The sequence below is a fragment of the Thermaerobacter composti genome, from assembly GCF_033582035.1.
Classification (GTDB): domain Bacteria; phylum Bacillota; class Sulfobacillia; order Thermaerobacterales; family Thermaerobacteraceae; genus Thermaerobacter; species Thermaerobacter composti.
The window spans coordinates 980,416-1,038,086 of record NZ_CP132508.1 but is presented as its reverse complement, the minus strand read 5'-3'; the positions used below and the strand labels follow the sequence as shown (position 1 = coordinate 1,038,086).

Genomic DNA, 57,671 nt, shown 5'->3' with positions numbered 1-57,671 from the left:
CAGCGCGTGACCGTCCCAGAGCAGCATGCCCATGGTCACCGCCAGCACCAGCCCCGCCGCCAGCACCGCCAGCGCCAGCGCCTTGGCCGCCACCAGCGCCGGCACCCTCCGCTCCATCAGCACGAGTTCGTCGTCGCCCCGGACCGTGGCCCGCACCGTCGCCACCAGCAGGGCCACGGTGGTCGTCTTGATGCCGCCCGCCGTGCCCGCCGGCGACCCGCCGATGAACATGAGGAGGATCGTGGTCAACACCGTCAGGTTGGTGAGCTCGGCCATGGGCAGCATGTTGAACCCCGCCGTGCGCGGGGTGATGGCGTGGAAGAGCGCGGCCCACAGCTTGCGGTCCAGGGGCAGGGAGCCCAGGGTGGCCGGGTTCGACCACTCGCCGACGGCGACCAGCCCGGTGCCCACGGCCAGGAGGACCGCCGTGGTGACGAGGACCAGCCGCGAGTGCAGCGACAACCGGTGGCGGCGGTGCCGCAGCCGACGCCCCAGGTCCGCCAGCACGGTGAAGCCCAGGCCGCCGGCGACGATCAGGCCGCCGACGACCAGCGTGATCACCGGGTCGCCGGCGAAGCGCTCCAGGCTGGGGCGGCGGCTGTCGAATAGGTCGAAGCCGGCGTTGTTGAAGGCCGAGACGGCGTGGAACACGCCGCGGTAGGCCGCCAAGCCGAAGGGCACGTCGTAGGCCAACCACCAGTACAGCGTCAGCAAGGTCGCGCCCAGCAGCTCGAAGGCCAGGGTCACGGTGGCGACGTAGAGCACCAGCCGCACCATGCCGGCCGGCGACAGCTGGCCCAGGGCCTCCTGGATGATCAGGCGCTCGCGGAAGGTGATCCGCTTCCCGACCAGCAGGGCGAAGAGGGTCGACATGGTCATGACGCCCAGGCCGCCGACCTGGATCAGGCCCAGGATGACCAGCTCGCCGAAGGTGGAGAAGGTCTCGGCGGTGTTGGTCACCACCAGGCCGGTCACGCACACGGCGGACGTCGCGGTGAACAGGGCGTCGAGGTAGCTCACCCGCCGGCCGGGCTCCCACGCCGCGGACAGGCTCAGCAAGAGGGTCCCCACGACGATGACGCCCGCGAACCCCAGGGCGAGGATCTGCGCCGGGTTGGGCTCCCGCGGCGGTGCACCCGAAGGGCGGGTCGGGCGTTGGAGCGGGTCGGGGTCTGCGGCGGTGCGGCCATCGCCCGCGGTGGGCCTGTCCATCGTGGAGCCGGTTCCTCCCGAGGGGCGGACGGCGTCGGTCCCATCGTGCGCGAACGCCTTGGGGGCGGCCCGCCGCAGCGGGCCGCCCCCAAGGCGGATCGATCAGGCCCCCAGCGCCTGCCGGGCCCGCTCGACCACGGCGCGGAACGCGGCGTCGTCCCGGACGGCCAGGTCGGCCAGCACCTTGCGGTTGAGGGCGACCCCGGCCTTGCGCAGGCCGCTCATCAGGCGGCTGTACGAGAGGCCATACTGGCGGGCGGCCGCGTTGATGCGCTGGATCCACAGCCGGCGGAAGTCGCGCTTGCGCGCCCGCCGGTCGCGGTAGGCGTACCACAGGGAGTGCAGCACCTGCTCGTTGGCGGCCCGGAAGGTCTTGCTCCGTCGGCCGTAGTACCCCCGGGCCAGCTTCAGGATCTTCTTGTGTCGACGGCGGGTTCGGGGACCACCCTTGACCCGTGGCATCGCGTCTTCCTCCTCGTCGCAGACCGGACCGTCCCGTGCGCCGGGCGCCGAACCGCCCCGCGCCGGCGTGCTCCCGACCGCCGGACCGCGCGAAGACGCCCCGGTTCCCGCGCCGGAGGCGTCACGGCCCCGCCGGCCTGGGCTCCTGGAGCTGGCACCCCGGCGGCCCCAGGGCTAGCCGTAGGGCAGCAGCCGGCGGACGGTCCGGGTGTCGGCCGCCCCCAGCACCGCCGGACGGCGGAGCCGGCGCAGCCGCTTGGCGCTCTTCTTCTCGTTGAGGTGACCGCGGTTGCTGCGCTGGTGCTTGTAGCGACCGCGCGCCGTGCGGCGGAAGCGCTTGGCGGCACCGCGGTGGGTCTTCATCTTGGGCATCCTCGCCGCCTCCTCGACACCGGATCGCGCTGGACGCGATCGCCGAAGTTCGTTCCCGACCACCCGCGGGCGGTCGACCCTGCGTGCTCGGTCGGGTCGCGGCCGGACCCGGCGAGCCATGGGACGCGGGGTGGACTCACGTGCTGCGAGGCTCCCCGCCCCCCGGGGCCGATGCAGGACCGGCGTCGCCATCCGTCGGCCGGGCCTCGGTGGCCTCCCGCCGAGCGGCCGCCTGCACCTGGGGGCGCGGGGCCAGGACCATGGTCATGTTGCGGCCTTCGACCACCGGGCGCCGCTCGATGGTGGCGATGTCCTCCACCGCCCGGGCGAGCCGCTCCAGCACCTGGCGCCCGAGGTCCGCGTGAACGATCTCGCGCCCGCGGAACATGATGGTGGCCTTGACCTTGTTCCCGTCCTGCAGGAAGCGCCGGGCGTTGCGCAGCTTGACCTCGAAGTCGTGCTGGTCGATGCGGGGCCGCATCTTGACCTCTTTGACGTCGACGATCCGCTGGCGCTTGCGCGCCTCCCGATCCCGCTTGGACTGCTCGTACTTGTACTTCCCGTAGTCCATGATGCGGCACACGGGCGGACGGGCCTGGGGCGCCACCTCCACCAGGTCCAGGTTCCGCTCGTACGCCATGCGCAGCGCCTCGTGGGTCGGGAAGATGCCCAGCTGCTCGCCCTCGGGCGAGATCACCCGCACCTCGCGCACGCGAATCTGCTCGTTCACGCGCAAGTCCCTGACGATTGCGCGTCACCTCCGCCCCATTCGCCCGGTGCCCCTCCCGGGACGCGCGTCCCATGCCCGCAGGAGCCCGCGTGCAGAAACAACAAACGGGCGCAAGCGGCGCCCGCGATCCCCCGCGCGGCACCCGTGGGCTCGCCCTGCCGCGACGCCGCCGCCGAAGCCGCCCGCCGGCGGCCCGGCATCCCGCGGCTGCGCTCGGCGCCGCCGATGTCTGCCGGACCGCCGGAAGGCGCGCGGCGCTCCCAGCGCAACGCGCGTCCTCACGGCGAGGCGATCTCGCAGGATGCCGCCCGGTTGCGAACCCCAGCGGCAGCCCCTGGCGCCCTGGGGTGGGAAGCCCGCGCTTCCGCTTGCTCGGCCGATTGCAAATCGCCAGCCGTCGGCATGCGGCGGCTGGCCGGCTGCATTGTAGCACCGGTGCCAGCGACCGTCAATCGTCGGGTCCCGTCGCGCGTCCCCCCTGCGGTCCTGCCTGGGGGCCCACCCTGCCGCGGGGGCCGGCGCCCGTCGGCGCGGGCGCGGGGGTCCGGCATCCCCGGCGCCCCTCGGTGCGCTCGGCCCGCGGCAAAGCGGCGTCAGTCGTCGCGGGCGCGGGGGTCCAGCACGTCCCGCAGGCCGTCGCCCAGCAGGTTGAACCCCAGCACCACCAGCATGATGGCCAGCCCGGGGAAGGTCATGTTCCAGGGCGCCACGCGGAAGACGGTGCGCGCATCGTTCAGCATCCGGCCCCACTCGGGGGCGGGCGGCTGGGCGCCCAGACCGAGGAAGCTCAGCGCCGCCGCGTCCAGGACCGCCGTGCCGACCCCCAGCGTGGCCTGCACGATCAGGGGGGCCAGGGCGTTGGGCAGGATGTGACGCACGATGATCCGCGCGTCGGAGAGGCCCTGCGCCCGCGCCGCCACGACGTAGTCCTGCTCCCGCAGGGACAGCACCTGCCCCCGGACGAGGCGCATGTACTGCGGCACCGAGACCAGGGCCACAGCCAGCATGGTGTTCTCCAGGCTGGGCCCCAGGAACGCCGCGAAGGCGATGGCCAGGAGGATGCTGGGGAAGGCGAGCATCAGGTCCACCAGCCGCCCCGAGATCAGGTCGAACCAGCCCCCGTAGTACCCCGCCAGGGCCCCCCATGCGGTCCCCACGGCGGCGGCCATCAGCATCGCCATGACGCCGACCCGGAGGGAGATGCGGGCCCCGTAGAGGATGCGGCTGAGCACGTCGCGACCCTGGTGGTCCGTGCCCAGCCAGTGCTCGGCCGACGGCGGCTGCAGCCGCCGGCCCAGGTCGGCGTCGCCGATGGGATCGTACGGTGCGAGCAGGGGGGCCAGCAGGGCGATCAGGACGAAGGCCGCCACGATGGCGCCCCCCAGCAGCGCCGAGCGATGGTTCAGCAGGCGCCGCCCCAGTCCGCGCGCCGGCGGAAGGGGCGCGCCCGGGGGCAGGGGCGTGGCGCCGGGCACGTCGTGGGCTACGGCTGCCATCGGCTTCCCTCCGTGTCTCCGTGTCTCCGTCCCTCGCCCGGTGCGGCAGCGCCAACCGGCCCCGCCCACCGACCGGCGGCGGCGCCACCGCGGTCCCGGGTCCGCGGTCAGTCGTACCGGATGCGCGGGTCGACCAGGGCATACAGCAGGTCGACCACCAGGTTCGTCAGCACGAACAGGGTGGCCACGACGAAGACGGCCCCCTGCACGGCGGGGTAGTCGCGGGCGCCGATGGAGTCGACGATGTATCGGCCCACCCCGTTGATGGAGAAGATGGTCTCCGTCAACACCGCGCCCCCGAGCAGCATCCCGACCTGCAGCCCCGTCACCGTCAGCACCGGCAGCAGGGCATTGGGCAGGGCGTGGCGCAGGGTGACGACGCGCTCGAGCAAGCCCTTCGCCCGTGCGGTCCGCACGTAGTCCTGCTTGAGCACCTCCAGCAGGCTCGAGCGGGTCATGCGGGCAATCAGCGCGGTGGGGATGGTCGCCAGGGCCAGGGCCGGCATCACCAGGTGTCGCACGGCGTCGACGAAGGCGGGCCCGTTGCCCACCAGCAGGGTGTCGACCAGGTACATGCCGGTGATGAAGGGGACCTGGGCCTCGTACTCCACCGACAGCCGGCCCGACGGCGGCAGCCACTTCAGGTCCACCGCCAGGAAGTACATCATCACCAAGCCCAGCCAGAAGATGGGCATCGAGACGCCCACCAGCGACCCCGCCATCACGCCGTAGTCCAGCACCGTGCGCCGGCGCACCGCGGCGATGACCCCGGCCAGCACGCCCACCGGGACGGCGATCGCCATGGCGGCCAGGGTCAGCTCGATGGTCGCCGGGAGCCGCACCGCGATGTCATGGGCCACGGGAAGGCCGCTGCGCAGCGAGCGGCCGAGGTCGCCGTGGAGCAGCCGCCCCGCGAAGCGGGCGTACTGGACCCAGAAGGGATCGTTGAGCCCCATCTCCTCCCGGAGCTGCGCGAGGAGCTCCGGCGAGGCCCGCTCGCCCAGGATCGCCTGGGCGGGATCGCCGGGGATCAGGTACATGAAGCCGAAGACCGCCACCGAGATGCCGAAGAGGGTGGGGATCAGGAGCAGCAGCCGCTTGACCACGTACCGCAGCATGCTCTCGCCTCGCACCTGGCACGCGCGCGAATGCGGACCCGCTCCGCGGTCGACCCCTGGGGACCTCCCGCGGGGGGACCACCCGCGGGCGAGGCGGCGCGGGACCTCACCCCGCGCCCGCACCCGCTGCACCGGCACGGGCAGGCCGGGGCGGCACCGCCGCCCCGGCCTGCCCGGCGGGCCGGCGAAGCGCCGGCGCTGGCACCGGCAGCCCCCGGCGGGCGGGGCCGCACCGGTCGCGGTGCGGCCCCGCCCGCCACGGTCCTCGCCGCGCTAGCGCGTCACCGACACCTTGTGGAGCTTCTCGCTGCCCAGCGGGCTCGGCACCAGCCCCTCCACGCCCTTGCGCACGATGATGGGTGAACGGGCGTGGGCCAGGGGGATCATCGGCACGTCCCGATGGATGATCTCCTGGGCCTCCTTGTACAGCTGCTCCCGGACCGACTGCTCCGGCGTGCGCTGGGCCCGGATCAGCAGCCGGTGCACCTCCTCGCTGCGGTAGAAGGAGATGTTGCCGGCCCCCGGCGTCTTCGCGTTGTCCTTGTCCAGCAGCACGTAGAGGAAGTTGTCCGGGTCGCCGTTGTCGCCGATCCAGCCCAGGAGCGCCATGGGATGCTCGCCGTTGCCCGTCTTCTCCAGGTAGACGTCCCACTCGTGGGTGACGATCTCCGCCCGGATGCCCACCGCCGCCAGGTCCTGCTGGATCGCCTCGGCGATCTTCTGGGGCTCCGGCATGTAGGGCCGCGGCACCGGCATCGTCCAGAGCTCCGTCTCGAAGCCCTCGGGGTAGCCGGCCTCCGCCAGCAGCTGCTTCGCCTTCTCCGGGTCGTACGCGTAGTCCTGGATGGCGTCGTTGTAGCCCCACATGGCCGGCGGCAGCGGGTTCTTGGCCACCTGGCCGAGTTCGCCCCAGAAGGCCTCGACGATCTCCTGCTTGTTGATGGCGTGGGCGATGGCCCGGCGCACCCGCACGTCGTCGAAGGGCTCCTTGTCGTTGTTCAGCGCCAGGTAGCCGACGTTGTTGGCCTCCCGGTAGAGGATCTCGAACTGGCTCGTGTCCACCGTGGCCAGATCCGCCGGGTTGGGGTCCTCCATCACGTCGATGGTGCCGGCCATCAGCTCGGCCAGCCGCGCCGAGTTGTCCTTGATGGCCCGGTAGACGATGCGCCTCACCTTGGGCTTGGGCTCGCCCCACCACTGGTCGTAGGCCTCCAGGGTGATCTGCTGGTCGGGGATCCACTCCACGAACCGGTAGGGGCCCGTACCCACGGGATGGCGCCCGAAGTCGGCGCCGTACTTCTTGATCGCCTCCGGGCTGGCGATGGCGAAGCACGGCATGGCGAGGTTCTGCAGGAAGGACGCCAGGGGTTCCCGCAGGGTGAAGCGGACGGTGTACTCGTCCACCGCCTCGACCTTCGCGATGATCGACTGCTCGTCGAACCCGCCGAACATGTAGGCGTAGTACTCGAAGTTCTCGCCCTCGTGGCGGTGCGGGTTGTCGGTGTTCATCCAACGCTCGAAGTTGAAGACCACGGCCTCGGCGTTGAAGGGCGTCCCGTCGTGGAAGGTCACGCCCTGGCGCAGCTGGAAGGTCCACACCTTGCCGTCGTCGCTGACCTCCCAGTCGGCCGCGAGCCAGGGCTCGACCTCGGTGCTGCCCTCTTTGAACTCCACCAGGGTGTCGAAGATCTGGTGGGTCACCTTCAACGACTCGCCGTCGGTGACGTTGGCCGGATCCAGGGACACCGAATCGCCGCCTCGCCCCCAGACCAGGGTGTCCGCCGGCTGGCCGCCGTCGCCGCCGCCGGCGCCGCCCTCGCCCGCGCTCTGGGGCGGCGCGCCGCAGGCCGTGGCCAGGATCGCCACCGCCACCACCATGGCCGCCATCCCCAGCCGTCGCCGCCAACCGCTCACCATCCCAGCCCCCTCATCGCAAGCCCGGCCCGGCGGCGGTCGGCCTGACGGGGCACCGTGCCGCGGCGGGCCGGGCTGTCGTGCACCGCGAATCGCTTTTCGCCGCCCCCCAGCCGGTTCCTCCCCGCTGGCGGCCGGCCGCCGACCGTCGCCCTCACGCCGGGTTGCCGCGCCGCTCCCGGACCGCCGCCACCACCTGCTGGACGAACGCCTCCAGCGGCTGGCTGCCCAGGTCGCCGCGGTCGCGGCTGCGCACCGCCACCGTGCCCTCCTGGGCTTCGCGATCGCCCACCACCAGCATGTAGGGCACCTTCTCCACCTGGGCCTGGCGGATCTTGTAGCCCAGCTTCTCGTCGCGGGCGTCCACCTCGACCCGCAACCCCTCCTCGCGCAGGCGCTCCTCCACCCGCCGGGCGTAGTCGCGATGCCGCTCGCTGACCGGCAGCACCCGCACCTGGACCGGCGCCAGCCAGACCGGGAACGCGCCGGCGTAGTGCTCGATGAGGATGCCGATGAACCGCTCCAGCGACCCCATGATGGCCCGGTGGATCATCACCGGCCGCTGCTCCTGGCCGGCGGCGTCGACGTAGGTCAGGTCGAACCGGATCGGCATCTGGAAGTCCAGCTGGACCGTGGCGGTCTGCCACTTGCGGCCCAGCGAGTCGATGACGTAGAAGTCCAGCTTCGGCCCGTAGAAGGCGCCGTCGCCGGGCGCCAGGGCGTAGGGCCGGCCCGCCGCCTCCAGCGCCCGCGCCAGGGCGGCCTCGGCCCGCTCCCAGAGGGCGGGGTCGCCCATGAAGTCGTCGGGCCGGGTGGCCAGCTTGATCTCGTAGGGCATGGCGAAGGTGCCGTAGACGGCGTCCACCAGCTCCAGGACGCGGCCGATCTCCGCCTCGATCTGGTCCTCCCGGACGAACAGGTGCGCGTCGTCCTGCTCGAAGCCCCGCATCCGCAGCAGGCCGTGCAGCGTGCCCGACCGCTCGTAGCGGGCGAGGCGGCCGTACTCGGCCAGCCGCAGGGGCAGGTCGCGGTAGGAGCGGATGCGGCTGCGGTAGATCAGGCAGTGCCCCGGGCAGTTCATCGGCTTGACGCCGAAGTGGGCCCCCTCGCGCTCGATGAGGAACATGTTCTCGCGGTAGTGGTCCCAGTGGCCCGACCGGTGCCAGAGATCGACCTTGAGGATCTCGGGGGTGCGCACCTCCTGGTAGCCGTGGCGCGCCTGCAGCTCCCGGGAGAACTGCTCGAGGAGCCCGTACACCGTGGCGCCCTTGGGGTGCCAGAAGACGTACCCCGGCGCCACCTCCTCGAAGTGGAACAGGTCCAGCTCCGGCCCCAGCTTGCGGTGGTCGCGCCGCTTGGCCTCCTCCAGCCGCTGGAGGTGCTCCTCCAGCTCCTTGCGGGAGGGGAACGAGGTCCCGTAGATGCGGGTCAGCATCGGCCCCCGCTCGTCGCCCCGCCAGTAGGCGCCGGCCACCCCCGTCAGCTTGAAGGCCTTGATCCGGCCGGTGGAGGGCAGGTGGGGCCCCCGGCACAGGTCGACGAACTCCCCCTGTTCGTAGACCGTCAGCGGCTGGTCCTCCGGGATCGCCTCGATGATCTCCACCTTGTACCGCTCGCCCCGCGCCCGGAACAGGTCCAGGGCCTCCTGGCGTCCCACGGCCCGGCGGCGGATGGGCAGGTCCTCGGCGACGATGCGGGCCATCTCCTTCTCGATGGCCTCCAGGTCCTCGGTGGACAGCGGCCGCGGCGTCTCGATGTCGTAGTAGAAGCCGTCCTCCAGCGGCGGTCCCACCGCCAGCCGCGCCTCGGGCCAGAGGCGCTTGACCGCCTGGGCCATCAGGTGGGCGGTGCTGTGGCGGTACACCTCCCGGCCGGCTTCGTCCGCGAAGGTCAGGATCTCCAGCCGCCCGTCCTCCTCCAGGGGCCGGTTGAGGTCGATCACCTCCCCGTTCCAGCGGGCCGCGACGGCGTCCCGCGCCAGCCGCGCCCCGATCTCTTGCGCCACCTCCAGCGGCGTGGTCCCGCGGGGGACCTGGCGCTTGCTGCCGTCGGGCAGCTCGATCTCGATCCGGGCCGGTTCGTCCACCGGGATCACCCTCCTTCACGGTCGGTGCGCGGTCGGTGCGACCGGGGTCCGCTCTGCGACCGGCGTCCGCTCAAAGAAAAGGGCCCCGTCCCCAAGGGACGAGGCCGTCCTGCCTCGCGGTTCCACCCTTCTTGGCGCACCCGCGCCCGGTGGCGCCGACCCCGGGTCCGCGCGGGTGCGCCCGCTCGAGGCCCGTTAACGGGGGCGACCGGCCGGCGCTCGGAGGGAGACGGCGGCGGGTTCTGGACGCCGCGGGTCGGTGTCGGCCGGCGCCTTACCTTGGCCGGCCGCCGGCCCGAACCGCCCCCCGGCAGGGCCCTCCTGGCACCGGCGGCTCCGGGGTGGTGACCGGGGGCGGCGCTCCGGGGCGGGCTCCCAGCCCCCATCGCCCCTGGGTCGCGGGGCATCTGGGGACCCGCCCTCTCTGGCGGGGCCGGACCCCCGGCCGTGTCCCCCTCCTCGCCGTTGGTCTCGCCGAATCATAGCGAATTATAGCGGAAACGTCATAGGGAGCGGAAACGTCATAGGGAGACGAGCAACGCCTGCAGGAGGCCGACCAGGAATCCCAGCACCGCCCCCGACCACTCCACGAACCGCAGCTCCCGCCCGGCCAAGCGCACGACCAGCGCCTCGACGCCCGCCGGATCCAGCTCCAAGAGCTTGCGCTCCACCACGGAGCCCAGGCGCAGCCCCTCGCCGGCCGCGGCCAGCAAGCCCTCCGCAAGCTCGGGGAACCGGCGCCGGACCTCGAGCCCCGCGGCCTGGGCGACGCGGTCGGCCAGCTGGGTCGACCAGCTGCGGGGCAACCAGGCCGGCATCCGGGCCAGCACGGCCTCGCGCGCCATCTGCGCGACGGCGTCGGCCGCGGCGCGGTCCAACGGCAGGCGCCGCAGATGATCGCGCACGTCCGCGGCGGTCAGCAGATCGCGCTCCACCGCCTCGGCCAGGGCCCGCGCCAGATCCGCCTGGCGACGCGGCAGGAGGCCCTGGACCGTCCAGCCGACGACCGGGACCCGCCAGGGATGGACGGGACGGAAGAGGGCCCAGAGGGCCAGCCGGTTGGTCACCCAGCCGATCAGGCCGCCGGTAACGGGCAGGGTCAACCACGCGGTGTCCAACGGCCTCCCTCCCGGCCGCCACTATACCACGGCCGGCGGGGAACCCCCTTCCCGGCCGGCGCCACCGGGACGAACCGGCCCGCGAGTCGATCCGGGCCGGCGGGGATCGCACCGTCGGGCACGGGCTGCGGGGCGCTGCCTCCCCAGCGGGCTGCTGCCCATGACCGCCGGGGAGACCCGCGGCGTCTCTCGCGGGAGGGGCAGGCGCCCCCGGAGCGGCCCCGGATTGGAGAGAGGCCCCCGCAGCGCCCCGCCCCGGGCCGGCCGCGCCGGGACCGCCGCCGGGGCGCCGAGGGTGGCCGGGGGGCGGGCGGGATGCTGCGTGGAAGCCGGTGGCCTCTTCCGCCGGCCTCATGGGGAGGCGGGGGCTCAGCGCGATCCCGGGGCCGGCGCCGCGGGACGCCGCGCCCGGGACCGGCAACGGGCACAGCCCGGACACAGCTCCACCCGGTCGCCGAAGACCTGATCCAGGAGCTCCCTGGTCTCGCGGGAGAGGCCCCTGGCGCGGCGCCGCACGTGGACGACGAAGCGCCGCGCCCCCACCATGACCAGGGCGCTCAGGAGGGCGTCCCCGGCGTCCGCGGCGACCCCGGGCCCGGCGTTCGGCACCGGCCCCTCGCCGGTCGGTGCGGCCAAGGGCCGGCCGGCCTCGTCGGTCAGGATGAAGCTGCCCGAGGGCTCGACCAGCACGTGGACCACCGACAGCCGCGGCACCTGCAGATCGACGAACTGGCGCAGCAGCTGGACGAACTCGCGGTACTCCCGGTCCAGCAGGTACTCGTCCACCGCCCGGTCCGCCGCCAACTCCAGGGTCTCGACGTACTCGCGGCAGCGGAAGCGGAGGAACCCGTCGATCAGCAACAGGCGGGCCCCCTGGACGTACTCGGCCACCCGGCGGGTCAAGAGGTGGCGGAGCCGGGCGTCCCGGGCCGCGGCCGCCGCCATCCGCCGGCGCACCGCGTCCACCACCTCGAGGCGCTCGTCGGGCGCCAGGTGGGCGTATCGCCGCTTGAGGAACCGCTGGACCAGCAGCCAGCGGTGGTCCTCGTGCACGTAAGCCACCACGGCGCGCACCACCCGGGCCTCCCAGTCCCGCAGCAGCGGCGCCATCGCGTCGCCGGTGGCGATGTCCGCCGCCGCGGCCGCGCCCGGGGAGCGGGCGCGGCCGCGGGTGCCCCGGGACGCCCCGCCCGGGCTGGCCGCCGGGGCCGCCGCGTCGTCCCCGACGCCCTGGCTTCGCCCTGGGTCGCGGGCAGCCCGGGGAGGGCGCGGGCCGCCGCGCCCGTCAGCGGGGGCCGTCGGCGGCGCCGCGTCGCCGCGCCCGTCAGCGGGGGCCGTCGCCGGGCTCGCGTCGCTCCCATCGGCAGGGGCCGCCGCCGCAGTCAGGCCGGTACGTGCCGGGGCAGCGGGCCCGGTCGGGGCCGGCCGCCCCGCCTGCGCCTGGCGGGGCGCTCCCGGGGATTGCGGGGGCGCGAGGCCGCCCTCCGCGCGGAACGATCCCATCTCCCCCGCCAGACCGGCCAGCACGCTCCACCAGGCGGGATGGCGCCCCGTCGAGAGGCTCGAGGCAGCCGCCGACGGGATGCGGCCCCCCGCCGGACCCGGCACCGGGTCCCGCTCCCGCGGCTCCCGTTGGCGCTGCGGCGGAACCGGTCCGTGGACGGCCAGGAAGCACCAGCCCTCTCGGCGGTGTTCGACCACCTGGGGAGGGGACAGCCCCAGGGCAGCTGCCAGCGGCGCGTAGTCCACCAGCTCCCGTTCGAGACGCTCGCGCAAGGGATCGGGCCGTTGCGCGATCCCGATGACCAGGGGATCCATCATGGGCTTCGCCCCCTTCCCGCCGGCCTCCGCGGCCCGCCACCGCCCCGCCGGCCGGCGCCGTCCCCGCCCTGTCCCGGGCCGCCGCCGGAGGGCGACGGCTCGCCGGCCCTCTGCCCTCCCGCCGGCCCTCTGCCCTAGTGTGGGACGGACCGGTTTCCCGCAAACGGACCCCACGGGTCTGCCATGGCATATGGAGCATATGGATCGGCTGACCGGGACATGCCGTGGCCGGGAGCCCTCGACCCGCGCCGCGGCGCCCGGCGTCGGCGGTCACGGAGCCGCCGCAGGCGGCGACGGGCCGCGAAGGCGCCGCCTCGGCCCACGGCGCCCGTCGTCGGCGGTCACGGCGGCACCCGCGGGGGATGGGAGGAGCACAACGGCGCGCGGCGGGGGAAGGGCTCCGGGGTTCGCAGCAGGGGCAGCCGCATCCTCGTGCCATCGGGACATCGGGACCGGGCGGCGGGCCGGACGCCGGCAGGGGACGTGCCGACGGCCGCCGCACCCCCCGACGCGGTCCCAAGGCCTCGTGGGAAGGTCGCCACGAACGGCGAGACCGCCTCCCGGCCCGGCCGGAGGCGGTCTCGCCGCAAGGTCGCGAGGTCGCCTCGACGACGCCTACGCGCCGTCGCCCGGGTCGGCCGCCGCGTCCGCGGCCTCGCCCCCGAGCTGGGCGCGGATGGCGGGATCGGTGGCCGCCCACACCTGGGGCGCCCGGGCCCGGATGGCCTCTCCCACGGCCCGGCGCTGGGCGGCGGTCAGCCCGCTGAGGTCGACCACGCCCTTCATCGCCCGGGACATGTCGTTGACGTGACCCGCCAGGTGCTTGTACCCGACCATGGCCTGGCGGTCGATCCACATCGGGCTCGCCACCGCGCCGCGGATGCCCCTGCCGCCCGCGCCGCCCTGGGCGATCCAAACCACCCAGTACTGGCGCCCCGCCGGCACCTGGGCCGGGTCGTCCACCCAGCGCACGCCCTGTTCCACGCGGGACTTGGCGTGCAGCGCAGCCGGCGCGACCTCCGCGCGGTCGCCGTCCACCAGGATGGCCGCAAGCCCCCCCATGTGACTATGGGATCCCGTGCGGCTGCCCACCAGCGGCAGGCGCATGGGCCCACCGGCCGCCGGGGCGGCCCCGACGGGCACCCGGCCGCTTCCGTCTCGCCCGCCGGCCTGCACCGCCAGGCCGGGTTCGTCCGGACGGTCGGTCCTGGGATCCATCGGCGGCGCCAAGGGCTTCACCCTCCTCTCCGCCGGCCACGGCGCGCCCGAGGGCGCGCTCGCCCGTCCGCGCGGCTCAGTTGTCCCGGGTCGGGCGGCGCGCCGGCATCTCCTCCAGTCGGACGGGCACGCGGAACAGCTCGGCGCCCCGCAGCACGGTGACCTCCACCTGGTCCCCCGGGCGACGCCCCACCAGTCGCTTGCGCACGTCCCCGATGGTGTCCACGTGCTCGCCCTGCACGGCCACGATCATGTCGAACACCTGGAGCCCGGCCTTGTCCGCGGGGCTCGCAGGCACGACGCGGGTGATGACGATGCCCCGGTCCGCGGGCAGGTCGAAGGTGCGCACCCAGTTGTCGTCGATGACCTCGGCGTACCCCTGGATGCCCAGCCAAAGGTGCCGAACCGCCCCTTCCTGGAGGATCTGGTCGGCGATGGCCTCCACCAGGTGGATGGGCACGGCGAAGCCCAGGCCATCGCCCTCCAGCTTGGCGGTGGTCAGGCCGACCACGCGCCCGTCCAGCAGCGCCAGCGGACCGCCCGAGTTGCCCGGGTTGATGGGCGCGTCGGTCTGGATCAGGCCGTCCAGGGGCGTGCCGTTGGGGGTGGGCAACGACCGGTCGACCGCGGAGACGATCCCCATGGTCACGGTGGTGCCCAGGCCGAAGGGATTGCCCACGGCGATCACCGCCTGGCCCGGCCTGAGCTGGCGCGAATCACCGGTGCGCACCGTCGGCAGCGACCCGGCGGCGACCTCCACCACCGCCACGTCGTACAGCAGGTCGCGCCCCGCCACCTTGCCCACCAGGCGTCGCCCCGAGGGCAGCAGGACCGTCACCTCGGTGGCGCGACCGACCACATGGGCGTTGGTCAGGATCAGGCTGCGGTCGGGCTCGGAGCGCCAGATCAGGCCGGAACCCACGGCATCCAGGAGTCGACGGCCCCCGCGCCGGTGCTGGCGGGCGATCTGGACCACCGACGGGCTGACGGCCTCCACCGCGCGGGTGATCCACTGCGACAGCGGGTCCATCCAGGGCTGGGTCACTCCGAAGCCTCCTCTCCCTCGCGCAAGGCCGGGAGCGCGGGCCGGCGGCCCGCGCTCCCGGCCGGGCCGGCGCGCCCCCGCGCCGCTGCGCGGGGCGCGCCGGGACACCGCACGCCATGGAGCCCTTTCGCCCCCGCGGCCTGCGGCTCCTTCGCCGGACGGATTTGACTATCATTGACGTTTGTCTTCATTCTACGCCTGTGCTGGCGCCAGGGTCAACGAGCCCCCGAACCCCGCCCGTCCGCGGCCGCCCGCGGCTAGCGGCCCTCCACGCGGCCCCCCGACGAAGGGTTCCGAGGCGACGGGACGACCTGGACCGCAGCGGGCCGGCGCGCGCAAGGCGGACCGGACCGGCCGGCGGCACACCGCACCCGCCGCCACCCGGCGCCGCCGGGCCGGAACGGCACGTCGCCCGGAGCGCCGTCGCGGGTCGGCTGCGGGAACGGAAAGCGGGCACCGGAGCCATGCCGGTGCCCGCGGTGGGCGGTAGTGGACTCGAACCACTGACCCCGTCGACGTCAACGACGTGCTCTACCAGCTGAGCTAACCGCCCATGCCCTCCGCTTCCGCCGCCGGCTGCGACGTCCGCTGGCCGGCAGGTCGGCAGGTCGCATTATAGGAACGCCCGTCCGGCGCTGTCAAGGCGACCGCGGGATGCGTGGATCCCGCGGCCCTGAGGCCGCGGCCGGATTCGAACCGGCGAGTAAGGGCTTTGCAGGCCCCTGCCTTACCACTTGGCTACGCGGCCATGCGTATCGCGTCGGTTGTCCCCGGCCCTGCACCCCCGGCAACGTGGGCCTGCGTGCGGGCAGGTCTCGCATCGAGGCCTCGTCACCGGCGTCACCATCGCGCGCTATGATTATACCCGCCGTCCGCAACGGCTGTAAACGCGGCCTCCCCGCGCCGCGCGCGGGGCGACCATCCCACCCCCCGACGCCCGACGGCGCCCGACCGTCGCCCATGGGACCCAACCGCACCGGACCCTGCATCCCCACGGCGGCCGGCCTGCCTCCGGCGCCGATGGCGTCGGTGCACCCGACCCTGGCGCATCGGATCGGACCAGCGCCCGGCGGACCGTGGCGCGTCGGACCCACTCCCTTCAGCATGGGGCATCGGCTCCGACCACCGGACCGGCCGCGCGGGGATCGCCCCTAAAGTCACATCGGGGCAGGCGCCCCTGCCCCGACGCGACCCGCCGAGCGGGCTTGAGCGGGAGACGGGATTCGAACCCGCGGCCTTCTGCATGGCAAGCAGACGCTCTACCCCTGAGCTACTCCCGCATCCTCATCGACCCGCCCATGCGCCGCCCCTGCATGCGCCGACCACCGGGTGGCGCATGGAACGCGCACCAGGGGGGACCGCCAGGCGCCACCCCGCCCGCGGCGCGGACAGGGGTGGCGAGGCGGACCTTCCCGACCGCGTCCCGCAGTCCCTTAGTTTACTCGCGGCCCCGCGGTCGTCAACGTCCCCGGGGCCGGGGCGCTGGGCGGCGGCGCACCCGACCGGGAGGCCTCGGCTCCTTGGCAGGCATTCTCGCCCCCGCTTCGAAACATAAGCCGAGGTGCGGCTCGCGTCCCCCGACGTGCGGCTCGCAGCCGCCGACGGGCCATGCGCGCCCCCACGGGCTGCGCTGCGCCCCCCGGTCACGACGGCACGGGGCTCTCCCCGTGATGCCCGTTCGGGGTCGGGACGCCGGGCCCACGGTGGTCGCCTCACGCACGGTGGTCGCCTCACGCACCCCTGCCCCATCCCGGCCCGTCCCCGTCAGCTCGCGGCGGGGACGCGGCGGCCGCCAGGGGCGAGCCGGGGGGCGAGCTGCCCGGGAGAAAGGACGGTGGATGTCGTCGTGGCCGTCGGTTCCCGCTACAACCCCACCTGGGATCTGGACGTGTTCTTCCCCGGAGGAAGCCGATCCCCCGAGTTCGCGACCTTCCTCACCGCGCTGGCCGCGGACCTGGAGCGCCTCCAGGAGGAGCTCCGTCGTTTCGACCCCGCCAGCCCGGCGGAGCGCTGGGCGACGGTGGTCGACGCCCTGCAGGACGCCGGCGCCCGCCTGGGCCAGGCCGGCGCCTTCACCGTCTGCCTCGCGTCGCAAGACACCACCGACGAGCAGGCTCGCCTCCTGATCACCCGGGTCGGCGAGCTGCGTGCAGCCTACGCGAACCTCTGGACCGAGCTGGACCGCCACCTGCTGGCCGTGACCGACGAGGCCTGGCGCACGCTGCTGGCCCATCCCCGGCTGGAACCGCTCGCCTTCCCCCTGGACGAACGCCGCCGCCGCGCCCGGGAGCGGATGACCCCGGAGCTGGAGTCCCTGGCGAGCGCGCTGGCCGTGGACGGTTACCACGCCTGGGGCGACCTCTACGAGCTCGTGGCCGGTCGCATCCGCGTCCCGGTCGAAGAGGGCGGTCGTACGGTAGAGCTCTCCGTCGGGCAGGCGGCGAACCGGCTGGAGGACCCCGATCGCGCGGTGCGCGCGGCCGTGTTCGACCGCTGGGAGGAGGCGTGGGCCGCCGAGGCGGAGGTCATCGCCGCCGCGCTGAACCACCTGGCGGGGTTCCGCTGGCAGTGGTACCGCCGCCGCGGTTGGGAGGACGTGCTCAAGGAGCCGCTGGACGAGAACCGCATCCAGCGCACCACGCTGGAGGCCATGTGGGACGCGGTGGCGCGGCGGCGAGGCGCCCTGCTGGAGTACTTCCGGTGGAAGGCGGCGCGGCTTGGCGTGGAGCGGCTGGCGTGGTTCGACGTCGACGTGCCGGTCTTCCACGCGCGGGCCAGGGTGACCTATGACGAGGCGGCGGACTTCGTCATCGAACAATTCGGCCGCTTCAGCGAGGACCTGGCGGCCCTGGCCCGGCGCGCCTTCACCGAGCGCTGGATCGAGGCCGAGGACCGGCCCAACAAGCGGGCGGGCGGCTTCTGCACCGGCTTCCCCCTCAGCCGGCAGTCGCGGATCTTCATGACCTTCGGCGGAACCGCTTCCAACGTCGGCACCCTGGCCCACGAGCTCGGCCACGCGTACCACCAGTGGCTCATGGACCAGCTGCCCGTGCTTCTGCGCGACTACCCCATGTGCCTCGCCGAGACGGCGTCCACCTTCGCCGAACGGGTGGTGACCGATGCGGCCATCCAGCACGCGCCCGACGATCCCACGCGCCTGGCGTTCCTCGAGCAGCAGGTGCTGGACTGCGTCTCCTTCTGCATGAACATCCACGCGCGCTTCCTCTTCGAGACCGCCTTCTACCAGGCGCGTCGCCAGGGCCCGCTGAGCGTCGCCGACCTCAACCGGCTGATGGAGGACGCCCAGCGCCGCGCCTATCACGACAGCCTGGGGCGCTACCACCCCTATTTCTGGGCCTCCAAGCTGCACTTCTACGCCACGGACGCGCCGTTCTACAACTTCCCTTACACCTTCGGGTTCCTGTTCAGCTCGGGCCTCTACGGCCGCGCCCAGGAGGAGGGGCGCTCCTTCGCCCGGCGCTACGCGGCGCTGCTCCAGGACACGGGCCGCATGCCCGTGGAAGAACTGGCCCGGAAGCACCTGGGCGCCGACCTGACCAAGCCCGCCTTCTGGGAGGAGGCGCTGGACATGGCGCTGGCCCCGCTGGACCGGTTCCTCCGTCTGGCACGCCGGGGGGAGGAAGGGCGCTGACGGCCGACGGGGGAGCGGCCCGCGCCGCTCCCCCTCCCGCCCCATGGCCCCGACGGATGACCATCGACGCGTTGGCCCCCGGCGGGCGGGAAGGGCCTGGTTCGACGGACGGCTGGTTCCGGACGAGACCGCGGGATCCGATGGTCTCCCTGCCCACCCTCCAGCGCGAGGCCGCCGACCGGATGGACGCCCTGCCCTCCTCATTGTGGGTACCTTGTGGATTCAACGTCCGATCGCCCAGCCGTCCCCCGACGTTTGGCGGTAGCTTGGCGGTAGAAGGCCCCGCGGGCGCGCCATGGCAGTAGAAGCACGAAACCCGCGAAGCCTTGTGCCTCGCGGGTTTCTTGGTTGTGGCCCAGGGCGGATTCGAACCGCCGACACGGGGATTTTCAGTCCCCTGCTCTACCAACTGAGCTACCGGGCCGCATCGCACCTCCTGGCCGGTTCCCACCCGCGCACCCGGCGGCGCTCCGCCGCGTCGCATCGCATCCGGACGCGCGCCCACCGAGCAGCGGCGAGCCGACGAGGGAACCGCCGCTACTATACTCCATCTCCCTCCCGCACCGCAAGCCAGTCCTTGCCGCGCCTCGCGGCACCCCCAACGGCCCCTCCCGGCCCCGCGCCTCGCGCAGGCGGCGACGGGGCGGCGGCCCAAGCCCAGACCGGTCTGGGCGCCGAGGAGCCGCGACCCAGCCCTTCCCAGGGCGCTCTTCTGGTGGGCGAACCAGGAATCGAACCTGGGACCCCTCGCTTGTAAGGCGAGTGCTCTGCCGCTGAGCTATTCGCCCGCGTGACGCCCTGGGCTCCGCCCCCTGGGATGTTCGGCCTACCGTGACCGCGCATCAAACCCGCGGGCCGGCCCGCTGCCCTCGCGCATCCCGCGCCCGGACCCGCCTGCGCCCCCTCGGTGCAGCCTCACCCATGCCGCCACGGAGGGCCGGCTCGCCCTGGGCAGTCGTACGAGTCGGTCGCTGACCGGCGCGGGTCGGTCGCCGGCCAGTATACCACCGCCGCCCAGCCGGGTAAAGCGCACCGCACCCACCCGGGTCAAGCCGCGGACGACCGCGGAGGACGACCGCGGAAGGCGCTTCGCGCCCGCGCCGCCCCTCCCGGGTCCCGGTATGGCGACGCCAGAGGGCCTCGGAGGCTCAGGCGCGAGGCATCCTGTCGCGGCTCGACCCACGGTGCCGCCTTCGCCCTCCGCGGCCAACGCCTCCGGCCCCACCGCGACGCCAGCCCCCGGCCCCTGCCCCGGACCGCCGGGCGCGGCGCCCGTCGCCTCAGCCGGGTTGCCACAGCTTGAGGCCCGTCTCCGCGTCCGGATGGCGCACCAGGGACGGACCCTCGAGCACCCAGATGGTGTACTCGCAGGCGAAGACCCGCGTCCCCTCGAGGACGTGCCCGCCCCACGCCCGCCCCTGGCGGTCGCCCAGCGTCAGGTGCAGGTGGACGAAGGGTGACTCGCTGCCCGCCGTGCGACTGATGTTCCCCGTCCCCGCGAGGATCTCCGCCGGTTCGTCCAGGGTGAACTCGCGATAGACCCGTTCGCTTTGATCGTAGAAGGCCAGGCGCGCCCGCTCGACCGCCCCCAAGAGCTGCACCCAGCCCACGGCGATGGCGTGCTGGGCGGCCACCCCACCCAGTGCGGCCAGGATGTCGTCACCGCGCCGGAGGCGCCCCACCAGCACCCGGCGGACGCCGAACTCCGCCACAGACCTCCCCCTCCTCGCCCCGCATTCCACCGGCGCCCGGATCGGCACCCCCGCCTGCCGGGATCCATGGGGCCCCGACCGGGCCCCGCGGGGGCTACGCCGCCCCCGCGGGGTGGCCCACCCCGGCGTCGTCATCCCGTGACCGATGGGCCTCCCGCGCCAGCCGGTGACCGCGATAGAGCAGCCAAACCCCCAGCAGGTTGGCCACGGGCAACGCCACGGGCGCGCCGAGGCGCGTCAGGCTGCCGCCCGAGGCCAACACCAGCGTGCCCGCGACGAGCCAGAGCGCGTACGGATGGCGCGTCCGCCACCACGACGCGACGGCGCCGCCCAGCAGGAGCAGCGAACCCGGGATCGTCAACAGCGGCGAGAAGACGCGGACGGTGGCGTCGGTCCAACCCTCGCCGCCCACCGGTCCGCCACCCGCCAGGGCGGCCAGGTCCACCGGCGTCGCGGCCGCGACCCCCAGCATGGCGAGGCCGACCGCCGCCAGGAGCCCGAGGATCGCATGGGCCCAGGGCCGCGGCAGCACCAGGTACGCCGTCCCCGCGCCGAAGGCCGCGACCAGCCACGCCGCGCCGACGTACCAGAGCCGGTAAAGCCACGGCGTCCAGCCCACGACCGCCGCCGCGGCATCGGCCAGGGCGGTCAGCGCGAAGAGCACCAGGGCGACGAACCAGCACAGCGAGCTGGGCGCTCGCCGCCGCCGGAAGCTCTGTCCCACTTCGCGCGCGAAAAGAAGGGCCACGATGCCGCTTGCGGCATGCAGCCCCGCCGTCCACCAGATCAAGGGACGTCCTCCCCATCCCGCCCGCCGGACCGCGTCAGCGCAGGAGCCCCCGGCGAGGGTGGCTCAGACGGCCTCGACGTCGGTCACGCCCGGCACCCGTTCGCGCAGGATGCGCTCGATGCCGGCCTTCAACGTCATGATGGACATCGGGCAGCCCACGCATGCGCCGACGAGGCGCACCCGCACGACGCCGTTCTCGTCCACGTCCACCAGCTCGATGTCACCGCCGTCCATCTGGATCGCCGGACGGATGGACTCCAGCGCCTGCTCCACCTGCTCACGCATGGTCGTCGTCCTCCCGTGAGGGTGGGCGACCGCGCCCGGCGCGTCGCCGCTACACCCTGCCGATGCCCCCGGCGGCGCGGTCCGCCCTCCGCCGGCCGCCGGCGCAGGCCCCGACCCTTCGCCGGCCCGCGCCGCCGGCCCTGCGCGCCCAGCCGACGCTTCGCTCCTATGGACGCTTCGCTCCTATTATAGAAGACCCGGCCGGCCCGCAGCCATGGCCGGCGCCGGTGGCTGCGATTGACGGCGTGGACCGCCCGCCGGAGGCAGCACACTACCCTCAGGCCCTGCCGCGCAGCAGGGTCGGGAGGGATCCTCCATGGGCCGACGGCGCCTGATGTCCGACGCCCTCCGGGCGGACCTGGCGCGCGACCTCGGCATCGACCAGGTGGTCGCCCGCGAGGGTTGGGGCGCGGTGTCCGCCCGGGAGTGCGGACGCCTGGTGCAACAGGCGATCCTGCGGGCCGAACGGATGCTGGCGCAGCAGCCGTCGGCAGCCGGCCCGGGGATGCGTTCCCCGGGGGACCGACGACGCCCGCCCCTCCCGTCCACCCGCCTTCTACGCCGACCCCCGGCCGCGTATGGTAAGGCGGGTGGGCGGGAGGTCGTGGCAGATTGGGGCAACCGGACCTGGTCCTGCTGGCGATCCTCGGGCTTGGGGCCTTGGGGCGCAACCCCCTGGTGACCGCGGCGGCGGGGATCCTCTTGCTCCTCCGGCTCCTGGGGCTGGCGTGGGTCCTGCCGCTGGTCGAGCAGCACGCCATGTCCCTGGGCCTGATCCTCTTGATCGTCGCCGTCCTCATCCCCTTCGCCGACGGCCAAGTCACCCTCCAGCAGACCGTCCAGAGCTTCACCCGCGGCGGCCTGGCGGGCTACGCCGGGCTAGTGGCGGGCTTCATCGCGGCGGTCCTGGGGGCGCGGGGCATCGCGCTGCTCGAGCAGAATCCCCACGTCATCATCGGCCTCATCTTCGGCACGCTGGTCGGCGTGGCCTTCTTCCAGGGCATCCCGGTCGGCCCGCTGACGGCGGCGGGGTTCGCCGCCGTCCTGCTGGAGCTGTTCACCCTGTTGCGCCGCGGTTTCTGACGGCCGGGCCGTCCGACGGGCGGACCGCCCGCCGCCCGTGCCCTCCCCTCCCACCGCGGACCGCGGTTCATCGGCGGCTGCGGTACAGGGCGTACATGCCGATCCCCACCAGGTAGAGGCCGAAGAGGCGGCGCAGCAGCTCGCCGGACACGTCGACGGCGAGCCTCGCGCCGAGCGCCGCACCCACCGCGCTGCCCGCCGCGATCCGCAGCGCCAGGCGCCAGCGCAGGAAGCCCTGGCGCCAGTGGACCCACGCAGCCACCGCCGCCACCACCGGGAAGGTGGCGAGGACGACCCCCTGCGCCACGTGCTGGGGGACCCCGACGACGAGCACCAGCGCGGGGACCAGGAGCGATCCGCCGCCGATGGACATCCCGCTGAGGATGCCCGTGGCGACCGCGATCAAGCTCGGCCAGGGAACGCCCAATCGACCCCACCCCTCGCCCCGGCGACGCGGCGGGGACCCTGCGTGAGTGCGCGCCCGCGCGGTGCGGGGGCCCCGTGGCCCGTCCCCGCCCCTCTTCACGCCCACGCCACGCCCCGCCGGCAGTGCACCCTGTGGCACACCCCGTCGGCGCCGCACCCCGTCCCTCTAGCCCCAGATCAGCATCCGCAAGCCCAGCGCCAAAAGGAAAGCGCCGTACAGGCGCCGCAGGCCACGGGGTCGCAGGTACGCCATCCAGCGGGCCCCCAGGGCCGCCCCGATCACCCCGCCGGCGGCCACTTGCGCGGCCAGGGACGGGTCGACCATCCCCCGGGTCGCGTAGACGCCGGCGCTGATCAGGGAGGTCAGCCCTACCACGAGGATCGACGTGCCATGGGCTCGGTGGTCCGGGACCCCGAACCAGTACACCAGGGCCGGTACCAACAGGGTTCCGCCGCCCACCCCGAGCAGCCCGTTGACGCCACCGACGACGACCCCGGCCACCCACGGTGCCCAACCCGACAACCGTCGGCGGGTGGGCCGCTCCCGGCGGTCGAGCCGGTCGGCGCCGGCGGCCTGTCGCGCGCCCTCGCCGCCGGCCGGCGCCCCGCGACGGCCACGGCGCCTCCGCGCCTCCGCGCCCGGGCCGGCGGCCGAACGCGGCGCACCGATCCACCCCGGCCCCCCACCCGACGCCGTCGTCGGGGCCGTCCGGGCCGAGGAGGTGAAGGTCCGTGGCGGCGTCAGCGGTGGGGTCGATGCGCCCGACCTCCTGTGGTCCCTCCACCCGCTCCTGGCGTCCCGCCCATCGGGGGCCATGCCCGGTCTTGCCCCCCCAATCCTTACCGGACGAACCGGCGGGCCCTCCGCCGGCCGAACGGGCCGCGCGGCCCTGCGGGCATCCACCGCCGGGCTTAATTTGCGCCCATCGGCATCGGGAGGTGCGCGGCTGCTCATCCGTCGTCGAGCCCCTGCACGCGCCCTGCGGCCATGGCACACTGGAACGGGAGGACGGATCGCAGGCGTGGACCGGCCGCGCCCGGCGCGGTGGACGGCGGTCCACCCAGGAGGTGAGGGACGCGGTGACGCAGGACGGCGCATCGAGCCGGTCGGATCGGCCCGCCGACATCGCGGGCGATGCAGCCCCGACCGACTTGGCTCGGGTCGAGGTCACCGTGCACGGGCACGTGCAGGGCGTCGGCTACCGGGCCTTCGCGCGCAGCCGTGCCCTGGCCCTCGGGCTGCGAGGGTGGGCGCGCAACGAACCCGACGGCACCGTGACCGTTCTCGCCGAGGGCGAGCGCGCGGCGCTGGACGCGTTCATCGAGGCGTTGCGCCAGGGCCCACCCGCCGCACAGGTCCAAGGCCTCGAGGTGCGCTGGGGCGCCGCCCGCGGCCTGTCAGCGGGGTTCGGCATCCGGTGAGCGGAGGGGCCGGGCCCGGGACAGACGCCGCGGCCACGATCCGGACCTCACCGCGGGTTCGGCATCCAGCGAGCCGAGGGGACGGGCCCGGGGTACACGCTGCAGCCACGATCCGGCCCCCCGCGGGGTTCGGCATCCAGCGAGCCGAGGGGCCGCGGCGGCTGCTGCCCACCGGTGCGCATGCAGCGCCCCGCGGGCACGCCAGCCCCTGGACGGCCGCTGCCGGGCGTGGCATGGCGACTCAGGGGCGGCCGGTGACGGGGCCGGCGCGCCGTCCCCGCCACCGGCCCCCGGGCCGTCCCCCGGCACCCTTGGCATCCGGCCGGCAGGCCCAGCGGCGTGGCGATCCATCCCCCGGGCCGCGGCCGGTGCACGGCGGGCACACATCCCGGGCCCCCCGCGGGCAGGCTAGGAGCGGGGGGTGATCCCGTGTCCAAGCCGCGGCATCGCGACGGCGGACAGGCCGCGGAGCGGCAGCGCGAAGAGGGTCGGCCGGCGTCGTCCCCCAATCCGGCGGCCGACGGCGGGCTGAACCCGCTGACCACGGGGGCCGCCGATGGCTGGGGCCCGGCGTGGGTCCGCCCAGGCGAAGGGGAGGGGGTCGACACGCCGGCACCGTACAATCCGCTGTCCAACAGCGCGGGCTTCCAGCCCTTCGCCACCCGTGCCGAGCGGTTCGGGGCCGCCCCGCAGGCCTCCCGGGACGACCCGGAGGGGGCCGGCGTGGTGGCACCCGCCCCGTCGACGCCGCCGGCGCCCCGGCCGCCGCGTCGCCGCGAAGCCGGCGACGCCCGCCGCGGGCCCTCGGCGCCGCGCTGAGGTTGGCGTGGGGGACCGGCTCCGCCAGCGGCGGAGCCGGTCCCCCATCGGTTCGTGCCGCCCCGACCGCGGGGTCGTCGACGATGGGCTGTCCCCAGGGCTTCGGGGCCATCCGCAAGGGCTCCGGCCCACCGGACCGAGACCGCTTCGGCCCATCGGACCGAGACCTTGGATCATCGCTGGGCCATCGGCCGATCCGTCCGGGATGGCTTCATGGACCGCGTGCGGGCTTCGGCGTGCAGGGCGCGGCCAAGGCTCCAATCCGGTCCGATCTCGACCCTATTCCTCGCCCCTCCTCGGGGTACGCGGGTTCACCGTCGAGCCACCGTGGGGCTCGACCCGGCCGGTCTCCAAGGCGCCCGGGCGGGTTGCTCTCGCCGCGGCGTTCGGCCCCGATTGGAGACCGCCCGAGGGACATGGGGATTGAGTGAAGGCCCACCAGATCGGCGGGGCATGGCGGACGGGCGCGGCGAACGCGGCCTTGGACGCGGCGCAAGACGGCCAGCCGCGCGGAACCGTGCGACGGTGACCTCCTGCGGGGGCTCTGGACGCGGCGACCGAGGGCCACCCGCGGAACCGTGCGGCGGTCTCCTGCGCAGGGCCTTGGACGCAGCGAAGGACGGCCACTCGCGCGAGTGCGGCGGCCTCCTGCGCTAGCCCCCGCCACCTCCGCCGCCCCCGCCGCCGCCCATGCCGCCTCCTCCCGCGCCACCGGCCCCCCCGCCGGCCCCGCCACCCCCCGCGGCACCGCTCAGCATCTGTTGCAGCTGCATGGTCACCGCCTGCCGGATCAGCTGCTGCCCCTGGGGCGACCGCAGGAACGACTGCACACCCGTCTGCATCGCCGCCTGGCCCTGGGGCGAGGCGGCCACCGTCTTGAGCTGCTCGACCAGCTGCTTCTGCCCCTCGGGGGTCAACAGGACCTGCTGGGCCGCCAGCGCCTGCACCTGCTGGGTGATGATCTGCTGGATCTGGGCCTGCATCTCGGGGCTCTGCAGCTCCTGGCGGACGGCGGAGCGCACCTCCTCGGGCGACGGCTTGGCCTGGGCACCACCTCCGCCGCCACCCCCCATGGCACAGCCGCCCAGCCAGAGCCCTGCCAGGACGACCCCGGCCATGGCGGCGGCCCGGACGCTGCCGCGGGAACCGACGACCCCCCGCAGCTGCCCTCGTCCCGCGCGGTCCCGGGCCCGTTTCCCGCCCCATCCATCCAGCCCTTGGCGGAGCGCTTCCGTTGCCCGCACGACGGCGGAATCCCCCCTCGCGCGCTGCGCACCCCTCGTCCGTCGGCCCCTTGCTCGCCGCCCGCCCCCCGGCACAGCCATGGGATGGAACCCACGGGTGCGATGGACCGCGCCGGTTCGCACGGGTGATGAAACGCATCGGGTCGGCGGATCGCTCCGGCCCGGCGAGCCGGGATGCGCTTCGCCGATGCGCTTCGCCGGATGCCCCATCGCGGGCGCTGCCCGCCCGGCGCGGGGACGACCGGCCCCCGCCCGATCCCCGGCGGCTCCGGTGCTCCGCGGCGCCGGCCCGACCCGGGGCACCGATCCTAACCTCTCTCCGGGAGCCCAAAGTATGCGCGGGCGGAGGGCCGCGCCGGTGCGGCGCCCTGTCGACCCGTCGATCGACCCCGGTGTCTTCGCAGCCGGCGGACAACCCGCCGGCTCCTGGGGTGCGGCGCCAAGTCGCCCTGTCGACCGACCCCGGTCGCTCGCGGCGTCGGCGGCGCCCCGCAGGTCCGCCATGTCCGCGGGAGGCCACCCGCGAGGGGATCCCCCACCGCCACCCATTGCCCTCGCGCCGGGTGCAGCCCACCACCCCCGCGCCGGGTGCAGGGTCACCCGGCGCGGCGTGGGCGCCGGCCTCGGGGACACGGCGACGGCCTCGCCGGCGGACGGGGGCGGCAGCCGTCCCGGGCGGCGGGGCCCAGGCGGGTTCATCCCGGGTGGTTCCTGACAGGCGGTTCGTCCAGGGCGGTCGGTGAAGGCCGGTTCGTCAAGGCCGGTTCGTCCCGGGACGAAGCCGGCCCCCGGCCGAGGGGTGCGGCCCCCGCCCGAAGGGGGGGACGGACCTCCGAACCGGGAGCCGCCCCTCCTCCCAGGAGGCGGCGGTAGGCGGGTTCGAGGTACCGGGTGTAGAGGTCGGGCCGCAGGTACGCCGGAAACGCGACGCGCTGGCGGTACTCCCGCAGCCGCACCAGGTCGAGGTCGGCCCAGACCACCTCGGCCCGGTCCCAGGTACGGGCCTGGGCGAGGACGCCGTCACCCGCGGGGGTCAGGGCGAGGGGGGCGTAGACGGCGGCGCGACCCGTCAGCTCGAACCCCAGGAGCCGGCCCACCAGGGCGGGGACGATGCCGTAGACCGGGGTCTCCTGGACCCGCGCCCAGGTGCCGCGCCGGGCATGCCACTCGTTGTAGGGCTCGGGGTTCGCGATGGGCACTACCACGATCTCAGCGCCCTTGAGCGCCAGCAACCGGAAGGTCTCGAAGTAGGTGGCGTCCATGCAGACGGGGATGCCGATCTTGCCCAGCAGGGTGTCGTAGACCTCGAGGGCGTCGCCGGAGCAGAGGCCCCACTCCGCCTCCAGCGGCAGCAGGTGGACCTTGGCGTGGCGTCCCACCAGCCGCCCGTCGGGACCGTAGAGGAAGCCGACGTTGTAGAGGTCGCGGCCCTGGGGCAGCATGACGCTGCCTGCGTGGACGAACACGCCGTGGGCGCGGGCCAGGGTCGCGAAGGTCGTGTGGTGGATGCGCGCCACCGCCGGCCCGAGGAAGCGCAACACGTCAGCGACGGCCACGTCGCCCAGCTCCGCGAGGGCCGCCTCGGCCGACGGCGCCTGGGCCAGGCGATCGAAGCCGGGCAGCAGCCCGAGGAGCGCCAGCCCCACGTCCTCCGGGAACGCCACCAGCTGGGCGCCCTCCGCCACCGCCCGTGCCAGCGGGTCGGCCACCCAGCGGACGAACTCCTCCGGGCGCTGCACGGGGGAGAGCTCCAGCTGCACGGCCGCCACCCGCACCCGCGCCGGGTCAAGCTTGTGCAGGTTGGCGCTGCGGCGGATCCCCATGGCGGCGATGGTCCGCCGCAGGGGACCGCGCCGGGCGGTCCAGCGCAACACCAGCCGGAAGGCCTGCTGCTGGAGGATCGGCCAAAGACCGCGGGCCATCGGGTGTCCCTCCTCCCGCCGCTCGTGCCAGAGCCAGCCGGTCGTATCCGGGTGCCCGGGCCGGGGTCAGCCGGTCGTCTCCCGCTGGGCCGGCCGGGGTCAGCCGGTCGTCGAGCCCCCGTCCCCCGGCTCCACCGAGGGGTCACCGGACGGCCTGCGGCGGCGACGGCGCCGCCGGCGCCGTCGCCGCCGGCCGCCGGCGGGCCCCACCACCGTGGGCTCATCTCCATGCCCCGCATCGCGGGGTTCGGGATGGCGCCGCCGCCGGCCGCCCGGCCCCGAGCCGCCGGGGCCCGGCGGCTCGGCCCCCGAGGACGGCCCGACGTCCCCCGCGGCCGCCCGGGAAGCCTCGGGAGGCGTCTGCGGGGAGGCTTGCGGGCAGGCTGGCCCGGAAGCCTGCGAGGAAGTCGACGAAGCCCTCCAGGAAGCCGACGAGGAACCCGACGAGGAACCCGACGAGGAACCCGAAGGGGAACCCGTCGGTGGCGCCGCCTCCTCCGACGCCCGCTTGGACGCCCCGTCGGCAGCACCTGAAGCCCCTTCGGGAGCACCCTCCGCCGCGGGCACCTTCCCCGAAGCCCCCGCCGCCGCCCCGCGCCCGCCCTCTCCGAGGATCCCGCCGGGGGCCGCCGGCCTGGGCGGTGGGGACGTCCCGGCCGGCCACCGCGTGCCGGCCTGGGAGGACGGCGCATCTTGGCTGGACGTCTCCTGCCCGGACGGCGCTCCCGTGCCAGGCTCCCGCTCGCCCGTCGGCCGGTCTCCCGCCGGCCGGCCTCGAGCCGGTCGGCCTCCTGCCGGCGAGGACGCTGCGCCTCGCGGCGGCCGTCCACCCTGGGCGGGTGCCCCCTCCACCGCCTCCGGGCCGTCGGGCGCCCCACCGTCCCCAGCAGCCGCCGCCAGCCCGGGGCGACGGGCGTCGTCCGGCCCAGCGCCCGCCGGCGGGGCGCTGGCCCGAGCACCCCGCCCGCGGCGCCGACGACGACGGCGCCGGGCCGGTTCGTCCGCTGGGGACCGGCCGTCGGCCGCCTCCCCCGGGACGAGCGCCGGGCCCGAACGCGCCGCCCGCTGGACGCCTCCGTCCCCGGCCGGCGGTTCGGCCCCCGTCGACCGCGACACAGCGAGCGCCGCCGCGGCCGCGCCCGCACCCGCACCCGCGCGGCGTCCCGCCTCCACCCCCTGCGGTCGTCCCGCCGGCATCTCGCGTCCCGCCCCTACAGCCTCCGCTCCTGGCTCCGCCGCACCATCTCCGTCCGCCACGGACGCCGTCGCCAGCCGGCGGTAGGCGGGCAACAGGTCGCGCAGATAGAGGGCGGGGCGGAGGTGGCGATCCAGGGGATAGGCGGCGCGGATCGCGTCCAGCGGCCCGGGCTCCAGCACCGTCGCCACGGGCCGCTCGCCGTCCTCGCGGGCCAGCCAGCCCCGCCCGCCGGGCGTGATCTCGCAGGGGGCGAAGACGGCCGCCCGGGGGACCAGCGGCTTGCCCCCCAACTCGCCCGCCGGCGTGACGTGGATCCAGTAGATCTGGGTCTGCTGCACCACCTGCCAGGGACCTGCGATGGCGTCCCAGGACGAGGCGGGCTCCAGCCGGTGGCCGGGGTGGATCACCAGGCGCGTCCCCTGCAGGCTCGCCCAACGCCCCACCTCCGGCACCCAGCCGTCTTCGTGCACGACCAGCGCCGCCGGCCACCCCTCGATGGTGAAGGGGCTCCAGTCGTCGCCGGGGACCAGCTGCACCGGCGCATCCGCGGCCAGGCGGTGCAGCTGGGGCTGGCGCGCCAGCCGCCGCCCGTCCGGGCCGAAGCAGAGGCCGACGTGCTCGATCCCGTCGGGGTGGGGGAGCACCACCGTCCCGGGGCAGAGATAGATCCCCAGCGTGCGCGCCACCTCCGCGGACCAGGCCTCCCAGGCCTCGGCCGCATCTTCGCCGTAGCGCCGCGCCAGGGCCGCCAGCCGCCCGTCCCAGCGCGGCGGCTCCCCGGCCAGGGCGGCCAGCGGCAGCAGGCCGGCCAGCCCCGGAAGCACCACGAGACCCGCCGCGCGGCGCCCGGCGGGAAGGAGGGGACGCCCCTTGCCACCGTGTCCCGCGGCGATTCGCACCGAGGCGGGGGTGCCGGCGGAGGGACCGCCGGCGGCTCTGCGGGCACCCGTGCCCTCCGGGGCGGCGCTTCCCCCCAGGGCCCGCTCCGCTGGGGCGGCCTCTCCCCCGGCTCCGGCGGCCCCGGTCGTCGCCGGAGGACGGGGTGGTGCCGCGGCTGCGCCGCTCGGCGCCGATGCCCGCTCCGACCGCCCGGCGGTCGGCGGGCCGGGATCCGGGGAGCGCGCCGCTGCATCGGGCGCGTCGGACGCGGTCAGCAACCGGTAACCGGTCAGCGCCGCGGCCCACAGCCGCTCCCGTGCTGCCTCCAGGTGCGTCACCGCTTCGAGCCGGAGCGGAACGGCTGCCACGCGCAGCGGGCGCATCCTCGGCCCCCTCCTCTGGCACGTCGACCGGAAGGCCCTCGGGGCGACGACCGGAGCCCCTGGCGCCGCTGCCGGAGGAGGCCCCCTCCTCCGGAGCGCGGCCCGCGGCTGCCAGAGGAGGTCCCATCCTCCGGAGCGCCGCCCCCGGCTGCCGGAGCGGCCGGCGCCGCCTCCCCGGGAGCCAGCCTCCCGCACCCTGGGTGGGACATCCTCGCCGCCGACGCCCCCACCTCGGCGGACCGACCGCGCCGACCACCTTCGGTCTCCCGGCCGAGACCGACGCTGCCGGTGGAGACGTCTCCACCCCGGCGAACCGACCGCGCCGACCACGGCCCTACCCTACCAGGCCGACCAGCCCGGCGACGCATCCCCTTGGCGGGATGGCCGTCTCCCGGCGGGTCCGACCCGTCAGATCGCCGCCCCTCGGGGTCCTCGCCGCGCCGCCAGGTCGGGGAATCGCGGACGCCGCCGGGGGAGGGCGCCCGCCGCGGGGTGCATCCGGCCGCGGCCGGAGCGCCGCCGGTCCCTCACACCAGGCCGGGGAAGCCGTGCTGCCGATACGCCTCGTAGAGGACGAGGGCGACGGTGCTGGCCAGGTTGAGGGAGCGCAGGCCCGGCCGCATGGGCACCCGCAGGACCGGGCCCGGCCGTTGGCGGATGAACTCCCGCGGCAGGCCTCGCGACTCGCTCCCGAAGACCAGGACGTCCCCGGGCGCGAAGGCGAGATCGCTGTAGCGGACCGGCCCGTCGGGCTCCAGGTAGCAGAAGCGCGCCTCCGGCAGCGCGGCCAGCAGCTCGTCCCACGTGTCGTGGACCCGCCACTCCACGTGCTCCCAGTAGTCCATGCCCGCCCGGCGGAGCATCCGGTCGCTGAGGCGGAAGCCCAGGGGCCGGACCAGGTGCAGCCGGGCGCCCGTCACCGCACACGTGCGGGCGACGTTCCCCGTGTTGGGCGCGATCTCGGGCGCCACCAGCACGACGTCGAACATCCGGAACCCGTGACCCCCCGGTCGGCCGGCGGCGGGGCATCGTCCCGTCTCCCCACTTCGCCAGCAGCGGGGCGGCTCCTCGTCCCGCGCCGGCCGGCACGCCCGGCGCTGCCGTCCGCGTCCCGCCGGCGATCCCCGCCGGCGCACGGGCCCGCGGGGTCGGTCCCGACACATCGGGCACGACGGGGCAGCGGGCAGGCCCCGGGAAGGGGCAGGACCACCGGCCGCCGGCGGGCGATGGCGCGGTACAGGGCCGGCCCGAGGCCGAGTCCCTGGAGGACGGCCAGCAACGGCACCGTCGGCCAGAGCAGCGGCAGCCGCTGGGCGATGGCCCGGACCGCCGCGAAGCCGTGGTACCACGTGCCGGAGGGGTGCGCGCGGGCCAAGAGCTCCTGCTCCGCCCGGGCCATGGCCACGGCGTCCACCGGAGGCGACCCCCCGGGGACAGCCCCGGCCTCCCCCCGACTCCCAGCCGCGGCCCCCGGGTGGAGGGAGGGGCGATCGGGGCGGAAGGACCGGAGGTCCAGGCGGCCCAGCCAGTCCAGGCGCCGACACCACGCGGCGGCCCGCACGCACCACGGGCACCATCCGTCGTAGTAGACGGTGAGCCGTTCCATGGGCACCGCGCCCCCCTCTGGAGGCTCAGCCGTTACCTGAAACATCATCCTCTGTTTCAGGCAGCCGATCCTTGCGGATCGGCGGTGCCGGTCTTACCCGGCCATGCGCCGGTGCCGGCTTCCCGCTTCCTCCGCGATCGCCTGCCTTGTGGCAGGTCTTCCATCCCGTCCACGGGCGTTTTGCGTCTCCGGGCCACTCCCGGCGACGGCGGCCGCCAGGGCCGCGAGATTCCGCGCCGCGTTTTCGTCCCGGTCGAGCACAAGCGCGCATTCCTCAGAGCGGAAAACGCGCTGCGAAAGCGGCAGCGACGGCTTGGCCGCGCCACACCGCGAACAATGTCGACGCCGACGAGCTTCCAGGGGAACCGGGGGCGGCCTGGCGGCCGCTCCACCTCGCAGGTGAAGCTGACGAACCACCGGCCCCCTTCCCGGGCGACCGTGGCGGACAGGATGCGGGCTGTCCCCGCTTCGATGCGTCGGAGCAGGGCCGTGGTGGTCTCGTGGGTCTTCACCCGCCCGATCCGGGGCAGCACGACGTGGCTCTTGTCGTCCACCCGCATCGCGCCGGTGGTGAACCGCACGGACTCCCGCCCCCGCCCCTTCTTCCGAAAGCGCGGGAATGCAACCCGGCGCCCCTTGCGTTCACCCTTGCGGCTCTTGGACTCGTTCTGAAGGGCCCGGGCGAGTCCGTCCAGACCGCAGGCGTAGGCTTCCTTCGAGTTCGCCCGCCACCAGGGGGCGACGCGGTGCTTTTGCCGGTTCCACTCCCGTCGCAAGGCGGGGAGGGTCCAGGGCACCTCCACATCCTCGCCCCGGGCACGGGCTTCCAGGCGCTCCTTCACCAGGGCGAGGCCCCAGTTGAAGGCGACTGCGGGCGCCCACGTGGGAGGCCAGCGCCCGCTGCTGGCGGGGCGTAGGATCCAACGCGAAGCGGTACGCTTGAAGAACCTTCATTCGGCGTCGCCCCGACGGGCTGCAGCCAGGGCCCGCGCTAGGTGGTGGTGGAAAAGTTCGCGGCCGGACCGGCCGGCCCTGGTAACCCTTTACAAAAGAGGTCACCGGTGGCCCCCCTTCCGGTTGGACAAGAGCTCTAAAGACCCCTTGAAGGGAGGGCAGCCACCGGTGACCGCTGACTTCACGATGGCACTTCTCGAGCTTTTGCGCAAACACCGATGCGAGCCCGCAGCCGATGCCTTGCGGGAAAGATTGCGCTGGCTGGCCCAACCGCTCATGGAGCTCGAAGTGGGCGAACTCGCTGGCGCTCAGCGGTACTAGCGGACGGAAATGCAGAAGGCGTACCGAAACTGCCATCGCTTCTGGCCCTAGATACCCGCGTGGGCACCCTCGAGCTACGAATTCCAAAATCTTGCCAGGACAACGACTGTTCCAGCCTGCTGGAGCCGCGCCGGCGGGCAGAACGGGCCCTGGGCGCCGTGGTGCAGGGGGCCGATGTCCGAGTTGTCAGCACCCGGAAGGTACATGAGCTGGCCGTACATGACCTGGCCCCGGCTTTGGACCTGATCGAGCGCTTCCAGAACCGCCTCGAATGTTGCCGGATTGGTTCCGGATGCCTACTCGGTTCCCGATGGTGCTCCTCGTCAAAACAAACCTGCAACGAAGCCGACCGTGGGTTCACGGCGGATCTTAGGCTTTCTTTATAAGCATATACGCTGTAGACGGCGATGGCCAAGGCGCAGTAAACAAGGGGTCCGTGTCACGTTCCGGTGGGTACCCCCAGCGGTGAATCGGCTGTCAAGCCACCAGTGCGTGGACATGGGCCAGGTCGCGCAGCACCTGGACCCACGGTTTGTCCGCATGCGACCCGGTGATCGCCGGGATGCGGGCACGCAGCCAACGGGCTGGGTCCTCCTCAAGCTGACGAATCCCTCGTTGAACGGCCTGGCGTGTCGCCTGCCGCACGCCGGGCGAAATCTGCAGGGGTCGGCCGCCGAGCGCACCAGTAGGGGTCCACGCGCTCGCTCAAGCGCCGCGCCAAGGGGTCGGCGCCGCGTTCACTCCAACGCGCCCCATACCGTTTCATCCGTCGCGCAAGGACGTGAAAGACCTCCGCTTCGATCGCCCCCAGCCGCGGCGCATCCCCAGAAGCCACAATCCCGTCCCCGTGCTCCCGCAAGGAGCCGCGCAGCCGCAACAAGCGCTCCCGCGCCGGACCACGCCGCCCCCGGAGCGTCTGGCGAAGCGCCGCCTCCACGCCCGCCCAATCCCCCGCTTCGATGGCCCGGCACACCTGGGCGTACGTCTCCTCGGAAGGCGATCACGCCTCCCGCAGGGCTCGCCGTAGGTGGAACGGATGCAGCCGGTAACACGTGCGGGGGAAGGACTGCAACCCGTGCTTGACCCAATGCACCCCAGGCGCACTAGACGGGGCACAGCCACAGGACGTTTATATCGATTCTTTATATTGACTAGAAGTCTTCATCCACATAGGATGTACTTGGCAATGTCCAGCAGGAGGTGCTTACCTTGGAAGCAAGGTCCTTGAGGGAACAACTCCTCACAGCCTGTCACCGTGGTCCTTCGGCCCTGCGCTCTGAAGTGCGCCTGCTCCCGCCGGCCGAGGGCACGAAGGTGTTCCCCCCCACCTACGCCCCTCCCCCGGGCAGCCAAGGATCCCCCCGTTATGCCGAGGAACCTCGCTACATTGACGGCGAACCGACCCCCACGGTCCTCCTGGACTCCGTACCATCCCAGGCGAACCGGATGGAACAGGCCCTCTTGGCCGCCTGCCGGCGTGGTGCGATCCGCCTCCCCCTCTTGCAGGTGGAAATCCCCGGCCACGGCGCCGTGACGTCCCTGGACGCCCCCCACCGCGTGTTCGATGCCATCTTCCGGGACAGCTTGCTGGACGGTGAGCCGTTCCCCACCAGCCGTATCGGCCGGGCATTGCGCGAGGCAGGACTGGGTAACGCAACCGCGCTGTTCCGCTACGCCCCAACCGCGCTGCTGTTTGGGGCATGGGACTCCCACACCGGTCGCGGGACCAAGGGGACCAAGATCCCCCGTGCGGTGGTGTCGGAGATCGTCGGCGTCGCGGCCCAGCGGGGTGTCAGGACCCAGGGGCGCATCGACCCCCTTGGCATTGAGCGTGATGTGGCCGAGATCTACAGGACCGAACAGGCGGACTGGGGTTTCTCCGAAGAGGACGTCAAAAAGGCCGCGGCGCGTGCAGGGCGGGGGGACGTGAAGGTCAAGAAGTCACGGCCTTCAGAGATCGGCCACGGCAACATCGCCCCCACCGTTCAGGAGGATGCTGGCGGTGTGAGCATCCGGTATGCCCTGCACACCACGGTCATTTCCGTAGCCCAACTCCGGCAACTGCGCTTTCCCGATGGGACGGGCAAAACCAGCGCAGACCGGGATGCGGCAGGTCGCCTGGTCCTCCTCAGTTTGGCTCTCTACGCCACGGCTGCCCTGCACGAAGAGGGCTACCAGCTTCGCTCCCGCTGCCTGTTGATTCCGGAATCCGAGCCCCGCTGGGAACTGGTCGGCCCCACGGCCGGCGAGCGGAAATCCTTCGCGCTCGACACGTCCGGAGCCAGAGCCTTGCTGGATGAGGCGCTCGAGATCGCAGCGAGCCACGACCTGAACTGGGAGACCGAGCCCGTCATCCTCCAGCCAAGCCCCAAACTCGTCCGGCTGGTGGAGCTCAACGACGCAACGATGGGTCGCTGACGGCCGGGGGTGCAAACGTGCTGGCGTTTCGCGTGCGCTACCTGACAGGCCGGGTCTACGCCACGGACGCTACCGATCGGAACCGGGTGGAGTGGCCGCCTCACCCCGAGCGGTTCTTCTCGGCCCTGGTGGCAGCCGCATTTCGCGCGGATATCCCGCGAGCGCGAGAAGCCCTGGAGTGGCTGGAAGCTCAAGAGCCTCCCCACATCGCCGCCCCGCCCCTGGCCGGTGAGCGGCGAGTCCATGCCTACGTTCCCGTCAACGACGTGGATGGCATGGACGTTCTACCGCTCCACCGGCCCAAGCAGCCCCGCCCGTTTCCATCCGGAACCATCACGGGCGATGCGACCGTTCATTTCGTCTGGCCGGCGGCCCACCCGCCCGCGTCGGTCCGGGAATGCCTGGCGGAGATCGCCGCCCAAGTCACCTACCTGGGGAGCTCCATGTCCCTGGTCGCTGTGGACATGGTCGAAGACGCTCCCCCGCCGAACTACGTCCCTCATCCCCAAGGCGACGTCGTGCTACGAGTGCCCTTCCGTGGCCGCCTGGCCGAGCTCGACCACCGGTTTCGGCTGGGCGAGCGCCCCGTCCCGGGCCGGCGCATCCGCTACCGGCGACTCGACGACAACCCGCGCCTTCCCGAGACGGCGCGGTCCGTCTTTGGGGAGTTCTTCCCGTTTCGCATCCGCGGGCGCTGGCCCCTGGCTGCAGCCCTCACCCTGACCGCGACGGTACGGGCGGCCGTCCTGAGCCTCGCCGACGAACCCGTGCCGTCGATCCTCCACGGGCATGACGATCGCGTGCACTGCGCCTATGTGCCGCTGCCCTTCGTCGGAGCCGATCATGCCGACGGCTCCGTCCTCGGCTTCGCCGTCGTACTGCCCCGGGGCGTGAGCTGGCCGGAACGACAGGCCGTGTTCCGCGCCCTGGGCAAGCTCCGATGCCTGGAGTTGCCCGGAGGACGCGTATTGGAAGCCAAGCCGGTCAACGCCTTCGCGACCGCACGCACGCCTTCTACGCTCACACCCTGGCGGTGGTGCCGGCCGGCCCGCGTGTGGGCTAGCGTCACCCCCGTTGTCTTCGACCGCTTCCCACGGCGGCGTCACCGGGCGGCTGAAGTCCTCGCAGACAGTTGCCGGTTTGTCGGGCTGCCGGCCCCCCGGCAAGTCACCGTCAGCCAGGCCTCGCCCCTTCGCGGCGTTCCTCGCAGCCGGGACTTTCGGGTACGGCGCCAGCCGGACGAGCCGCTGCGCTATGTGGCTCACGTGATCCTCGAGTTTGACCAGCCCGTGGAGGGGCCCGTGTTGCTCGGATCGGGCCGCTATTTTGGATTGGGTTTCTTCGCGCCCGTCGTGACAGCCGAGGAGGCCACGCAAGCATGAGGGAGCTGACGGCCAAGGACTTTGCTGCCTTTTTCCACGAGGTCACGGGCCTTCAGCCCTATCCCTGGCAGGAACGGCTCGTCGAGCGAATTCTCGCCGAGGGATGGCCGGAGGCCATCGAGGTGCCGACTGGCTGCGGCAAGACCGCCGTGGTGGAGATCGCCGCCTTCACGCTCGCCGCCCAGGCGGGGCGCTCCCCCTGGGAGCGCACGACCGGCCTGCGGTTTTTCTACGTGGTGGATCGGCGCCTCATCGTGGACCAGGCCGCGGAGCGGGCCCAGGCCCTGGCACGCCTCCTGTTTCGGCGCTGGCAAGAGGGTGATGACGGCCCGGCGGGACGGGTGGCGAAGGCGCTGATGACTTTCGGTGGACGGGTGCCACTGCACGTAGCCGTCCTGCGGGGCGGCATGTATCGCCAGTCCCGCTGGGTCGACATGCCGAACCAGCCGACCCTTTGCATGACGACGGTCCATCAGATCGGATCGCGCCTGTTGTTCCGCGGCTACGGCGTGTCGGAGTACCAGCGGCCCATCGACGCGGCCCTGGCGGGTGTGGATGCCGTGTTCGTCCTCGACGAGGCGCACCTGTCCTGGCCCTTTCTCGAGACCCTCCGGACCATCCAGCGGTATCAGGCGCTGGCCGAACAGCCCGTGGCCCCGCCTTTGCGCGTGGTCGCCATGTCGGCCACGCTGCCACCGGGCGCCGGCGAACGCCCTGTGCGCCTCGACGCCCGCGACCGCACGATCCTGCAAGCACGACTGGGAGCGCAAAAGGTTGCCCGGCTTGTGGAGATCAACGCTCGATCCTTCGAAGCGCAGCTGGCCAAGCTGGCCCAAGAGCTTGCGCGCGACCTGGCCGGGCAATCGTCTGCGCCGGTGGTGGGCGTTGTCGTCAACCGCGTGGGCGGTGCGCGCCAGGTCTTCCAGCAATTGCGGGAGCAAGTGGGTGACGAGGCCGACGCGGTGCTACTCACGGGACGAATCCGCCCCTACGATCGGGACCGGTTGCTGGATCGGATCCGCGGCCGCGTCGTGGCCGGCCAACGACGGCAGGACGCCGACCGTCCGCTTTTCGTCGTCGCCACGCAAACGGTGGAGGTGGGGGCGGATTTCGACTTCGACGCCTTGGTCACAGAGCTGGCACCCCTCGAGGCTCTGCTCCAACGCTTCGGGCGATTGAACCGCACCGGCGCGCCCCGCCCGGCACCGGCGATCATCACCCGCCGCAAGGCGCGCAACGACAGCGTGTACCCCGCCGACGTCCTCGACGCCTGCTGGAATTGGCTGGTGGCACGGGCAGACGATCCGCGCCGACCGCAGGTGGATTTCGGATATGAAGGATTCGAGCGGATGAAGCAGGGCGATCCACCACCCGTCCTGTCGCCGTCGCCCCCTCCCCTCTTGTTGCCGGCCGTTCTCGAACGGTGGGTCCAGACGAGTCCGACGCCGGACCCCGATCCGGACGTCGCACCCTACCTGCATGGGCTCGAAGCCCTTTCCCCAGCCGACGTGCAGGTCGTCTGGCGGGCCGACATCGATCCGGACGACCTGCGGGCCGCAGCCGAAGCCGCACAGAGGGCTCCGCAATCGGGTGAGGGCGAGCAGCAAGACTGGACAGCGTACTTTGACAGCTTACTTACCCTGGTCCCGCCACGGCTGCATGAGGCCCTGGCGTTGCCGGTGTGGGTGGTGCGCCGCTGGCTCGAGGAGCGCGCGAGCGACGCGGATCCTCTGGGCGACGACGAAGGCGCCCCGGCTCCCGATCCGGCCACCGGGCCCGGGAAGGGCAAGCCGGCCCTGCGCTGGCAGGGTCCGGCGAACGTCCAGGTCGTCTGGCCTCGCCAGATTCGACCCGGGGATACCGTGGTGGTGCCCGCTGCATACGGCGGTGTGGACGAGTATGGCTGGCACCCTGCCCGCACCACGCCGGCCCGGGATGTATACGAGCTCGGGGCCGCTCGCGATTCGTCCCCTTGGGGGATTCGCCTGCGTCTACACGAAACGGGCTTGCGCGCCGTATGGGCAGGTGAACGGGACGATGCCGGTTTTGCGGGAGGAGCCGGTGGTTTTGCCCGGACCCGACCGGACGCGAGACCAGCCGGCGCTGTCCCGTCCAACGCGCGGGCGGCCACTGCCGGCGCGCCGGAAACGGCCGATGCGACCGCACCGGATGAAACCGGGGGTCACGCACTCCCTGATGCAGGTGGAGCGGCCGAGGAGACCCCGGCGCTGGAACGGGCACTGAACCGCTTGCGCCAACTCCTGGATGCCCTCAATCAAGAGGACACGGGTGTCGACACCGGGAACGATCCCAATCTGCTCTTAAAGGAGCTCCTTCAAATCTTGCGAGACTCCGCCCCCGAGCCGTGGCGATCCCTCGCCGAGCACGCCTTGGAAGGCCGTTCGAGCTGGCACCCCTATCCTCGCCACCCGCGCCGCGGCGTGACGGGCGTGGTCGTCGAACTGCAAGGTTGGCACGGTTCGCCCCGCGATGAACTCGCCGCCTGGGGATTCGCCACGGCCCCTGAAGATGTCGTGGCCGAGGAAGAGGAAACCGAGTCCGCTTATGCGGGCCGTGCCGTCCCGTTGGCGGAGCACAGCGAGCACGTCGCCGGCAAAGCAGAAACCTTTGCCCGTCAATGCGGGTTGGCGGAACGACTCGTAGCCTGTATCGAACGCGCTGCGCGGCTCCACGACCTCGGGAAGGCAGAGCCGAGAATGCAGGTGCTCCTCCACGGCGGCGATCCCTTCGCGGCGGCCGTCGCGCCCGAACCCCTGGCCAAGTCCGCTCGCGTTCCCCGGGAGTGGACAGGTCGCATGCTGGCCGCCGAGTTGGCTGCTTTCCCCCGTGGCCTGCGCCACGAGTTCATCGCAGCACGCCTGGCGGAACGGCACCCGGCTCTGCTCGCCGGGGTAGCGGACCGGGAACTGGTGATCTATCTCATCGGCTCGCACCACGGTCGCGGCCGCCCGTTTCCGCCCATCCCCATGCCGGACCCCTCTCCGACCACCTTCGAGCTGCGCTGGGAGGGGCTGCACCTGGAGGGCTCGAGTGCGCACGGTTGGGAGCGGCTTGGCAGCGGTTGGGTGGACGTGTTCTGGACCCTGGTGCGGCGGTACGGCTACTGGGGGCTGGCCTACCTGGAGGCCATCGTCCGGCTGGCGGACCACCGGGCTTCGGCGGAGGAGGTGGGCCGATGAAGGCGATACGGCTGACCGGGTTGACCGAATCCCACTTCCCCTTGAGTGCTCTCGCAGCTTTCGGCCTTCTCCGAGTGTGCGGGGACATCGAAACCCTGGAAACGGCGAAACTCGGCTGGGAACCCGACCCCGAATGGACGGCGGTGCTCTACCTGCCAGAGGGACAAGACGCCGACCGCTTGGTGAACGCGTTAGCCACTTACGCGGCGAACCGCCTCGCCGCCCCCGAATTCAACTTCGCCGAGGAGCTCAAGCGGCTGCGCACCGATGAGTTCCGCGGGTTCGCGGAACAGGCGCTCCAACAAACCCTGGCGGGGACCACTGGCGCGCGCATCACCGCCGATTTTGCCGCAGCATATGCGACCGAACGGCCGCCCGCGGGCGGCAGGCGCACAGCGAGCGGCGCGGGAGCGGCGCTGCAGCCGACGTTGTTTCATATGGTGGCAGGGCAGCAACGCTTTCCAGGAGCAATTCGGCAGTTGCTTGAGGGGCTCGGTCACGCTACCGGCCGGAAGGTGAAGCCGGCTAATGAGCGACGCCGGGCCATTCGGGAGGCCCTCTTTGGCCCCTGGACGTACCGAGACAAGCAGTCCTCCTTCGGGCTCGATCCCTCGGCGGAACGATTGCATGCCCTTCGCGCCATCCAGCCGACCCGGGAAGGCACCCCCCCTGGGGTCAAGGCAGCCATTTGGCTCGCCATCGAGGCCTTGCCGCTCTTCCCCTGCTACGTAGCGGGCGGTCGTTTCCGCGTGGCCGGGTTCGACCGGGACGGCACGGCCTTGTACTGGCCCGTATGGCGCGACCCGATCGCGCTCGATACGCTTCGCTCCCTGATCGCCTTGGGGGTGCACGGGGGAAGGCAGGCAGCAAAACGCCTTCGAGACAGCGGGGCTGTGGAGGTGTTTCGCTCGGCCCGGGAGGCAACCACCGGGCACGGTTATTTCACCTTGCGGCCAGCGACGTTGTGGACGGAGCGGGATGAGGAGGCCGCCATGGACGTGCAAGCGGTGTGAGGCGATCTCCTGGCGCTGTCTCCGACCTGGGCCGTCCGTCCGGCGGTCCGCGCGCGAACCTCAAGTGGACATCAAGTCCCTGGGGGGTTCGCGCTGTGGCGCAAACCGCATGGATGCTGGGTTCCTTGACAGCCGGTCCAAGCAATCGACGCCCCGAGCCCACCGCGCAGCCGGGGTTCGCGCACGAGGGTTGAGAAAGCCTTGTGGGAAGCAAGCTCGTAGGGTGAACCGTTGCATCCACGGTGAACACCGTGGCTACGTTGCAGCTGGAGCGCGTGCCGCGCCATCCTGACGGCAGCTACGGGTTGCATCCACGGTGAACACCGTGGCTACGTTGCAGCACTGCGGAGACCTATGCCCACGTGATCCCCGGCGCGGTTGCATCCACGGTGAACACCGTGGCTACGTTGCAGCGCCAGCCGCCGGTGGGCCTTGTCCGCCTTGTCGGCGGCGTTGCATCCACGGTGAACACCGTGGCTACGTTGCAGCGTTCAGCGACGCCTCTTGCTGCGTCGTCGCCATGTTGGTTGCATCCACGGTGAACACCGTGGCTACGTTGCAGCGGCCCGCTGACGGCGCGGCAGGGTGAGGTTGGCGGCGTTGCATCCACGGTGAACACCGTGGCTACGTTGCAGCACGCGAACGTGGAAGTTCAGCACGCGGTTCCCGTTAGGTTGCATCCACGGTGAACACCGTGGCTACGTTGCAGCGATGTCCTGCTCGTCCAGCGTGTACAGCACGGTGGGTTGCATCCACGGTGAACACCGTGGCTACGTTGCAGCGCCATCCCACTGCACCGGGGGCCGCCCGGAGGTGGTTGCATCCACGGTGAACACCGTGGCTACGTTGCAGCCTGGCCAATTACCGGGCGAGTGTCGCCGTCATCGAGTTGCATCCACGGTGAACACCGTGGCTACGTTGCAGCCAGCATCGGCCACCCGCCGCTGCACGACGGGTGCGGGTTGCATCCACGGTAAACACCGTGGCTACGTTGCAGCCTTCAGGCCGCGCCGGCTGATCGCCCGGCGGATCAGGTTGCATCCACGGTGAACACCGTGGCTACGTTGCAGCGCAATCATCCAGGGGTGCTCAGGGTGCTGTAAGATGGGTTGCATCCACGGTGAACACCGTGGCTACGTTGCAGCTGAGCCGGACGGGCTTCGGTGGCATCGGCACCGTCGGGTTGCATCCACGGTGAACACCGTGGCTACGTTGCAGCGGCCAGCCGCGCCTGCGACCAGCCGGCCCGACGCCGCGTTGCATCCACGGTGAACACCGTGGCTACGTTGCAGCTTCGTCGTCCGGCCGTGGTTCCCGGGTACCCGCTCGTTGCATCCACGGTGAACACCGTGGCTACGTTGCAGCCCCACGGCCATGGGCGACTGGGCCACGATGTTCCAGTTACATCCACGGCGAACACCGTGGCTACGTTGCAGCCACGGCGTGGTGAAGGTACCGGCGCATACCCGGACGGTTGCATCCACGGTGAACACCGTGGCTACGTTGCAGCGACCCGACGCGCCGCGCACCGCCCCTGCCGTGGGTGTTGCATCCACGGTGAACACCGTGGCTACGTTGAAGGATCATCAGCCAGCAGGCGGAGAGTCGCTCGGCTTAGCCGCCCTCGACCCGGGATTTGGCGTCTGCTTCACGCCGATGCACCGCGTCATCGAGGATCTCCGCAACTACTTCGCAGTGCGGGCGACCGGCAACAGGATGAGTGAAACAAAAGGAGCATGAAGACCCCCACTGGAGAGCGTTGGCTGGGAATTCCTCTCGTTGGGCAACCTAAGCCGTGGCGTCCCGCCTAGCGCTTGTAGACGTCGCCGCGCGGGCCGATGGTCGTCACGATGAACAGCTTGCGCTCCCGGTCGGGGATGAACAGGATGCGGCGCCCGCCCACGCGCAGCTTCCACTCCGGGCGACCGGCCAGCGGCTCGGGGCGAGCCTGTTCGGGGTTCTCCTGCAGCCGCTCGAGCGCCCGCAGGATGCGCTCCTGCTCGGGCCGTGGCAGGCGCTTCAGATAGCGCTCGGCGGGGCGCAGGAGGATGACGCGCCACTCACTCACGGCTCGCCTCGAGTTCGCGGCGCAGCTCGTCCAGCGACCGGCCAGGGTCCCGACCCGCCAGGTATTCGAGCCATGCGCGCCGGGATTCCTCCAGCTCCTCGGCCGTGGGCTCGTCGTCCTCGTCGTGGTCCACGCCGCCCGGACGCCAGGCCGGGGCGTCCTGCTCGCCGGCCAGGAAGCGGTCCAGGTCCTCCGGGCGAATCCGCCAGAAGGGCCCCGCCTTCAGGCCCCGGAGCCGGCCGGTGCGCAGCCACTCGTACACCGTCCGCCGGGTGACGCGCAGGATGTCGGCCACTTCCTCCGGCGTCAGCAGTCGCTCCACTTAGGCCACCTCCTACCCATACAGGTCGTTCTTCGGGGTGTAGCGGACGGTGGACGCGTGCCACCGCCTGCCCTTCTTCGCGGGAATGCGGCGCCGGTTCAGCTCCTCGGCGATGCGGGGCAGGCTCCACCCTTGCGCGCACCACGTCCGCACCATCATGAGCACCCGCTGTTCGGCGGGGTTTTCGACCAGCACCTCGCCGTCGCGGTCGAAGCCGTAAGGGGTCGGGGCGTAGGCCTTGCGGTCAGCCTTCTTGCGCGAGAGGGTCGCCTGCGTCCGCTCGGCGATCAGGCTACGCTTGAGTTCCGCAAAGGCGGCCGTCATGCTTAAGAAGAACCGGCCCATGGCGGTGGCGGTGTTGACGGCCTGGCCGCCCACGTCTACCCGATGCAACGCCACGCCGGCCCGGTCCCAGGCCTTGGTCTGGCGCAGGGCGTCCTCGGCATCGCGAAACAGGCGGTCCCGCTTCAGCGCCACGAGGTGCTGCACCCACCGGCCGCCCACCAGTTCCAGCAGCCGCTTCCCGCCGGGTCGCTCTGCGAGCGGCTTGGAGGCCGACACGCCCGCCTCCCGGATCTGCTCCACGAGCTCCAGGCCCTGCAGGGTGAAGTAGGCCCGCAGGCGCTCCTCCTGCCCATCCAGCGACACGCCCTCGCTGGTCTGCTCGGCGGTGGAGACCCGGACATAGGCGACGGCTCGGGCCGGCTTCATCCCGCTTCCCTTCTCCTGCACATCCGCTCAGAACCGGCGGGCTCGCCGCGCACTTGCAAGCCTCCGAAAAACGGACAGCCGGAGCGGCAGGCGACACAGGTCTTCTAAGGTCCCGATTTGGCCCGTAGACGGGCGTTTGGCAGGCGGCGATGCCTACGGTCGCGTCCACAACAAAGCCCTCTCTGGAGGCCTCTACAGGCCTCTACCAACGAACCGTTACGTCCTCGCCCCGGGCACGGGCTTCCAGGCGCTCCTTCACCAGGGCGAGGCCCCAGTTGAAGGCGAAGCGCCGCCGCCAGGGGGATCACGCGGTGGGCCAGCACGGCCCGGGCGCCGTCCCGGTCCTGCAAGACCCCCTCGACGGCCAGGGGCACCGGCGGGTCGGTAAAGATCCACCGCCCGTAACGCTGGTATACCGCCTCGAAGACGGTCACGTCCACCAGGCCGGTCTCGTCCTCCAGGCTGAGGAACACGATGACCCGGCCGCTGCGGGTCGGGGGGCGATGGGGCCGGACGGGGATCCCCGCCGCCCGCACGGGCGCGCCCGCCGGCAGGTGGCGGATGGCCGCGGCCGCCCGATACCCCTGGGCGTCCAGCACCTCCCGCAGCATGGCCAGCAGGTGGCGGCGGTGGACGTCGATCCCCAGCACCTCCCGCTCCATGGCCCACTTCTCCAGCTCGGGGAAGTCCGCCACCACGGGCGGCGACCAGCTCGCGGCCAGGGCCCGGGCCAGCGCGCCGTCGCCGGCGGCGCTGCGGGCGGCCGCCAGGGCTTCGTCGAGTCCCCACAACAGGGCGCGGCGGTTGGGGTGCAGGCTGTCGAACGCCCCGGCCCGGATCAAGGCGGCCACCTGGTCCCGGTCGAGGACCGGCCCGCGGGGCGACCCCCTCCCCCGCCGGTGCCCCCTGCCGTCGGGCCGGCCCGTCCTTCCGCCGGCCTGCGCGACAGGCGCCCCCCTCGGTGCGCCCGGCTCCCCCTCCGGCTCGGCGCCCGGCCCTCCGCCCGCCGGCCCGCCCGCCGCTTCGCCGGATGTCGTCTCCGCTGCCCCGTCCCAGTCTCCGCCGCCCGCGCTGCTCCCTGCCATCCGCAGCAGGAAGTCCATGAAGTGGCGGAAGGGACCGCCCCGCTCCCGCTCCGCCACGATGGCGGCGGCCGGTTCGTCCCCCAACCCCTTGACGGCCCGCAGGCCGATGCGGATGGCGCCGGGGGTGGCGGTGAAGCCCACCTGGCTGGCGTTGACGTCCAGGGGGAGGATGCGGATGCCCCGCCGCGCCGCCTCGACGCACAGGGTGTTGGGCGGGTAGTAGCCCATGGGCTGGAGGCTGAGCAGGGCGGCATACCACTCCGCCGGGTAGTGGGCCAGGAGATAGGCCGTCTTGTAGGCGGTGACGCCGAAGGCCGCGGCGTGGGCCTCGCAGAAGCCGTAGCTGGCGTAGCCCTGGATCATGCGGAAGATCGCCTGGGCCACCGCCTCGTCGACGCCCTGCTGCCGGGCCCGGTGCAAGAAGTGCCGGCCGATGTCCTCCATCTCCTCGGAGGAACGGGCGTGGGTCATCACCCGGCGCAGGCGGTCGGCCTCCCCCGGGGTGAAACCGGCGATGGCGGTGGCGATCTCGATCACCTGCTCCTGGAAGAGGACCACGCCCCAGGTCTTGCGCAGGATGGGCTCCAGCTTCGGGTGCAGGTAGGTGACGGGCTCCCGGCCCCGTCGCCGGGCCAGGAAGGGCTCCACCATGTCGCCCTTGATGGGCCCCGGCCGGATGAGGGCCACGCTGGCCACCACGTCTTCCAGGTTCTCGGGCTTGAGCCGCGGCTGCAGGGCGCGCTGGGCAGGCGATTCCAGCTGGAAGGCCCCGACGGTCTCGCCGCTGCCCAGCAGCGCATAGGTGGCCCGGTCGTCCAGAGGGATGCGGTCGTAGTCGAAGCCGGGGTCGCGGCGGCGGATGACCCGGACCGCCTCCTCCACCGCCCCCAGGGTGCGCAGCGGCAGGAGGTCCAACTTGACCAGCCCCAGCTCCTCCACGCCCCGCTTGTCGAACTGGAGGATCCGGCACCCCTTGGCCGCCCGCTGCAGCGGCGACAGCTCGACCAACGGCCGGCGGCTGATCACCAGGCCGCCCAGGTGGGTGCCCATGTGCCGCGGCAGCCCCGCCGCGGCCTCGCACAGGGCCACCAGCCGGCGGAACCGCTCGCGGGGCAGGTCGAGGTCCCGCAGCTCCGGCACCTCCTGAAGCGCCCGGCCCAGGTGCCGGGACAGGTAGTACGGCACCCGCTTGGCGATGCGGTCGATGACCTCCGGCGGGAAGCCCAGGGCCTTGCCGAAGTCCCGCAGGGCGCCGCGGGCGTGGTAGGTCTGGTAGGTGCACACCGTGGCCACATGCGCCGGGCCGTAGCGCCGCTCGACGTAGTCGGCCACCTGATCGCGGTAGCGGGCGTCCAGGTCCAGGTCGATGTCCGGCTGCTCCGCCCGCTCCAGGCTGAGGAAGCGCTCGAAGAGCAGCCCCCGCTCGATGGCGTCCACGTCGGTGATGCCCAGGCAGTAGGCCACCGCCGAGTCGGCCGCCGATCCGCGACCGGCGCAGCGGATGCCCCGCTGGCGGGCGTAGCGCGCCACGTCCCAGACCAAGAGGAAGTAGTCGGCCAGCTCGAGCTTCTCGATGATGGCCAGCTCGTGCTCGAGCCGCTGCCGGATGCGGGGGGTGATGCGGCCGTAGCGCCACAGGGCGCCTCGCTCCACCTGCTCCCGCAAATAGGCCGCGGCGCTCACCCCCGGCGGCAGGGGATAGGCCGGCCGGGGCACGGCGCCCTCCGGCAGCACGGGCCGGCAGCGCTCGGCGATGGCCAGGGTGGCCTCGAGGGCCCGGGGGTGGTCGGCGAACATCCGCGCCATGGCCCGGGGCGCCTTGAGGTCGTTGTGGGCGTTCAGGTGCCGCTGGGGATGGGGCTCGTCCACCGGGATGCCCAGGCGCACGCAGGTCAGGAGGTCGTGGACGGCGAAGCGGTCGCGGGTGGCGTAGTGGACGTCGTTGGTCGCCACCACACCGACCCCCAGGTGTTCCGCCAGGTCCGCCAGGGTGCGGTTGAGGGCGCGGTTGCCGGGCAGCCACCCGCCCTGCAGCTCGACGTAGAAGTGATCCCGCCCGAAGGCGTCCCGCAGCTGCCGCGCCCGCCGGAGGGCAAGCCGGCGGTCGCCTTGAAGCAGGGCCTGCAGCACGGGCCCTCGACGACAGCCGGAGAGGGCGATCAGCCCGTGGTCGGGGAGGGGCTCGCCGTCCGGCGCCACCTCTGTGAGCAGCGCGGACCAGGGCAAGGCCGGCCGCCCGCGGGGCTGCTCCAGGTGGGCACGGGTCAGCAACCGGCACAGGCGGGCATATCCCGCCGGCCCGGTGGCCAGCAGGACCAGGTGGGCGGTGGCCGACGCCCCGCCGGGTCCCGGCGCCGGCGAAGCCCCGGCGGCCTCGGCCGCGGAGCCGGCGGCCGGTTCGTCCCCGTCCAGGAGCAGGGTGAGCTCGACCCCCTGGATGGGCTTGATCCCCGCCGCGCGAGCGGCCCGATCGAACTCGACGGCGCCCGCCACGTTGTCGTGGTCCGTCAGGGCCAGGGCCGGCATGCCCAGGTCGGCGGCCCGCTCCACCAGCGCCTGGACGGGGCTGGCGCCGTCCAGGAAGGAGTAGGCGGAATGGCAGTGGAGGTGGACGAACATCGCGCACCGCTCCTCCGCCAGGCTGGGTCGGGGCCCTCCCGCGGAAGCCCGGGGTGGACCGTCTCTCCGGTCCGACCATGGGCCATGGCCCCGTCCCTCGCCGCCCGTGCCTAGTCGTAGACCTTGTAGAGCACCCAGCGGGCGCTGCCCGCCGCCCGCTCCAGCTCGAACACCCCGCCCTCCTCCGTCAGCAACCGCACCACCCAGCGCTCCCCCTCCCCCTCCCACCACGCCCCCGCCTCCCGCCACTCGTCGAGCACGCAGCGCACGCGATGCCAGCGGCGCCAGAAGAACCGGCGCGGGCGGCCGCGTTCGTCGGTCTCCACCGGCACCGGCTTGCCGATCAGCGCCATGCCTCTGCGCCTCCCGCCGCAGGCGGCCCAAGGGAACCGGTGGGCGACGCGGGGGCGGGGCCGACGGAAACCGGTGGGCGACGCGGAGGCGGGGCCGACGGGCCCGCCAGCCGGCGCCGGCGGCACCCGCCGGCGCCGGGTCGGCCCCCCGGCTCAAGGCCCCAGCCCGCCGGGTCAAGGCCCCAGCCCGTCGGCTCGAGGCCCCAGCCCTTCGGGCGCCCCGCGCCAGGGATCCCAGTAGGCGAGCTGGCGCTCCCGCCGCGTCGCGGGACGTTCGCGGCCCCAGAAGACCCGCCCCGGGTAGCGGCGGGCCAGATCGTCCACCAGCACCGGCAAGGCCGGCACCGACAGGGCCGGCCCTGCCGCCCCCCGGCCCGCCGACGCCGGCTCTGCCGGGCCCCGACCCGCCGGGGCCCGCGCCGCCGGTGTCTGCTCCCCGGGAGCGGCGGGGACCGGCTCCCGCCCCTGTCGGACGCGGTGCCCTCGCGTCGGCTGCGTTGGCTCCCCGGCCGGCGGCCGCCCTCCCATGGCAGGGGTTGCGCGGTCTTGGGTGGCCAGGGCCGCCGGGTCGCCCAGGGCGAGCTGGCGGGCGACCGGCTCCAGGGCGGTCACCGTCAGCGCCAGCCGCGCCGGGGCCGGTTCGTCCCCCAGCAGGCGGCGGTACAGGTCCAGGGCGGTGCGAGCCAGCGCGTCGCCGTCGGCCACGGCCTGGGGCAGGTAGCGGCGGACCCGGGCCCGCTCCCCCTGCAGGACCACGAGCCGTCCCCCTCGGCCGGCGGCCGCCAGGCGGGACGCCACTTCCCGGGCCAGGTGCGGCAGGCGCCCCGGCCACCAGCCGGCCCGGCGATCTTCCGGGAGCTCCGGGGGCGCGGCGAGGGCGGCGGTGACGCCCGGCGGCGGGAAGCCCGGCACCACGGGCCGGCGGTCGTCGCCGCGGCACCAGGCTTGCAGGAGGGGGGCCAGGTCGCCCACGGCCCGGGACACCACCTGCTGGGGCGCCGCAGCCACGTCGCCCAGGGTCATGAGGCCGAGGCGTTGCAACCGGCGGCGCGCCGCCGGCGGCACCTCCTCCTCCAGGACGGTCACGGGCATGGGGGCCAGGAAGGCCGCCTCCTGGCCGGGAGGAACCCGGCAGCTCGCCACCCCCGGGGATCCGCCGGCGTCGGCTGCCGGCATGGCGACCCTCGGGGCGGCGGTCCCGCTCTCATGGGCCGGTCCGGCACGCATCCCGGCCGGCGCGACGCCTCGGGAGGCCGGACCGGCACCGCCGGCCGGTCCGGCGACCCCGCTGCTCCGCTGCGCAGCGGCCCGGCCGCCTGCCGAGGCGGCGCCCCCGGCCGCTTCGTGCCGCTGCGGGCCTCGACCCCGCCGGCCCACCGCCCGGCGAGCCGGCGGTCCCGGATCTCCACCCAGGGCCTCCTCGCCGGCGATGGCGGCTCGGGACCGTGCCGCCACCCGCGCCGCCAGGCGCGCCACCAGCCGGCCGTGGCCGATCCCCAGGACCAGCTGGTGTCCCCGTCGCCCCAGGCCCGCCGCCTGGAGGACGGCGACCACCTCCTCGACGGTCGTCGAGGCATCCAGCTCACAGAGGGCCGCCAGGCGATCGACCACCGGCTCGACCCGCGGGGAGACGCCCAGCAGCGCCTCGTAGAGGGGCTCCAGGGCCGCCAGGGGGTCGATGGCATCCCGCGGCACCACCACGAGGCCGGGGAGCAGTCGCCGCGCGGTCCGCACCCGCATGCCGGGACGCACGCCCTCGGCCCGGGCGAGCGGCGCCACGTCGACCACCACCGGCCCGGCGGCCACCACCGCCGGCCGATCCCCCACGCCGGCCGCCGTCACCCATGCCCCCTCGAGCCGCACGAAGGCCAGGGGCGGCCTCGACATCGAACATGTGCTCCCCATGGTGAGCCCATTGTAGGGAGGACGGAGCCGGGGCGTCAAGAGGGACAAATCGCCTTTCTTAGAATTAAATGGTGATGGGGCTGGCGGGGGCGCTCTACCCCAGGAGGTCCTACCCCAGGAGGTCCTACCCCAGCAGGTCCTGGCGCCGGATCAGCCCCACCCGCAGGGCGAAGAGCACCGCCTGGGTGCGGTCCCGCACCCCGAGCTTCTGCATGACGTGGCTCAGGTGGTTGCGCACGGTCTTCGGGCTGATGTAGAGCTCCTGCGCCACCTGGGCCGTGGTCTTCCCGCAGGCGATGCGGCTCAGCACCTCGATCTCCCGCTGGCTCAAGAGCCGGGCCCGCTCCACCTCCTCCGGGGCGGGGACATAGCGGTAGAGCGGCGAATCGTGGGCCAGCTCCGACATGATCTCCGCGTCGATCACGAAGATGCCCGCCGTACAGGCGCGGATCGCCTCGGCGAGCCCCGCGGCCTCGCGGTGGGCCAAGAGGTAGCCCCCGAGCCCCGCTTGGACCAGCCCGAGCAGCGCCTCCGGATCACCCCGGTCGGTGATGCCGACCACCACCGGAGCGTTGGGCATGCGGCCGAGCCGGCCCACCACCTCCCGCGCCCGGTCCTCGACCAGGTCCAGGTCCAGCAATACCACGTCGGGCTCCAGCTCCCGCACCCGTTCCAGCAGCGCCCCGGCGGTCGCCGCGTGGCCCGCCACCTGGAGCCCCGGAGCCCCCTCCAGCACCCGCTGCAGCCCCTCGCGGATCAACGGCCTCCCGGTGGCGATCACGATCTTCACCATCGGCCTCTCCCCTGCGTCCCGGCGCCGGCCGGCGGCAACCCCCGGCCGCGGGTGGTGTCATCCCATCCTACGAAGGAGCGGCCCAGGGGGAACCGGCGACAGGCGCCCAAGACGGCGGGAAGCGGCGGACGGGAACCGACGAGGGCGAGACGGCGGTGCGAGGGCCGGGTCCTGGGGCAAGTCCCCCCACGCTGAAGGCGGACGGGGTGCGGCGCGGCGGAGGCGGCTCGATGGCGCCGTCGCGGCGCAAAGGGCGGGGTCGCACCCCGTGGAGGCGACGGCTCCATGGCGCGAAGGGCGGAGTCGCGCCAAGTTGGGAGGCGGCTCGATGGCGCCCGTTGCGGCGCAAAGGGCGGAGTCGCGCGGTGGCCCTGAACCCGTTGGTCCATGGCATCCGGGGCCCGTGAGGGTCGCCGCCACGGGGCGAGGCGCAAGGCGCGGGGCGCAGGCGGGAGATCCGATGGCGGCGTCGCGGTGCGAGGACCGGCCCCGCGCGCGCGACGCGGCCGAGGCATCGGAGGGGGGGCATCCCTGAGCACGAAGGCCGTCCATGGGGTGCGGACGAGGCGCCCCGCCGCACCCTGACGGCCCCAGGGGCGCCAGGGCCAGCGTCGCGCGGTGGCCACGAGGGAGCGCCGCGAGGCCGCCAACGGTGGCACGACGCGGCCGCGGAGGGGAGCCCCGCCACCGGGCCGGCGGATGCGGCGGTGGCGGGGCAGGGCGGCGTCGCGGCGGTGCGGCGGCGGTGTGGCGGCGGTGTGGCGGGACACGCTCGCCCGCACCCACCGACCGCAGGGGGAGGCGCATCGACCGCAGAGGGAGACTCGACGATGCGGTGGCGGGACAGCGGTGCCGCTCGCCGCGCCCGGGGGTCGGCCAGGACGACGGCGGCGGAGGAGCCGGCGAAGGCGAGGGCTCAGGCGGGCGGGGCCGTGCCGAGGGTCGGGGGCGCCCCGCCTCCGGTCAGCCTCCGGTCCCAGGCACGGTCGAACGCAGCGGGCTGACCCGGCCCAGGGCATGGCCGCCCGGGATCGCGGCATCGGACACGGGGCGGCCCCGGTCCAGGTCGTACGGGACCTCGACCCGGGAACCGTCCTCCACCGCCACGGTCAGGACGGCGCGGTCGCCCTGGGCTTCGACCCGCCACCCCAGCGGCCTGGCGTGGTAGAGCACGTCCAGGACCACCACCCGTCCGGCTGGGCGGACCTCGGGGTCGTCCAGGGACCAGGGCCAGAGGGCCACCAGGGGGCGTGGGCCGCGGGTGGTCAGGAGGACACCGCGGCTGCCGGCCAGGGCCACCGGGCCGAAGCCGTCGCGGCTCACCTCCACCGGCACCCCCGGCGGCCCGCCCGCCGGCGAGCCGTGGCGGGGGAGATCCGCCAGGCCGAGGCCAGGCTGCCATGGGCCCGCCGGTCCGCGCCACAGCAGGCGATGGCCCCGGACCGTCACCTCGACGACCCGGCGCCCCGAGGCCGCCACCAGCCGCGGATGGGCCAGGGTCGGACGCCAGACCAGGTCCTGGACGAACCGGCCGGCATAGCCCGCCGCGGGGATCGCCACGTCGAGCAGGGTCGCCACGTGGATCCGCCCCGCCGCATCGGGGCGGGCGGTGCCGATGGCGTAGCCGGTCAGGGCGACGGCCGGGGTCGGGTCCCCGCCCCCGGCTTCGCGGACCGGCGGTGGGCCCACAGGCACCCGGGGAGGGTCCCCTTGCGCCGGATGCTCGGCGAGCCCGGCCAGCCACGCCCCGCCCGGCGCGGCGGCCGCCGGGGCCACCCAGGCCCCGGCGGCCGCCGGCGAGCCCTCCTGCCACGCGCCGAGCAGCGCCCCGGTGGCCGCCACGGCCTGCGCCGTGGCGGCCACCGGGGGGGCGTGCCGCTGGAGCCCCGCCAGGGGCAGCGCAAGCCCTCCGGCCAGCGCAAGCCATGCCAGCACGGCCAGCGCGCGGGGCACCGGCCCCCGCCGGTGCCCCGCGCGGCGTGCGTCCTCGGCCATGCCTCCCTCGCGTGCCTCCCGTGCCGTTGGCCGGGGCATCGTCATCGGCTCCAGGTAGCCGATCCCCGCGGTGCGGCGGTGCCGGTCTCACCCGGCCATGAGCCGGTGCCGGCTTCCCGCTGCCTCCGGGACCGCCTGTGGGGTCGCAGGTCGTCCGCCCCGTCCGCGGGCGCCTTCCGTCGCCGGGCCACGCCCGGCGACGGAAGGCCACCAAGGTCGCGGGATGCCGCGCCGCGTTTTCGTCCCGGTCGACCACGTGCCCGTCACGTGCCCGTAAACCTCGCAGCGGAAGGTGCGTTCCGAGATCGCCGGCGCCGGACGACCCGACGGGCTCCGGCGGCCGGATCCCCTACTCCACCAGCACGCGCCCCGCCGGCCCTTCCTCCACCCGGCCGATGACCCGCGCCTCGCGGACCCCGCGGCCGTGCAGCTCGTCGAGCAGCGCCGCGGCTCGGGCCGGTTCGACCACGAGGAGCAGCCCGCCCGAGGTCACGGCATCGAACAGCAGGCCCTGCTGCCACTCCGGCAGCGCGCGGCGGAAGACCACCACCGGCCCGTAGTGGCGGCGGTTGGCCCGGCTGCCGCCGGGGAAGACGTCCTTCTCCGCCAGCTCCCGGGCGCCCGGCAGGACGGGCACCGCCTCCGCCTCGACGACCAGCGCCACCCCGCTCTCGCGGGCGATGTGGCTGGCGTGCCCCACCAGGCCGAACCCCGTCACGTCGGTGGCCGCGTGGACCCCGCCCACCGCCTGGCCGGCCTCGGCGGCGGCCCGGTTCAGCGTCCGCATCATCGCGACCATGGCCGCCACCGCCTCCGGGGGCGCCAGGTCGCGCTTGAGGGCGGTGCTCACCACGCCCGTGCCGATGGGCTTCGTCAGGATCACCACGTCGCCGGGCCGCGCACCCCGGTTCGTCCAGATCCGGTCCGGGTCGACCACGCCCGTCACGGCGAGGCCGTACTTGGGCTCCGCGTCGTCGATGGTGTGCCCGCCGACGATCACCGCCCCCGCCTCCCGGACCTTGGCGGCGCCCCCAGCCAGGATGGCCGCCAGGGTCTCGGCCCCGTAGCGGGAGACGGAGAAGCCCACCAGGTTCAGCGCCGTCAGCGGCCGCCCCCCCATGGCGTAGACGTCGCTGAGGGCGTTGGCCGCGGCGATCTCCCCGAACAGGGTGGGATCGTCGACGATGGGCGTGAAGAAGTCCACCGTCTGCACCAGGGCCAGCCGGTCCGTCAGCCGGTACACCCCAGCATCGTCGCCGCTCTCCAGCCCCACCAGCAGGTGGGGATCCGTTCCTCCTTGTGGGGGTAGGTGGCGCAGCACCTGCGCCAGCTCGGCCGGGCCGAGCTTGCACCCTCAGCCGCCCTTGCCGGTCAGCTGCGTCAGGCGCAGCGCATCCACGGCGATCCCCCCTCTCCTGCCGGAGCGCGCCGCCGGCAACCAGCCCACCGCCAGGAGCCGTCCCACCGCCACCAGCCGTCCCCACCGCCCGCAGCCAGCCCACCGCCGGCAGCGACGCCACCGCCCTTCGAGGACGGCCCCCTCGCACGAAACCGGCACGGTCCGGCCGGCTCGAGGAACCGGCTGGCGTGGACCGGCTCCCGATCGCGCCATGGGCCCGCGCACCGCGACCCCGGGGCGCCGCCCCGGTGTCTCGGACGTGCGCCACCCCGGTCCCACGCAGCGGGCACCGCCCTCCTGCCCTGCCTACCATTCCTTGGAAAACCAGACGCGATCGTAGCCGCCGGCGGGGTCGGGATCGGGGTCGAGGCGGTAGGGACGGTACCCCACCCGGTACCAGAACTCGATGGCCGGGGCGTCCCGCAGCCCGGTCTGCAGGTGAACGGCCCGCACGCCCTGCCGGCGCAAGCGGTCCTCGAGGGCCCGCACCAACGAGGTGCCCACGTCGAGCTGCGAGAACTCGGGATCCACCGCCAGGTCGTACACCTCGTAGGCGTCGCTCCGGCCGCCCAGCGGCCGCGCCCGCACCGCGCCGATCACCCGCTGACCGCTGCGGGCGACCCAGACGCGGCCGCGGGCGATGTCGTCGCGCACCTGTTCCAGCGTCTCCTTGAGCGGCTCGGGCGCCACGGGGTACTTCGCCTGATAGGGACGGAAGGCCCTCTGCGTCACCGCCCAGACCTGGTCGGCGTCGGCTGGGGTGGCGGGCTCCACGCTCCACACGGCATGACCCATCCTTTCCCGCGGGCTCCCGGCGGGCGCCCCGTGGGCGGGCCCCGCGGCGTCGCGGCACGGTGCGATTGGCGGTACGATTGGATTGTATCGAATCGCCGGCGGCGAATCCAAGGATGCCCAGGGACGGGCCGCCTCGGCCCCTCGTCGGGGTGCGGCGTGCCGCGGTCCGTGGAGCCGTGGGCGGCAGCGGCTCGCCCCCCTCCTCGGGGTGCGGCGTGCGGCGATCCGTGGGGCCGTGGGCGGCCAGCGCCTCGGCGGCAGTCCGGTCGCGGCGGGTGGCGGCCCCGGCTGCCGGCGCGAAGAGGCACGGCATCGCATCGCCGCGGCGTCCGCCCGCGCGAGCGCGCTTCCATTCGCAGCCGCGCGGCGATGCCGACGACCGTCACCGTCTCCATGGACGCTCGCGGGAGGGTGGTCCCATGCCCGTCTATCGCCTCGGCTCCGTGACCCCCCGCATCGCCGCCACCGCCTACGTGGCGCCGGGGGCCCACGTGATCGGCCGGGTGACCCTGGACGAACACAGTAGCGTCTGGTTCGGCGCGGTCCTGCGGGCGGACCTGGACGCGATCCACCTCGGTGCCGGCAGCAACGTGCAGGACAACGCGGTGATCCACGTCAACGCCGGGGAGCCGTGCCACATCGGCCGCGACGTGACCGTCGGCCACGCCGCCGTCGTCCACGGGTGCACGATCGAGGACGAGTGCCTGATCGGCATGGGCGCCATCGTGCTCAGCCGCGCCCGCATCGGCCGGGGGAGCCTGGTGGGCGCCGGTGCCCTGGTCCCCGAGGGCAAGGTCATCTCGCCGGGAAGCCTGGTGCTGGGCGTGCCGGCGCGGGTGATCCGATCGCTGACGCCGGACGAACAGGCCGCGATCCGTGCCGCGGCTGCCCGGTACCGCGCGAACGCGCGGCGGTATGCCAGCGGGCTGGGCGTTGCGAGCGACGACCCCCGCGGCGACTCGTAGACGACGCCGACGCACCCTCCGCCCTCCACCACCCGTACGCCCCCTCAGCAGCGATCGGGCCCCCGCCCGGCCTGGTGCCGGTGCGGGGGCCCGCACCTGCGTGTTCGTCCGTGCCGCTTCGCGATGGTCCGATCCGCTCGCATCGCAGCCGTCGGCTGGCGACTTCACCCACGGCGCGCGATGCGCACCGCTCGCAGGCTCGCCCGGCGCGAGGCCATCGCCCGGCGCCCCGCCGCGGCTTGGCTCGCGGCCAGGCACCCGCCCGCCGTCCGCGGCTTCGCCCACGGCCGGGCATCGGCCCGCCGCCCGCGCCCGCGCGGGCGGGTCCGACGCCCGCTTCAGGCGCCGGACCCCATGAAGGCGTAGTGGGCGATGAAGATGGCCGCCAGGATCCACATGGTCACCGAGACCTCGCGGATGCGGCCCGTCACCAGCTTCAGCACCACATAGGAGACGATGCCCAGCACCATGCCGGTGGCGATGCTGAAGGTCAGGGGGATGCCCAGCACCGTCAGGAAGGCGGGCAGCGCCTCAGTGATGTCGTCCAGGTTCAGGCGGCGGATCGGCTCCATCATCAGCAGGCCGACGATGATCAGCGCCGGCGCCGTCGCCGCGGCCGGGATCACGCCGGCCAGCGGCCAGAAGAACACGGCCAGCAGGAACAGCAGGCCCGTCACCACGGCCGTCAGGCCGGTTCGACCGCCCTGGCCGATGCCCGCCGCGCTCTCCACGTAGGTGGTCACCGTGGAGGTGCCCAACACGGCGCCGATCATGGTCGCCAGCGCGTCGCTGACCAGCACGCGGCCGACCCGCGGGAAGGTGCCCGTCTTCTCGTCGATGACGCCCATCTTGGTCCCCAGGCCCACCAGGGTGCCGGCGGTATCGAACATGTTGACGAAGGTGAAGGTGAAGATCACCGTCAGCAACCCGAGCTGCAGCGCGCTGCGCACGTCGAGCTGGCCCGCCACCTGGGCCAGCACGCCGAGGTCGGGCGCGCGCACCACGTCGCCGAGGCTGCGCGGCAAGTGGGTCAGGGGCTGCATGACGCCGTTGGCGTCGGGTGCGTGGAAGAAGGCGCCCAGGGCGGTGGTGATCAGCACGCCCCAGAGGATGGCCCCCTTGACCTGGCGGGCCATGAGCAGCGCGGTGATCACCAGGCCCAGCAGGCAGAGCACCGCCGGCCCGGAGCGCACGTCGCCCAGGGCCACCAGGGTGGATTCGTTGGCCACCACCAGGCCCGCCGACTTCAGGCCGATGAAGGCGATGAAGAGTCCGATGGCCGTGCTGGTGGCCAGGCGGATGTTCAGCGGGATGTCCCGCAGGATGCGCTCGCGGATGGGCAGCAGGCTGATGATCAGGA

Annotated in this window: 44 protein-coding genes, 5 tRNA genes, 1 pseudogene and 1 CRISPR repeat array (2 of these 51 only partly in view); of the genes and pseudogenes, 10 read left to right on the top strand and 40 right to left on the bottom strand. The window is 73.7% G+C overall.

Annotated elements, in window-relative coordinates; all coding sequences use genetic code 11:
* The 15 genes from Q5761_RS04075 to Q5761_RS04005 form a co-directional block, all read right to left on the bottom strand.
* Positions 1 to 1,212: the 5' portion of a TrkH family potassium uptake protein gene (locus Q5761_RS04075; RefSeq protein ID WP_318751301.1), read on the bottom strand. Its footprint begins 213 nt before the window's first position; 1,212 of the gene's 1,425 nt are visible here — the first part of the coding sequence; its start codon is at positions 1,210 to 1,212; the stop codon falls past the left edge of the window.
* 102 nt (positions 1,213 to 1,314) lie between these two features.
* On the bottom strand, positions 1,315 to 1,674 hold the full coding sequence (gene rplT, locus Q5761_RS04070; protein ID WP_135225198.1) for a 50S ribosomal protein L20: 360 nt from the start codon (positions 1,672 to 1,674) through the stop codon (positions 1,315 to 1,317).
* A gap of 174 nt (positions 1,675 to 1,848) precedes the next feature.
* Positions 1,849 to 2,046 carry a 50S ribosomal protein L35 gene (gene rpmI / locus Q5761_RS04065; RefSeq protein WP_135225197.1) on the bottom strand — a complete coding sequence of 66 codons (198 nt, stop codon included), beginning with the start codon at positions 2,044 to 2,046 and terminating at the stop codon, positions 1,849 to 1,851.
* Positions 2,047 to 2,182: 136 nt separating this feature from the next.
* Positions 2,183 to 2,776 carry a translation initiation factor IF-3 gene (infC, locus tag Q5761_RS04060; RefSeq protein WP_135225196.1) on the bottom strand — a complete coding sequence of 198 codons (594 nt, stop codon included), beginning with the start codon at positions 2,774 to 2,776 and terminating at the stop codon, positions 2,183 to 2,185.
* A 593-nt stretch (positions 2,777 to 3,369) separates the two neighbouring features.
* A complete protein-coding gene (nikC, locus tag Q5761_RS04055; RefSeq protein WP_318751300.1) occupies positions 3,370 to 4,272 on the bottom strand; it encodes a nickel transporter permease in 903 nt (300 codons plus the stop codon).
* 107 nt (positions 4,273 to 4,379) lie between these two features.
* A complete protein-coding gene (locus Q5761_RS04050; protein WP_135225194.1) occupies positions 4,380 to 5,390 on the bottom strand; it encodes an ABC transporter permease in 1,011 nt (336 codons plus the stop codon).
* 273 nt (positions 5,391 to 5,663) lie between these two features.
* Entirely contained in the window at positions 5,664 to 7,307 is a 1,644-nt protein-coding gene (locus Q5761_RS04045; protein ID WP_135225193.1) for an ABC transporter substrate-binding protein, read from the bottom strand.
* Positions 7,308 to 7,458: 151 nt separating this feature from the next.
* A complete protein-coding gene (gene thrS / locus Q5761_RS04040) occupies positions 7,459 to 9,390 on the bottom strand; it encodes a threonine--tRNA ligase (RefSeq protein WP_243123246.1) in 1,932 nt (643 codons plus the stop codon).
* A 521-nt stretch (positions 9,391 to 9,911) separates the two neighbouring features.
* On the bottom strand, positions 9,912 to 10,508 hold the full coding sequence (locus Q5761_RS04035) for a DUF445 domain-containing protein (protein WP_135225192.1): 597 nt from the start codon (positions 10,506 to 10,508) through the stop codon (positions 9,912 to 9,914).
* 369 nt (positions 10,509 to 10,877) lie between these two features.
* Positions 10,878 to 12,329, bottom strand: coding sequence for a sporulation protein YtxC (gene ytxC / locus Q5761_RS04030; protein WP_318751299.1), 1,452 nt, complete (start codon positions 12,327 to 12,329; stop codon positions 10,878 to 10,880).
* 615 nt (positions 12,330 to 12,944) lie between these two features.
* The gene (locus Q5761_RS04025; RefSeq protein WP_318751298.1) at positions 12,945 to 13,559 is read right to left on the bottom strand and encodes a YwhD family protein; all 615 of its coding nucleotides are present in this window, start codon (positions 13,557 to 13,559) and stop codon (positions 12,945 to 12,947) included.
* 64 nt (positions 13,560 to 13,623) lie between these two features.
* Positions 13,624 to 14,592: a S1C family serine protease gene (locus Q5761_RS04020; protein WP_135225189.1), complete on the bottom strand. Its 969-nt coding sequence runs from the start codon at positions 14,590 to 14,592 to the stop codon at positions 13,624 to 13,626.
* 480 nt (positions 14,593 to 15,072) lie between these two features.
* A tRNA-Val gene (locus tag Q5761_RS04015) sits at positions 15,073 to 15,145 on the bottom strand.
* Positions 15,146 to 15,268: 123 nt separating this feature from the next.
* Positions 15,269 to 15,340: transfer RNA gene (locus Q5761_RS04010), tRNA-Cys, on the bottom strand.
* 460 nt (positions 15,341 to 15,800) lie between these two features.
* A tRNA-Gly gene (locus Q5761_RS04005) sits at positions 15,801 to 15,872 on the bottom strand.
* Positions 15,873 to 16,426: 554 nt separating this feature from the next.
* Between Q5761_RS04005 and Q5761_RS04000 the strand changes: the two genes are divergently transcribed.
* Positions 16,427 to 18,244, top strand: coding sequence for a M3 family oligoendopeptidase (locus Q5761_RS04000; RefSeq protein ID WP_318751297.1), 1,818 nt, complete (start codon positions 16,427 to 16,429; stop codon positions 18,242 to 18,244).
* Positions 18,245 to 18,595: 351 nt separating this feature from the next.
* Here the strand turns inward: Q5761_RS04000 and Q5761_RS03995 are convergent.
* The 5 genes from Q5761_RS03995 to Q5761_RS03975 all read right to left on the bottom strand — a co-directional run bounded on the left by Q5761_RS03995 (position 18,596) and on the right by Q5761_RS03975 (position 21,031).
* A tRNA-Phe gene (locus Q5761_RS03995) sits at positions 18,596 to 18,668 on the bottom strand.
* A gap of 289 nt (positions 18,669 to 18,957) precedes the next feature.
* Positions 18,958 to 19,032 (bottom strand) — tRNA-Val (locus Q5761_RS03990).
* 492 nt (positions 19,033 to 19,524) lie between these two features.
* Positions 19,525 to 19,956: a PPC domain-containing DNA-binding protein gene (locus tag Q5761_RS03985; protein ID WP_318751296.1), complete on the bottom strand. Its 432-nt coding sequence runs from the start codon at positions 19,954 to 19,956 to the stop codon at positions 19,525 to 19,527.
* Between the two features lie 94 nt (positions 19,957 to 20,050).
* Positions 20,051 to 20,746 carry a hypothetical protein gene (locus tag Q5761_RS03980; protein WP_318751295.1) on the bottom strand — a complete coding sequence of 232 codons (696 nt, stop codon included), beginning with the start codon at positions 20,744 to 20,746 and terminating at the stop codon, positions 20,051 to 20,053.
* A gap of 63 nt (positions 20,747 to 20,809) precedes the next feature.
* Entirely contained in the window at positions 20,810 to 21,031 is a 222-nt protein-coding gene (locus tag Q5761_RS03975; RefSeq protein ID WP_135225185.1) for a NifU family protein, read from the bottom strand.
* Between the two features lie 612 nt (positions 21,032 to 21,643).
* On the opposite strand from Q5761_RS03975, the gene Q5761_RS03970 reads away from it, so the two are divergent.
* On the top strand, positions 21,644 to 22,114 hold the full coding sequence (locus tag Q5761_RS03970; RefSeq protein ID WP_318751294.1) for a DUF441 domain-containing protein: 471 nt from the start codon (positions 21,644 to 21,646) through the stop codon (positions 22,112 to 22,114).
* Between the two features lie 67 nt (positions 22,115 to 22,181).
* On the opposite strand, the gene Q5761_RS03965 is transcribed toward Q5761_RS03970, so the two are convergent.
* Positions 22,182 to 22,541 carry a sulfite exporter TauE/SafE family protein gene (locus tag Q5761_RS03965; protein ID WP_135225183.1) on the bottom strand — a complete coding sequence of 120 codons (360 nt, stop codon included), beginning with the start codon at positions 22,539 to 22,541 and terminating at the stop codon, positions 22,182 to 22,184.
* 165 nt (positions 22,542 to 22,706) lie between these two features.
* Positions 22,707 to 23,042: a sulfite exporter TauE/SafE family protein gene (locus tag Q5761_RS12380; RefSeq protein ID WP_243123244.1), complete on the bottom strand. Its 336-nt coding sequence runs from the start codon at positions 23,040 to 23,042 to the stop codon at positions 22,707 to 22,709.
* Between the two features lie 578 nt (positions 23,043 to 23,620).
* On the opposite strand from Q5761_RS12380, the gene Q5761_RS03955 reads away from it, so the two are divergent.
* Positions 23,621 to 23,962 carry an acylphosphatase gene (locus Q5761_RS03955; protein WP_318751293.1) on the top strand — a complete coding sequence of 114 codons (342 nt, stop codon included), beginning with the start codon at positions 23,621 to 23,623 and terminating at the stop codon, positions 23,960 to 23,962.
* 429 nt (positions 23,963 to 24,391) lie between these two features.
* Complete coding sequence (locus Q5761_RS03950; RefSeq protein ID WP_207669852.1) at positions 24,392 to 24,781, top strand: cell division protein FtsI; 390 nt, start codon at positions 24,392 to 24,394, stop codon at positions 24,779 to 24,781.
* 653 nt (positions 24,782 to 25,434) lie between these two features.
* Here the strand turns inward: Q5761_RS03950 and Q5761_RS03945 are convergent.
* From Q5761_RS03945 to Q5761_RS12375, 6 genes are all read right to left on the bottom strand, one after another.
* Positions 25,435 to 26,025: a hypothetical protein gene (locus tag Q5761_RS03945; protein ID WP_318751292.1), complete on the bottom strand. Its 591-nt coding sequence runs from the start codon at positions 26,023 to 26,025 to the stop codon at positions 25,435 to 25,437.
* A gap of 695 nt (positions 26,026 to 26,720) precedes the next feature.
* Positions 26,721 to 27,947 (bottom strand): nitrilase-related carbon-nitrogen hydrolase, encoded by a 1,227-nt coding sequence (locus Q5761_RS03940; RefSeq protein WP_318751291.1) that lies wholly within the window; start codon positions 27,945 to 27,947, stop codon positions 26,721 to 26,723.
* 99 nt (positions 27,948 to 28,046) lie between these two features.
* Positions 28,047 to 30,407, bottom strand: a complete 2,361-nt coding sequence (locus Q5761_RS03935) for a hypothetical protein (protein WP_318751290.1) — start codon at positions 30,405 to 30,407, stop codon at positions 28,047 to 28,049.
* 527 nt (positions 30,408 to 30,934) lie between these two features.
* Positions 30,935 to 31,396 carry a tRNA (cytidine(34)-2'-O)-methyltransferase gene (locus Q5761_RS03930; protein WP_135225180.1) on the bottom strand — a complete coding sequence of 154 codons (462 nt, stop codon included), beginning with the start codon at positions 31,394 to 31,396 and terminating at the stop codon, positions 30,935 to 30,937.
* A gap of 710 nt (positions 31,397 to 32,106) precedes the next feature.
* Complete coding sequence (locus Q5761_RS03925) at positions 32,107 to 32,430, bottom strand: zinc ribbon domain-containing protein (protein WP_318751289.1); 324 nt, start codon at positions 32,428 to 32,430, stop codon at positions 32,107 to 32,109.
* A 225-nt stretch (positions 32,431 to 32,655) separates the two neighbouring features.
* On the bottom strand, positions 32,656 to 32,967 hold the full coding sequence (locus Q5761_RS12375; protein ID WP_413084562.1) for a helix-turn-helix domain-containing protein: 312 nt from the start codon (positions 32,965 to 32,967) through the stop codon (positions 32,656 to 32,658).
* 168 nt (positions 32,968 to 33,135) lie between these two features.
* Here Q5761_RS12375 and Q5761_RS03920 point away from each other — a divergent pair.
* Positions 33,136 to 33,554, top strand: a pseudogene (locus Q5761_RS03920) (transposase); the annotation flags it as partial.
* Between the two features lie 329 nt (positions 33,555 to 33,883).
* On the opposite strand, the gene Q5761_RS03915 reads toward Q5761_RS03920, so the two are convergent.
* Positions 33,884 to 34,261, bottom strand: a complete 378-nt coding sequence (locus Q5761_RS03915) for a hypothetical protein (protein WP_318751288.1) — start codon at positions 34,259 to 34,261, stop codon at positions 33,884 to 33,886.
* A 227-nt stretch (positions 34,262 to 34,488) separates the two neighbouring features.
* Here Q5761_RS03915 and cas7u point away from each other — a divergent pair, with 227 nt between their 5' ends.
* Genes cas7u through Q5761_RS03895 form a run of 4 tightly spaced genes read left to right on the top strand, consistent with a single transcriptional unit; the run spans position 34,489 to position 41,301 of the window.
* Positions 34,489 to 35,706: a type I-U CRISPR-associated RAMP protein Csb1/Cas7u gene (gene cas7u, locus Q5761_RS03910; protein ID WP_135225177.1), complete on the top strand. Its 1,218-nt coding sequence runs from the start codon at positions 34,489 to 34,491 to the stop codon at positions 35,704 to 35,706.
* A 17-nt stretch (positions 35,707 to 35,723) separates the two neighbouring features.
* Entirely contained in the window at positions 35,724 to 37,088 is a 1,365-nt protein-coding gene (gene csb2, locus Q5761_RS03905) for a type I-U CRISPR-associated protein Csb2 (RefSeq protein ID WP_318751287.1), read from the top strand.
* Positions 37,085 to 40,288 carry a type I-U CRISPR-associated helicase/endonuclease Cas3 gene (gene cas3u, locus Q5761_RS03900; protein WP_318751286.1) on the top strand — a complete coding sequence of 1,068 codons (3,204 nt, stop codon included), beginning with the start codon at positions 37,085 to 37,087 and terminating at the stop codon, positions 40,286 to 40,288. The genes csb2 and cas3u overlap by 4 nt, the downstream gene beginning before the upstream one ends.
* Positions 40,285 to 41,301, top strand: a complete 1,017-nt coding sequence (locus Q5761_RS03895; RefSeq protein ID WP_318751285.1) for a hypothetical protein — start codon at positions 40,285 to 40,287, stop codon at positions 41,299 to 41,301. Before cas3u ends, Q5761_RS03895 begins: the two co-directional genes overlap by 4 nt.
* Positions 41,302 to 41,531: 230 nt before the next feature.
* A CRISPR array of direct repeats spans positions 41,532 to 42,883; the repeat unit is 37 nt; unit sequence GTTGCATCCACGGTGAACACCGTGGCTACGTTGCAGC.
* Positions 42,884 to 43,108: 225 nt separating this feature from the next.
* Here Q5761_RS03895 and Q5761_RS03890 read toward each other — a convergent pair.
* The 10 genes from Q5761_RS03890 to Q5761_RS03845 all read right to left on the bottom strand — a co-directional run bounded on the left by Q5761_RS03890 (position 43,109) and on the right by Q5761_RS03845 (position 55,334).
* On the bottom strand, positions 43,109 to 43,369 hold the full coding sequence (locus Q5761_RS03890; RefSeq protein WP_135225173.1) for a type II toxin-antitoxin system RelE family toxin: 261 nt from the start codon (positions 43,367 to 43,369) through the stop codon (positions 43,109 to 43,111).
* A complete protein-coding gene (locus tag Q5761_RS03885) occupies positions 43,362 to 43,691 on the bottom strand; it encodes a helix-turn-helix domain-containing protein (RefSeq protein WP_135225172.1) in 330 nt (109 codons plus the stop codon). The genes Q5761_RS03890 and Q5761_RS03885 overlap by 8 nt, the downstream gene beginning before the upstream one ends.
* A gap of 12 nt (positions 43,692 to 43,703) precedes the next feature.
* Positions 43,704 to 44,402 (bottom strand): recombinase family protein, encoded by a 699-nt coding sequence (locus Q5761_RS03880; RefSeq protein ID WP_318751284.1) that lies wholly within the window; start codon positions 44,400 to 44,402, stop codon positions 43,704 to 43,706.
* Between the two features lie 104 nt (positions 44,403 to 44,506).
* Positions 44,507 to 48,106, bottom strand: coding sequence for a DNA polymerase III subunit alpha (locus Q5761_RS03875; RefSeq protein ID WP_318751283.1), 3,600 nt, complete (start codon positions 48,104 to 48,106; stop codon positions 44,507 to 44,509).
* A 110-nt stretch (positions 48,107 to 48,216) separates the two neighbouring features.
* Positions 48,217 to 48,459: a DUF6504 family protein gene (locus tag Q5761_RS03870; protein ID WP_318751282.1), complete on the bottom strand. Its 243-nt coding sequence runs from the start codon at positions 48,457 to 48,459 to the stop codon at positions 48,217 to 48,219.
* Positions 48,460 to 48,633: 174 nt separating this feature from the next.
* Positions 48,634 to 50,346 (bottom strand): nucleotidyltransferase, encoded by a 1,713-nt coding sequence (locus Q5761_RS03865; RefSeq protein ID WP_318751281.1) that lies wholly within the window; start codon positions 50,344 to 50,346, stop codon positions 48,634 to 48,636.
* A 142-nt stretch (positions 50,347 to 50,488) separates the two neighbouring features.
* Positions 50,489 to 51,157: a response regulator transcription factor gene (locus Q5761_RS03860; protein ID WP_135225169.1), complete on the bottom strand. Its 669-nt coding sequence runs from the start codon at positions 51,155 to 51,157 to the stop codon at positions 50,489 to 50,491.
* Positions 51,158 to 52,120: 963 nt separating this feature from the next.
* Positions 52,121 to 53,152 carry a hypothetical protein gene (locus tag Q5761_RS03855; protein ID WP_318751280.1) on the bottom strand — a complete coding sequence of 344 codons (1,032 nt, stop codon included), beginning with the start codon at positions 53,150 to 53,152 and terminating at the stop codon, positions 52,121 to 52,123.
* 349 nt (positions 53,153 to 53,501) lie between these two features.
* Positions 53,502 to 54,527 (bottom strand): selenide, water dikinase SelD, encoded by a 1,026-nt coding sequence (gene selD / locus Q5761_RS03850; protein ID WP_305791223.1) that lies wholly within the window; start codon positions 54,525 to 54,527, stop codon positions 53,502 to 53,504.
* 330 nt (positions 54,528 to 54,857) lie between these two features.
* Positions 54,858 to 55,334 carry a GNAT family N-acetyltransferase gene (locus tag Q5761_RS03845; protein ID WP_135225166.1) on the bottom strand — a complete coding sequence of 159 codons (477 nt, stop codon included), beginning with the start codon at positions 55,332 to 55,334 and terminating at the stop codon, positions 54,858 to 54,860.
* 431 nt (positions 55,335 to 55,765) lie between these two features.
* On the opposite strand from Q5761_RS03845, the gene Q5761_RS03840 reads away from it, so the two are divergent.
* Complete coding sequence (locus Q5761_RS03840) at positions 55,766 to 56,311, top strand: gamma carbonic anhydrase family protein (protein ID WP_318751279.1); 546 nt, start codon at positions 55,766 to 55,768, stop codon at positions 56,309 to 56,311.
* 338 nt (positions 56,312 to 56,649) lie between these two features.
* Here the strand turns inward: Q5761_RS03840 and Q5761_RS03835 are convergent, their stop codons facing one another.
* Positions 56,650 to 57,671 carry the 3' portion of an NCS2 family permease gene (locus Q5761_RS03835; RefSeq protein ID WP_135225164.1) on the bottom strand. Its footprint extends 391 nt past the window's final position, so 1,022 of the gene's 1,413 nt are visible here — the last part of the coding sequence; the start codon falls outside the window, past its right edge — the gene reads right to left on this strand; the stop codon is at positions 56,650 to 56,652.

What these genes read in the sequence shown, in the direction of transcription:
- rplT (WP_135225198.1), bottom strand. Translation starts at nt 1,674, where the DNA reads ATGCCACGGGTCAAGGGTGGTCCCCGAACCCGCCGTCGACACAAGAAG.
- rpmI (WP_135225197.1), bottom strand. Translation starts at nt 2,046, where the DNA reads ATGCCCAAGATGAAGACCCACCGCGGTGCCGCCAAGCGCTTCCGCCGC.
- nikC (WP_318751300.1), bottom strand. Translation starts at nt 4,272, where the DNA reads ATGGCAGCCGTAGCCCACGACGTGCCCGGCGCCACGCCCCTGCCCCCG.
- Q5761_RS04050 (WP_135225194.1), bottom strand. Translation starts at nt 5,390, where the DNA reads ATGCTGCGGTACGTGGTCAAGCGGCTGCTGCTCCTGATCCCCACCCTC.
- Q5761_RS04045 (WP_135225193.1), bottom strand. Translation starts at nt 7,307, where the DNA reads ATGGTGAGCGGTTGGCGGCGACGGCTGGGGATGGCGGCCATGGTGGTG.
- ytxC (WP_318751299.1), bottom strand. Translation starts at nt 12,329, where the DNA reads ATGATGGATCCCCTGGTCATCGGGATCGCGCAACGGCCCGATCCCTTG.
- Q5761_RS03975 (WP_135225185.1), bottom strand. Translation starts at nt 21,031, where the DNA reads ATGCGTGAGCAGGTGGAGCAGGCGCTGGAGTCCATCCGTCCGGCGATC.
- Q5761_RS03940 (WP_318751291.1), bottom strand. Translation starts at nt 27,947, where the DNA reads ATGGCCCGCGGTCTTTGGCCGATCCTCCAGCAGCAGGCCTTCCGGCTG.
- Q5761_RS03935 (WP_318751290.1), bottom strand. Translation starts at nt 30,407, where the DNA reads ATGCGCCCGCTGCGCGTGGCAGCCGTTCCGCTCCGGCTCGAAGCGGTG.
- Q5761_RS03930 (WP_135225180.1), bottom strand. Translation starts at nt 31,396, where the DNA reads ATGTTCGACGTCGTGCTGGTGGCGCCCGAGATCGCGCCCAACACGGGG.
- Q5761_RS12375 (WP_413084562.1), bottom strand. Translation starts at nt 32,967, where the DNA reads ATGAAGGTTCTTCAAGCGTACCGCTTCGCGTTGGATCCTACGCCCCGC.
- cas3u (WP_318751286.1), top strand. Translation starts at nt 37,085, where the DNA reads ATGAGGGAGCTGACGGCCAAGGACTTTGCTGCCTTTTTCCACGAGGTC.
- Q5761_RS03895 (WP_318751285.1), top strand. Translation starts at nt 40,285, where the DNA reads ATGAAGGCGATACGGCTGACCGGGTTGACCGAATCCCACTTCCCCTTG.
- Q5761_RS03880 (WP_318751284.1), bottom strand. Translation starts at nt 44,402, where the DNA reads ATGAAGCCGGCCCGAGCCGTCGCCTATGTCCGGGTCTCCACCGCCGAG.
- Q5761_RS03875 (WP_318751283.1), bottom strand. Translation starts at nt 48,106, where the DNA reads ATGTTCGTCCACCTCCACTGCCATTCCGCCTACTCCTTCCTGGACGGC.
- Q5761_RS03870 (WP_318751282.1), bottom strand. Translation starts at nt 48,459, where the DNA reads ATGGCGCTGATCGGCAAGCCGGTGCCGGTGGAGACCGACGAACGCGGC.
- Q5761_RS03865 (WP_318751281.1), bottom strand. Translation starts at nt 50,346, where the DNA reads ATGTCGAGGCCGCCCCTGGCCTTCGTGCGGCTCGAGGGGGCATGGGTG.
- Q5761_RS03860 (WP_135225169.1), bottom strand. Translation starts at nt 51,157, where the DNA reads ATGGTGAAGATCGTGATCGCCACCGGGAGGCCGTTGATCCGCGAGGGG.
- Q5761_RS03855 (WP_318751280.1), bottom strand. Translation starts at nt 53,152, where the DNA reads ATGGCCGAGGACGCACGCCGCGCGGGGCACCGGCGGGGGCCGGTGCCC.
- Q5761_RS03840 (WP_318751279.1), top strand. Translation starts at nt 55,766, where the DNA reads ATGCCCGTCTATCGCCTCGGCTCCGTGACCCCCCGCATCGCCGCCACC.